A 57671-nucleotide genomic window follows, 5' to 3' on the forward strand; every position below is an offset into this window, starting at 1 on the left:
ACATATTGAGACAGCAGCCAAAGAGCAAGCAGCTTTACCAGATCGATTACTGGCTGAGCGTGCTACAGATTTACGTGATATTGGTGATCGCGTTTTGGCTCAACTTTGCGGTGAGGTCATCATCGAAGAACCTAAAGAACCTTATATACTGATCATGTATGACGTAGGACCAAGTGATGTAGCCCGACTTAATAAAGATCGTGTAGCAGGTATTTTGACAGCTGTAGGTGGTGCAAGCGCTCATAGTGCTATTGTTGCTCGTGCTTTAGGTATCCCTGCAATTGTTGGGGCTGGTGATCAAGTACTAGATATTGAGCAAAAAAATTCTCTTTTAATTAATGGAGATACTGGAGCTTTTATCTTAAATCCCAATGCTCAACAAATCGAACAAGCAAAACAAGAACGAGAGCTTCAGAAAAAAATTCGTGAAGAAGCTGAACGTCATAGCCAAGAACCTGCAATTACTTTAGATCAACATCAAATCGAAATTGCTGCCAATTTAGGAAAAGTTCAAGCAACAGCCCATGCGGTAGAATGTGGCGCTGAAGCAATTGGCCTACTCAGGACTGAGCTTGTTTTTATGGCGCATAGTAGCGCTCCGAGTGAAGCTACCCAAGAAGCAGATTATCGTATTGTTTTAGATGCTCTAGCGGGCCGCCATCTCGTAGTACGTACGCTAGATGTAGGTGGTGACAAACCGCTTCCTTACCTTCCAATTGCTGAAGAAGAAAATCCATTTTTAGGTCTAAGAGGTATCCGTTTAACGCTAAGACAGCCTGAATTGTTGCGTCAACAACTTATTGCTTTGCTTAAAGCTGCAGATGACCGCCCTCTAAGAATCATGTTTCCAATGATTGGCCGTGTGGAAGAATGGCGTGCTGCAAAAACTATTCTTGACGAAGTTAGAGCGATATATCCATGCGCCAACTTACAAGTTGGTATTATGGTTGAAGTTCCTTCTGCTGCTTTACTTGCACCTATCCTCGCGCAAGAAGTGGACTTTTTCAGTATCGGAACAAATGACTTAACTCAATATACTTTAGCTATTGACCGTGGTCACCCTATCCTCTCGGCTGAAGCAGATGGCCTCCACCCAAGTATTTTGCAATTGATTGATCAAACTGTAAAAGCTGCACATAAGTATGGCAAATGGGTTGGTATATGTGGTGAACTCGCAGCCGATCCAAAAGCTGTACCTATTCTGATGGGCTTAGGAGTGGATGAGCTTAGTATGTCACCGAATAGTATTCCTTTGGTTAAAGCCCAAATTCGTACACTTAACTACAGTCAAGCTCAAGTGCTTGCAAAGCGTGCACTTGAATGTGATAGCGCTACTGCTGTACGTCAGTTATCCGAACAAGAAATGTAAAGATTAGGAATGGTAATGGCTAAAGTTTTAACAATTACTTTAAATCCTGCAATTGATGTGACTATACAACTCAAAGAGTTACAGATAGGTCAAGTAAACCGCCAAGAATCTGTAGAAATACATGCGGCAGGCAAAGGTTTAAATATTGCACAAGTTTTAAAAGATTTGGGGCATGAGGTTGTTGTTTCTGGTTTTCTAGGAGCAACAAACAGACAGATTTTCGATGACCATTTTAAAGAAGCTAAATTTCAACCTGAATTTATTTATATTGAAGGTGAAACTCGCCAAAATATAAAAATTGCTGAACATTCGGGACGTATGACTGATTTGAATGGAAAAGGTTTTTTCATATCTGAACTAGATAAGAAAAACCTCTTTCAAAAAATCGAGATGATTTTGCCTCAGGTAGATGTGGTTGCTATTGCTGGAAGCCTACCACAAGGTTTTAGTGCTGATGAGTTACAACAACTTATTAAACTTATTCAAGAGCAAAGTAAAAATGTTGCACTTGATACAAGTGGTAAAGCGTTGGTTGCTGCAATTGAATGTCAACCTTGGATGATTAAACCAAATACAGATGAGTTAGTAGAAAGTTATCAGCTTCCTGCTACAACCTATGCTGAACAAAAAAAACTTTTTGCAAACTTAGCTAAAATTGAACATGTCGTTATTTCGATGGGTGAAGACGGTGTAAACTGGTTACATGACACTCACCCACTTCATGCCACAGCACCTAAAGTGATAGTTAAAAGTACAGTTGGTGCGGGTGACTCTCTTTTAGCAGGGATGATTCATGGCTTATTGGGTGGCTTCTCTGCCGAAGAAACATTAAAAACTGCTACCGCAATTGCAAGCCACGCTGTAACACAAATAGGCTTTCGTATTCCTAATGCTGAAAAGCTAAACCAATTAAAAGCCCAAACAACAATCAATTCATTGAGTGAATCTGATGCCAACTGCTAAACGTTTATTATTTGTTATTAATAGTCCGCAACAGCAAGTCAATGCTTTGATTTTAGCTCGTAAGCTTGCACAAGTCGCGTCTCAACAGGGTTATCAAAACAGCATTATTTCGCTTGATGAATTCGAGGTGAATGAAAGCTTTGACCAAGTTATCGTTGTTGGACAACGCCCGAAAAATCTTAATATTTTTGGTACACACCCTTTATCTTTCATTAACATTGAAGAGATCAAAAGTGATACTGATTCAGCTCTTCAAACTGCTTTAGATCATTTTAAATCTGCTCAAGACTGGCAAAATGATAATAGCTTATCAGCAACTACAGCTAAAAAATTTGTTGCGATCACTGCGTGTCCTACGGGTGTCGCGCATACTTTTATGGCAGCCGAAGCTTTACAGCAAGGCGCAGAAAAGCTCGGTTATGAGATTGAAGTAGAAACTCAAGGTTCCGTTGGCGCAAAAAATATCTTATCACCTCAAGCTATTGCTGATGCGGACATCGTCATTCTTGCGACTGACATTGAAGTTAATACAGACCGTTTTGTAGGTAAATGTGTTTATAGATGTAGTACAGGTTTTGCTCTAAAGCAAACAGATAAAGCTTTTGCTGAGGCAATCAGTAATGCGCAAGTTTTAGAACAAGGTAAGCAACAAACTTCTGCAGAAAACAAAGATAAAACCGAAAAAGTTGGCGTATACAAACACCTCTTAACAGGTGTCTCTTATATGTTACCTATGGTGGTGGCAGGAGGCCTTTTAATTGCCCTCTCTTTATGCTTTGGCCTTAATGCAGCTGAGCAAGCAGGCAGCTTACCAGCTATATTAAAACAAATTGGTGCCGCTGCATTTATGCTTATGGTTCCAATGTTATCTGGTTATATCGCCTACTCGATTGCTGATCGTCCTGGCCTCGCACCTGGTTTAATTGGCGGCTTACTTGCTTCTCAGTTACAAGCAGGTTTTTTAGGAGGTATTGTCTCAGGTTTTCTTGCAGGCTATATCGCACTTTTCATTGCAAAAAAACTCAAACTTCCTACAAGTTTAGAAGCACTTAAACCTATTCTAATTATTCCGTTATTAGGCACATTATTTGTTGGTCTAATTATGTTTTATGTGGTTGGACAGCCAGTAGCACATATTTTTGAGCTAATGAAAGATTTCTTAAATAACATGGGTACAACAAATGCTGTGTTAATGGGAATTATATTAGCAAGCATGATGTGTATTGATTTAGGTGGACCAATCAATAAAGCGGCCTATGCTTTTACTGTTGGGTTGCTGACAACAAATACTTATATGCCTATGGCAGCAACGATGGCAGGCGGCATGGTCCCTGCTATTGGTATGGCTATTGCGACTTTCATTGCTAGGAATAAATTTAGTACTGGAGAGAAAGATGCCGGAAAAGCAGCTTTCGTATTAGGTTTATGTTTTATTTCTGAAGGTGCTATTCCCTTTGCAGCTAAAGACCCAATGCGTGTTATTCCAACTTGTATTTTAGGTGGAGCTGTGACTGGAGCACTCGTTGCCTTATTCCATTGTGAGTTGGTTACTCCTCACGGCGGTGTATTTGTACTTTTAATTCCCAATGCGATTAATCATGCTTGGTTATATCTTGCTGCAATTGCTGCTGGTAGTATTGTTACAGGGATAAGCTATGCCATTGTTAAGAAAAAAATAGAAGAAAAAGCTGTGACCACTGCATAATTAAAAAAGGGAGAATTTATATTCTCCCTTTTTTATAAATTATATGTGCCTGATCTCATAAAAATTTAAACTGAAAACTATTTAATTCACTTTCTTTGAGACTTAAATCATTTAATCTGAATAGCTCTTGCCATAATCTGTGTTGGCACTTCTTCTGCGAGCATTACGGTTAGAGTTGGCTCTTTTTGCGATTTAGTTGATAAATTCTGAGATTCTAAAACAGCATTCACATCTTTAGGAGCTAATTTAAACATTGCACCTGTTGCAGGGTCTACAATTAAAATACCAATTAACCCACCAAAAAGAATATTACCAAAATACCAACCGCTCAATGTCCCAGTAACTTCTATAGTCTTGCTTTGATACCCTGCTTTGCTAAAAGTAATCTGATAACTTTCTGGTTTGAAATAACCTGCTCCTTTTTTCAAACTTACAGTTGCTGGAGTTTGCCCCGTATGGATTTTTATTCCTTTACGATTTTTAATCTCAATTGTTGCAGATTCGGGAACACTAGTAAAAGTAAGTGTTTGTGAAGAACCAGAAACTATAGTTGCGCAACCATTTATTCCCAAAGTTAAAGCAATAAACGAAGTAAGTAGTAATTTTTTCATCATTAAACCAAAAGAGTTATCAATATTTATTGGAATGCGCACTATAATAAATGAAACAAAAAATAACAATTAAAATACATTTTTTTAGTTTAAGAATTAAACATTTACTAAAATATATTTTCTTAAAATTATAATTTATAGACAAAAATACCTCTATTTCAAAAGCTTATTATTTAAAATAATGTTCGAAATTTATTAATAAAAATCAGTTATTTAATATAGAAAGCTAATTTTATTTTACTAAATAATAGATGTTTCATGTTAAATGTATGGTAAATTTCGGCAACATCAAAACAATACAAGTGATTGATACAAATAAATATTTTTTATTTAAATATCTTAATTTTTCATAGTTATGACTTTAGAGACAAAAACTTTCTCGTTCAATGCCACGTTCAAATCATAATTTTTTTTCTACGATGCCCTTGCAAGCAATATCGTTCAATTAACGATCAAGCAAGCTTAGATGCAATCTTACATATCCACTCAAAGAGTTTCAGGTACGGCTTTGTTAAACAGTTTTTACCTTTAATAATCTTTGATTATAGCTGAAGAGTATTTAAAGTTCGCAAAGTTATAGGAACGCTTTATAAAGATAAGGACAATTAAACCATGTCATTGTTAAATGAAGCTATATAACTTTTGCTCATCAAGTAAAGTCCTGCTATAACTTGCTTGATGAAACTATATTTTTCAACTATTAAAGATAGTTCACCAGGAATGCGATCCACCAAGGTATGGGGAAAAGTCAATGACAAAGAAGTATGCGCGTTTTTTACCTACAACAGAATCTTTTACTCTTGAAGATTTTCCATATTATTGGATTACTCAGGTACATGCTCAATATGTACAAAACATTGATAATGCTTTAAAAAAATATGGTTTAGATAATTCACGTCGACGCATCATGTTGGCTTTAAGCAGCAAGCCCCATGCGAGTGTTTCTGAACTTTCAGATATGATTATTTCAAAAATGTCGACTACCACAAAAATTGTTTATCGTTTGAAAGATGAAGGTTTGGTTGAAACTTACTCTTGCCAAACTGATGGTCGTATCACTCGTGTAGTACTTACAGAAAAAGGGACTGAAATGATCAACAAGATCAATGATCTTACAAGTGTAGTACTTGAGCAGTCTTTTGAAGGTATTACTCCCTTACAGTTAGAAAAAATGATGGAAAGTTTAAAATTACTTTTAAAGAACCTTTCTCGCTAAGATGAAATAAGAATCTATTTATACCCAATAGTTAAGCTCTCATAATGAGAGCTTAACTATTTTAATGTCTCTACTTTAATATTGAGAGAAATAGCATCCCACATAAAATAATCAATTAACCTTCTATCTGTTGACTTGAGCTCTTAACTCCAGTAGAAATTCTCTTTCAATAACTGAATAGCAAATTTCGGAAAATGGCTAAAAGAAAATACAAAAGTGACAAATTTCAGGTACGTCGTATTAACCGTAGCTGGTGGGTACTTGAAAAAGACCTTGAATCAAACTGCTATTTAAAACATGAGCAAGTGGCAACAAAAACCTTAGCAAACAACTATGCTGATGATTATATCGAACAGTACTATATGAATCTGTACATACAACAACAGTTGAACAAGCCAGAAACTGTATAAAAAGCCATTTTGGCTTTTTTTATTTTTATAATTAAAATCTATAAAAATTATGCATAAAAAAAACCTACATCTTGGGGAAAATGTAGGCTATAAAATGCACAAAAAGGAAATATATATCCTTTTTGACAAAAAGAATTTTACGATAATACAAGCCATTATTTTATATTACTTTTGTAAACTTAATAGCGATTATTGTATTTAATTAACCTCTTTTGAAAGCTTCTTTGTTTATATTATGAATAAAATTTGATTTATCAAATTTTTATTTTTTATCTTTACTCCTTCTACTTTCTTAGTTTTATTTTTAATATGACAAATATATATGGATAATTATAAGCTGCTGTTTTAATAAGTTTTTTACAAAAATAAGCATAAATATTTTTTTAAAGAAAGATAAATAAAAATTAATAAATAACAAAAACATAAATTAAATCTTTAGTATATATTAGTTTTAACAACTCAATTTTAGTTCAAAAAAAATACACATAAAATTTATTATTTGCTGTTTTGCTTACTACAGAAAGATTACAATAATGGCTAATAAATAGATTAATCAACACAATCTTTCTAGGCATGTTATGACTTCAATGTCGAACAACACCCAAAAGCATTTTATTGTTGAGCAAATTCCACTCCCAACTTGGGTAAGTGATGAAAATGGCTTGATATTATATTGCAATATAGAGTGTACAGAATATTGGTTGGATACTTTTTCTCCATTGCCAGAGCAATGGCTAGATTTTATTTATCCTGCCGATTTAGATGAAGTCAAAAACAGATGGCTCGAAGCAATTCGCCTACAAAAAAGAATCGAATTAAAATGTCGACTTTTACGAGCTGGAAATCAATATAGATGGTGCAAACTATCGATTCAAGCATCTAAGTATCGTAGCTCCTCACAAACTAGCGAATGGTATGTTAGCTTTTTAGATATAGATCACGATATTCAAGAACAACAAAACTTGCAAAAGAACATTGAAATACAAAATCAGATGTTAGATATCAGTGTAGATTGCATTAAAGTTTTAAATGTAGACGGCACACTTTCTCACATGAACAAATCAGGGTGCATCGCTTTAGGTGTACCTGTTGATGAAACAGAATTTGGAATGAAGTGGCTCGAACTATTACCACCGCACATTCGTAAACGCGGTCGAGTCGCTTTGAAAAAAGCTCTTCAAGGTAAAGTTGCTAGATTTGCAGGAATGAGCTGTTTACCAGATCAGGATCCTGAGTATTGGGATAATATGCTTACCCCGATTCATCGGGAAAATGGTGAAATTGGACAAATCCTTTGTGTCTCACGTAATGTTACTCAACAACATTTGGCAGAAAACCAGCTTAGGAATATGAGTGAGAGAGATGAACTGACCGGATTATATAATCGGCGTTCATTTAAATTTCAACTTAAGCGTACTCTCTCATATTCAAAAGACACTCAAACAAGTGTAGGGTTACTTTTAATTGACCTCGACCACTTTAAACATATTAATGATACTTTGGGGCATAGCGCAGGCGATCATCTATTAAAAGTTCTCTCCAAACGCTTTAGTCATTGTGTAGATGATGAAAAGTGCGTTGTCGCGCGACTAGGCGGAGACGAATTTGCGGTTATTATTAATAACCTTAATTCTGAAAATGATGTCCGAGAGTTAGCAGCCATTTTACTTCAACAGTTAAATCAGCCGATTACCTATTTAGGTAATGTCTTAAATGGTGGGATGAGCATTGGTTGCGCAATTTATCCGCAAGATGCCGTAGACCAGTCAGGTTTGCTCAGTTGTGCCGATATGGCATTGCATGATTTAAAAGCGCGTGGTCGTGGTGGTATTCGCATGTATGATCCATGCATGATGCAAATGACCGAAACAGTCGCTTCTCAGCTTAATTTAGCTCGTCAGCTGATTCGCCATCATACTATCCAGCCTTATTATCAACCTAAAGTAGATTTAAGAACCCATCGTGTAGTGGGATTTGAAGCTTTATTAAGATGGCATACAACCTCAGCTCAAAGAGGCTACCCTGCACAAATTGCGGAAGCTTTTAAAGATTATAATTTAGCGAGTAAGATCGGTGAAACGATGCAACATCAAGTTTTACGTGATATCGCCAAATGGATAACTCTTGGTATTACCCCTCTCCCTGTTTCACTAAATGCTGCACCAGTTGAGTTTTTAAGAGATAATTATGCTGAGAGACTTTTGAAAAAGATTAATCAATTTCAAATACCAACGCATTATATTGAAGTGGAAGTCACCGAACACATGCTAGGCGACCGAGGCTCGGAATATGTGATCCGTGCACTTAATAAATTAAAACAGCATGGGGTACGTATTGCACTTGACGACTTTGGGACTGGTTTCTCATCGCTAACCCATATTCGCGATTACCCAATTGACAGTTTAAAAGTAGATTGTAGCTTTATCCAAAAGATGCAACATGACCCATCAATCTATGCAATTGTCCAAGCAATTGGTTTACTCGCTCCAAATTTATCACTTGGGCTTATCGCCGAAGGAATTGAAACTCCAGAACAAGAAGAACTGCTTCGACAATTTGGTTATAGCATAGGCCAAGGGTTCTTATTTGAATCTGCTATAGATGCTACTCAGGTTATTTCCATACTTAAACAAAATCAGCCTTACTTAGAAAGTCATTACAATCTTTGAAAATAGGATGTTTAATGAACCTTTCAGTTTTTATTCATACTAAAAATAAACAATAATTTTTCAAAAACTGTTCATAATATAAGCATAAAGATAATAATTTCGGTGTTTCCGCACCATACATTGTCACAAGACAATAAGGAGCAATATATGAGTTATCACCATATCTTGGTTCCAGTCGATGGTTCTCCTACTTCACTTATTGCCGTTAATCATGCAACAGCAATTGCTAAGGCCTTTGGCAGTAAAGTGACTCTAGTATATGCACTTACCATAGATCCTTTCATTTCTGTAGAGTTCATCGATAGTACAGAATTAGCACAGGATTATTTTAATAAAGCTAGAGCATCGATTCAGAGCATTTTAGACCAAGCTAAAGAACAATTTAGCCAACATGGAATTTCTGTTGAAACAAAAATTGTTGAGGGTCAAACAATCCACACAGAAATTATTAAAGCAGCTAATGAGCTAAAAGCAGATTTATTAGTGATTGGCTCGCATGGGCGAAAAGGGTTTAAAAAGTTCTTCTTAGGAAGTGTGACTCAAGCCCTTTTAGGAGAAATTCATTTACCGGTATTAGTCGTAACTGAATAGTTTTCTAAAGCTAAAAAACCGATCTTTAATAGATCGGTTTTTTAATAGCCTGTATTACTTAGCCTTATATGTAAACTTAATGAGAGATCCTGGATTTTCTAATGTATTTGTTACTGAGCCATCATCTTTTTGAACATTTCCGGCAGTGTCAGTTAATACATATAAGACATTCCCATCTGGACTTGCAATCACATCACGATAACGGTTGTTGCTTTTAAACATTGGCACAGCGTCATCATAAGTAGTGCTATAAGTTGGATCTAACTTAATACGGAAAATAACACCGCGTTTTAGAGATGGGACCAATAATGTATTTTCCCAACCAGTAATTGCTTTTTTACCGCCCTTATAGACATAGGCAGATGACGGCGCAACTGTTGGCCAGCAAATGTAGGACATCTCTCCACAAGTTGGATCGTTATAGTTGTAGGTATCTTGAACGGTATATAAAGTTTTTAATGGTGGGACAAAGTTTTTACCAGTCCATTCAGATTCTTTCGTCACAGGAACCCCTGCGGCTACTTTTACTCCATTCTGAGCTAAATCCTTAATTGACTTATTGGCTGCTGCTGAATAGTTTGCATAAGCATAGCCACTATCATCTTTATAACCTGCTACATTCGGCCAACCATAGTTTCCGCCTTTAACTATGAGGTTAATTTCGTCATCAGAGTTTGGACCTTGTTCAGATTGCAACAATTTACCATTTGGAGTGAATACTAAGCCCTGTGGGTTACGGTGCCCGAGCGTATAAATATGGCTAACCACCCCGTTAAAACTTGGATTATCCTTTGGAATACTTCCATCAAGATTTAAGCGGAGTACTTTACCCATATAGGTGTGATAGTCTTTGCCATTCAGTTCTTGCTGAGTTGGCGTATGTTGTGCTTGATTTGGCAAGAACAAATAAGCAAGCTGGTTACGCCCTTGGTCACCAATCGTATAATAAATCTTTTGATCTGGACCAATGACAAGACGACCAGACTGATGGTCTTTCGATGATGGTAATCCTGCCAATAAATCTACTGGCTTCTCGAGCGTATCTGTTGATTTATTATAGGTATAACGACGAATAATCGTTTGGTTCGGTAATTCTTTATCTGTAGATTTCGGATTTTTAAATGTACCTGAAATATAGATATAAGGATTATTTTTAAAATCAGGATGGAAGGCAAAACCTAATAAACCATTCTGCCCATCAGCATCATTGACAATCTCTGGTACCTGAAAAACTGTTTTTACACTACCAGACTCTGGATTAACTCTTAGAATCTTACCTGTTGCTCGCTCAGTTAACCAAATTTGATTATCTGGTCCCCATAACAAAGCATGCGGCTTATTTAGATTAGATAGAATAACTTTCTTGTCAAAGTTCTCTGATTTCGCTTTAGCAAATTGAGATGGAGTTAGAGGAACATCAGCAAATGCTGAGAGTGTAACTAGCTGAACAGCGCTTAATAAAGCAATTTTAGCCAATAAATGTTTATTCATGTGTCCACCTTATAAATTGTCAAAATTTTCCGAGAATTTTTAAACCTTTAGCAACTGGTTTGTACGAGTTCTCTATATGATTTGTATTATGATGAATAACGAATCTATTAAAATCTAAATTTCTGAAAGGCTCTGTTGCATAAAAGTAGCTATTAAAACAGAATAAACTCTCTTTAAGATGAGCAACTTAACTATACGATTTATCTATTCTATTAATTTTATATCTGAAACTTTTTTGAAATGGCCATGAGTTAAATAAATATTTATTAACGAAGTAATTGATAGTTAAAAATTAATACTCAAAGAGACAATTCTAATTATAAAAATATACATCACTAAAGACTAAAAGTTAGAAGCTGTAATTGAGAGCTATTTTTACAACGAAGGTGTCTTATGTGTGCAAACTTTAAACCTATTAAGAGAATACATGCCAATCAATTAGACTTATTTGAACCAACTTTTGAATATAAGATGGATATTTTTCCGAGTGATGATTGTCCACTCATTTTATCTCATCAAAATGAGCTTGAGTGGAGAAAAGCTAAATTTGGAATGCTTCCCCCTTACGCTAAAGAAATCGCATTCAAATATGCAACGTATAATGCCAGAACAGAGACAGTAGAACAAAAGCGCTCTTTTAAACATGCTTGGTTAAATGATCAGTTCGCACTTATTCCTGTTGAAGCCATCTATGAACCTAAATACATTAATGGAAAAGCTCATTGGTATGGTATTTTCCGTCAAGATCGACAACCTTTTACCCTTGCTGCAATCTATGAAGAAACACTTATAGATGAACAGAAAGTTAGATCAATGTCGCTATTAACAATCAATGCTGATCATCACCCTTTCATGAAACAATTTCACAAACCTGATGATGAAAAGCGTTCGGTTATTGTGATACCTGATGATCTTAGAAATGATTGGCTCAACTGTACTCATTCTGAAGCAAAAGACTTTTTCTTAGATATGCCTGCGAATGAATTTGCCTCAATGCCAAAAGCTGAAATGAAAAATTATGATTAAATCGGTTTAGTCGACTTAGGTTAGTCAGCCTTAAAAACTTATGCTATTCTTCGGGCACTTTTAAATGCCTCAAACTCTCTATACCTATGACACTTACGCCACCTTAAGTTTATTTACCCTTATCTATTGTAAATAACTCATCACTGTTTAGTGATGTGGTGTAGTCGCTTGTGTTGGTATATCACATCACTAGCCTTTTAAATTTAGAACTTAGGCTATTTCTCATGTTATCCAATGTCCGAGAACAATGGTTCTCTAATGCCCGCGCAGATATTCTTTCTGGTCTTGTGGTTGGTCTTGCTTTAATTCCAGAAGCAATTGCATTTTCAATTATTGCGGGTGTAGATCCAAAAGTTGGTTTATATGCCTCTTTTTGTATTGCCGTTATTATTTCTTTCGTAGGCGGTCGTCCAGCTATGATTTCGGCAGCTACAGGCGCAATGGCTTTGGTTATGACAACGCTCGTAAAGGATCATGGTCTTCAATACTTATTTGCAGCAACAGTATTAACTGGCGTTATACAGATTTTGGCAGGATATTTCAAACTCGCTAAACTCATGCGTTTTGTTTCTAAATCGGTGGTTATTGGATTCGTTAATGCCCTCGCCATACTCATCTTTATGGCTCAATTACCAGAATTGGTAAGTGTGACGTGGCATGTCTACTTATTAGTAGCAATAGGTTTAGGAATTATTTACCTTTTCCCCTATATTCCAAAAATTGGAAAGTTCTTTCCCTCGCCCCTTATTTGTATTGTAGTAGTCACATTACTCGCTATTTTTTTAGGATTTGACGTTCGAACGGTTGGTGATATGGGTTCATTACCAGATACGTTACCTATATTTCTAATTCCGAATATTCCTTTAAATTTAGAAACCCTCCTTATTATTCTTCCATATTCTTTAGCCCTTGCCGCGGTTGGCTTACTTGAATCAATGATGACTGCAACAATCGTTGATGAAATGACAGATACATCTAGTGATAAATTTCAAGAATGTAAAGGTCAAGGCATTGCAAATATAGCTTCAGGTTTTATGGGAGGTATGGCGGGGTGTGCCATGATTGGTCAATCAATGATTAATGTAAAATCGGGTGGTCGCACACGCTTATCCACTTTTTGTGCAGGTATATTCTTACTTATTCTCGTTGTATTTTTAAGTGACTGGTTAAAGGTTATTCCCATGGCCGCTCTGGTTGCCGTCATGATTATGGTATCAATTAGTACTTTTGAGTGGAGTTCACTGACTCAATTTAAAAATAATCCTAAAAGTAGTAATGTCGTTATGATCGCTACCGTTATTGTAGTGATTGCTACTCATAACTTAGCGTTAGGTGTATTAACTGGGGTATTACTTTCAGCACTTTTCTTAGCAAATAAACTTGAAAATGATATTCGTATTGAAACTTCATTCGAAGATCAAGCTCGTCTATACGAATTAAGAGGTCAAATATTTTTCAGTTCATCTGAAAAATTTATGCAAAGTTTTAACTTTCAAGAATATGTTAAAGAAATCATTATTGATCTTACCCACTCACATATTTGGGATGTGACTTCAGTTGCCATGTTAGATTCAGTTGTGAATAAATTTCAAAAGAACGGTGTGAAGGTAACGGTTCGCGGTCTAAATGAAGCCAGCTCTATCATGATTGATAAATATGGTACTCATGCAAAAATCTAGAAAAGGTCTTCTGGGACCTTTTCTAATTTAAATAACTGCTTTTATTGAGGAGATTTATATAGCAATCGATTTGGGCTACCTGAAGGATTTTTTACTACATTATTACTTGCTTGGTTTAAAAGATTGTTCGAGATTGTCTGAGGTGTTGCAGTAGGCGTACTTTGCAACATTTCAGCCACCACACCAGCCACATGTGGAGTAGCCATTGAAGTTCCATTTAAAACTTTAGTTGCTGTATTACTCCCAATCCAAGAAGAGTTAATCTGGCTTCCAGGTGCAAAAATATCAACACAACTTCCATAATTCGAATAACTAGCTCGAGTATCTGTACTATCTGTAGCAGCAACAGTAATTGCCTTACTTACTCTGGCAGGAGAAGAACTACATGCATCTGTATTCGAGTTTCCTGCAGCCACAACCATTACATAACCATTATTAAATAAATTTTCTACTGCACTATCTAAAGATGCGTTTGCTTCACCACCTAAAGACATATTCACTACAGCTGGCTTTTTACCATTTTTTAATATCCAATCTAGCCCCGCAATCACATTACTCGAAGCACCAGAACCATCACATCCTAAAATCCGAATAGGCACTAAGCTTACATTCTTGGCAACCCCATAGGTACTACCACCAACTGTTCCTGCCACATGTGTACCATGACCATGACAGTCACTTGTTCCATTACCATCAGATATCGCGGTATAGCCACTTAATACCCGTCCAGAGAACTGTTGATGTGTAGACAATATTCCTGTATCAACAATATAAGCGGTTGTACCTGAACCTGTTTGTAAGTACGAATAGGCTGAATCTAGAGGTAAGTTTTTTTGGTCAATACGATCTAGTCCCCAATCTGGGTTGCTTTGGGTAGTCGCATCAATTTTCATGATTGTGTCATTTTCAACTGAAACGACTTTCGGATTTTTTTTCATTGCTTCAACAAAAGCAGTACCAGCAACATCGGGTAAATAAATTGCAAATCCCTTAAGTACAGCATCATAGGTCTGTAATACCTTCCCACCATGTTGTTTAGCAATACCTTGTGCAAACTCGTTAGAAGAACCCACATCCTTATTAAGAATAACAATATATTGATTTTTAATAATTCCTTTTGCTTCAGACGAGCTTAGTACAGAATTTGTTGTAGCTGGTGCAGCATAGGTTAAATGGCTCAGCGCTATTGTTAAAAGAAAAGTCGAAACTTGGCAAAACTTCATAGAAAATCTCCATATTTTTTACTTTAGACATCATTGTTATGATCAGTACAGTCTTTATATTTAGGGATTAACATCTTTAGAAAGGAATTTTTATTATATTCTCCATATATTATAACCACATCATGTTTTCATAAAACTTGGACCTATACAATGCTATTATCTTTTTTCATTTAAAATTGAGAACCAATTCAAATAAACCAATACATTAAACATTTTAGAATAAATAATTATCTTACTTTATTTATAATTTAGTTTAGGTAGGATGTATAATGTAAAAATATATAATCATTAAAAATAATATAAATGTAGAAATAATGAGATATGTTCCAGTTGTATTAAAGCTTTTTAAAAATTTCCAGATATCCATAAATAAAAATATAAAACAGTAAGTTATGAAAATTCTTGCAAATTATAATATAGCCTTCAACTAAAAGAGATTTACAATTTTTTAAACTATATGTGTTCAGTATCAAATATGTAAAGATATATTGCACAAATATTTGTTAATTAATAAATATACTGTTTTTTAAATGGTTATAATTAATAAATACCAAAATCAATATATTCTATAGTTTTTTAATTTTAGTTCTGGCAGCTCAACCTTACAAGCAGCTAAATGATGCCTACAATTAACGCTATATTCGATAAAGCCATCTTTAATAAAGTAATTACAATATTCATTTATACTTATGATGGGATCAAATGTCGGTTTTTCCAAGTTACCATTAAAAAACCATTGGTTGCCGTTAGAGAAAGGATAATGTACAGGAATATAATGAAGATATCCGCAAGCAGGACACATATGTTTATACATGCCTCCTTCAAAATACTGTACTTTCATTAACACTCCTTTAAAAATAAAAAAGCCAACTCATAAGAGCCGACTAAACCATTTATTTACAGATGCTATATATTATTAAATTATGTGCTATAGCCTTTTCTCTTTTATTTTTCTGTTTTTAATTTATCTAACCTATATGACAAATTCATGAAGTTCCGAGTGTAATCTCACACTTTGTTAGTTTGGTAAAATATATTTTATATAATCTATTAATTAAATGATAATTCCAGTTAAATAATGAAAAGCAAATACTAGTTTGTTTCTTATTTGGCAGAGGGCTATGTGATTAACTCATATTAATCATTAAATAGATATTACCGCCATATCCAAGAACAAAATTCGATTTATCTTATTGTTTTTAAAAATCAAATAAAAAAGTCCGCATCTTGGGAAGCTACGGACTTGAAACTCAACTAAACAACAGCTAAACATTTTGCCGCTTAGTGAGAAAGCACTATCTTTTTAATCTAATTAAGTTCTATAGTCAGGTCAATAAGGATACTTAATTTTTATAAAAATTAGGTTGAGTTGTGATTTATCTCACATTTTATCTTCTAATAAGTTTAATCTGTTTTTCTTTACTCAATTACATTCTATTTCAAACACTCAAATTAAAATATTATTAAAGTAATGATTTAAAATAGAATAATGGTTAATTTTAGGAATAAGCTTGAAAGAAACAAAATCCTGAGCTTGCCTTTTCTTCATTTCAAAATAATTTTGGCTTTGCCATTTCAACTCATCAAGTTCGAGTTCACCACAGAAAATTGAACATGGAGTAGTAATTCGTTTTGACTGATGAACAGGGCTGTATTTTAAGATATCTTCGCTTGAAAGATTGAGAGCATGATTTAAATGTGTACTTTGTATAGGTTCCAGATCATAAATTCCACTTAACAAAACCATCTCAGATATGAGTGGATGGCCTAATGACAAAGCAGCCAGATGCGCCCCTGCCGAATGCCCAACCAAAACTACCTCATTAGTTTTCCAGTCTTGCTCTCGAATAAAATCGAGAGCTTGATTAACTTGAGAAGCAATATCTGAAATTTTGCTTTGTGGGGCCAGATCATATTCTAAAAGAATACACTGTGCACCCTTGGCTAGAACATACGGTACGATGAATGCAAAATCTGATTTATCACACCATTGCCAATAACCACCATGAATAAAAATAACAGTCTTTTTGGCTTGCCCTAATAGGAATAAATCTAAAGTTGACCGTGAGTGCGTACCATATTGGATATCTCCGATATGGGTAAATTTTTGATAGCTCAACAAGCTTGTTCTTTTAAATTCTGCCAATATTTCATGTTCATTCACTACAGTTCTAGCATTGTCATATGGTCGCATAGGTGTCTCACTTCAAAGATTCTTCATGACTATTTAAAGCAAGCTTGGCTGATGAACGTTTTAAATAATAGAAAAATGTAAGAACAACAACTAATGGGACTCCAAACTGTAAAGTTGACTTGAATTCATTGGTAAACCACGTTGTGATCGTAATACTTAAAATTGCGATTAATCCTAACAAGGAGATTAACTGACTCGCTGGAACCTTAAATTTTAACTGTTCTCCTTTTCGTGCCATGTTCCTTCTAAAAAACATATGGGTAACAAAAATACTGCCCCAAGTGAACAACGCACCAAACATAGATAAAGCAATCATGATCGGGAAAGCAGAAGCTGGGTTAATCGTATAAACAATACTCGCTACTCCAATACCTACTGCTGACAATAACAACGCATTAATTGGTACACCATTATGACTAATACGGCCAAATAGTTTTGGTGCATCACCAGCTCGTGACAAGCTAAATAGCATACGTGTTGAGATATACAGCATACTATTCATCGCTGATAAGGCCGCGACAATTACAATAAAATTTAAAATACTGTCTGCATATGGAATCCCTACAATTTTCATCACCATCACAAAAGGGCTGGTTGCGTCAGCTCCAATTAAGGTTGTCCAAGGAACAAGGGCCACAATGAGAAATAAAGACAGCAAATAAAATAGGATTAAGCGAATTGCCGTACTTTTAAAAGCTTTCTTAACAGCTCTTTCTGGATCTTTAGCCTCACCTGCTGCAACAGCGATCATTTCAATACTTAAATAACTAAATATTGAAATGATTACTCCAATCCAGACTCCACTAAAACCATGAGGAAAAAAGCCACCATGTTCGGTTAAATTAGAGAGAACCTGTTCTGTTCCTCCATGACTTTGAGTCAAAATACCAATTGCTAAAAGAATAAATACAATAATTGCAAAGACTTTTATTGTCGAAAACCAATATTCAACCAACCCAAATGCTTTAACACTATATGCATTAACCACAAGTAACGTCAGCGAGAAAAACGCAATCCAGACCCAAGAACCTACATGAGGAAACCATAATTTCATATAGTCAGCAACTGCTGTAATTTCTGTACCGACCGCTAATACAATACATGCCCAATAACAATAACGGACTAAAAACCCAGCAAGCGGACTTACATAATGCTCAGCATATGCCCCAAATGAGCCTGACGTAGGGTGCTGGACTGTCATCTCAGCCAAACAAGCCATAATAGCAAATGCGATTAAGCCTCCAATGGCATAACTCACAATGACGGCTGGGCCAGCAAAGCTAATTGCGAACTTGCTTCCCATGAACAGCCCTGTACCAATCGCTCCACCAATTGCAATCATTCCCATCTGTTTTGCGGATAATTTTTTATGTAAACCCGCTTCTCGATTTTGTATTTCATCAAAACTGCTCATAGGCCCTCCTAGCCATTTTTCTAATGTTGATCTCTAACGATCAGGTCACTTCACTGCGCACCAGATAACGTTCATTTTTCCATTCACTATTCAGCATAATTTGCTTAAGTTGTTGTACGGCATTCCAAATATCTTCAAATCCTAGATATAAAGGTGTAATTCCAAAACGTAATACTTCCGGCTCTCGATAATCCCCAATTACCCCACGAGCAATGAGAGCTTGAATAATTTCATAACCGAACTCATGCCTATAACTGACATGACTGCCACGATATTTATGATTTAAAGGTGTAATCAGCTCAAAACCAAACTGGGCACACTCTTGTTGAACAAGTTGAATAAACAAATCAGTTAATTTGAGTGATTTCACGCGTATTTGTTGCATATCAGCTTGTAAGAAAATATCGATACCACATTCAATTAGACTCATAGAAATGATGGGTTGAGTTCCGCACAAGTAACGGCGAATACTGTTAGCTGGTTCATAGTGCTGAGCCATATCAAAAGGTTTCTTGTGGCTCCACCAGCCTGAGAGAGGTTGCCAGAACTGATCACGATGCTTTCGATTTACCCATAACAACGCTGGAGAACCTGGGCCACCATTTAAATATTTATAAGTACAACCAATCGCAAAATCACTATTGCTCTGATTAAGATCCATAGGCACCGCACCAACCGAGTGACATAAATCCCAAATAATCAAAGCATCTTTAGCGTGAATTTGTTGATTAATAGATTCCATATCATAGAAATATCCAGTCCGATAATTCACATGAGAAAGAACAACAACCGCCACATCTTTTGCTAAAACACGAGATAAATCATCGGTGCCATCAATCAATTCAACTTGATAACCCTGATGAATCAAATCGATAAAGCCTTCAATAATATAAATATCGGTTGGAAAGGCATCTTTTTCTGCAACAATAATTTTACGTTCCGGAAATTTTTCAGCTTGAATTTTTACCGCTGCTGATAAAACTTTGAATAAATTTAGGGTCGTTGAGTCTGAAATAACCACTTCACCTTTTTCAGCACCGATAAGCTGCGCGACTTTATCTCCGAGTCTAGTCGGTAGTCCCCACCAATCGGCTTTATTCCAACTATTAATGAGGTCCTCACCCCACTCTTTTGCAATAATATGCTGAGCAACCTCTAATGATTTTTTTGGTCTTGCGCCTAAAGAATTCCCGTCTAAATAAATGATATTTTCTGGCAGTGCAAATTCATCTTTAAACTTTTTGAGTTCATCTTCCTGATCCCAATAGCAGCATTGTTCGTGAGTAATCATTTGTTATTTCACCTATTTTCAACATTTCCTTTGTATTTGAATTTTATCACGCCAATTCTTTCGATTTATTCGATAATATTTGATTAAAATTTGCTATTTTCGTATAAAATTCGAATTAAAATTAAAAAACATGGATGAAATTCGAAAATGAATGTAGATGCAATTGATCTTAAAATTTTAAAATATTTACAAGATAATGCTCGGTTAAGTAACCAAGAACTGGCCGATCTCGTTAACCTTTCGGCTTCAGCTTGTCATCGGCGAGTTAAAATTTTAGAAAGCAATGGTGTAATTGAAAAATATCAAGCGAAAGTTAATTATGAAAAACTAGGTATAAAAATTGAGGCAATTGTCGAAATAAAGCTTGCCCAACTCACAGAAAATGATCACAACTTCTTTTTAAGTCAGATCAAAAATTTTGATGAAGTCATTAATGCATATATTATTACTGGCGAATCTAATTATGTTTTACACGTTGCGACCAAAGATTTGAGTTCTTTTTCTCATTTCGTCATTAATACCTTAAATAAAATAAAAGGTGTAGTGAGCATCAATTCCAAGATCATTTTACAAAAGATTGTGCAAAAACCACTTTAATCCCTTATTTTTATTAAAGAGACATCTCATGATCGAAACAAAACGTTTAATTTTAAGACAATGGAAAGAAAGTGATGTTGAGCCTTTTATAACAATGGGCTTGGATCAAGATGTTATGCAATTTTTCCCAACTCTATTAACACCCCAAGAAAGCCTTAATTTAATCCAAAAAATTTCATCTCTAATTAATGAAAATGGTTGGGGCTTCTGGGCAGTAGAATTAAAAGAAACCCATCAATTTATCGGGTTTATTGGTTTACATAGCCAACCTGAACAATTTGACTTTTCTCCTTGTGTGGAAATCGGGTGGCGACTTGCAAAAGAATTCTGGAAACAAGGTTATGCAACTGAAGGAGCAAAAGCGGCTTTAGACTATGGTTTTAATGTACTGAATTTAGATAAGATCGTTTCATTTACCGCTAACATAAATATACCCTCTCAAGCCGTCATGGAAAGACTTGGAATGCACAAAGTTAAAAACTTTGATCATCCCAAGGTTCCTCTCCATCACCAACTAAAAGCACATGTGTTATATGAAATTACGAGCTCTTCATTTATTTTTTGATTAACGTCAAAATTTTAAATTATTAATAAAAATTTTCTTAATCATCGAAATCATAGCCAACAGATGTAGAGCAATCCCAATACTCATGGATTTTACTTGCGATATCATCTTTTCCCATTGTAGTGAGTACATAAAAGAGTTTAGCCTCTTTATTTTTTCTTAGTATTAATAGGTTGTAGTAATCATACTCAGGCCCATTAAGACCTAATGTTGGCTGTGTTTCACAGTGCTTTTCTGCTTTGTAATGCCATTCAAGCTTATAGGTATCAAGGCCATCAGCAGCATTGATTACAATACCGTCATTGGCTCCGCCAATAAATCCAATTTTCATTGCTTTCTCTAAATTCTTATTAGGGTTAATTTTAAATATATCTTTAAACAAGTATCCTTCAATTTATAAAATGTATGTCAATACGTATCCTATGTAAGCAAAATTAACCATAAATATAGATAGCCTTTTAAGATTTCTTAATTATAAACTTTGCCTGTCTATTTTTACTTCAAACACAGTAAAAGTTATCCACTAAAAAGCACTTATTATTGTTTCCTGTTTTGCAAAATTACACGCTATAATTTTCAAATCATTTATCCTCCCTACCCATCACATTAATCAAAACACCTTTTGAAAGAATTAATGGGTGGAGTTTTAAATTAATTTTATATCTCGAAGTTTCTTTAATTAATGATTTTAAAAAGGATATATGGTAGATGTGTCTTAAAAAGTTTGCTTTAAATGATTTTGGAGATATTTAGATATGTCTAAAATCGTAATGTTTGACATGGATGGTACGCTATTAGATCTCGCTTTTGATGATTTCATTTGGAATGAATGTCTTCCTAAGCGACATGCAGAGATACATCAACTTCCACTCGACCAGAGCCAAAAAACACTATATCAGTTTTATCAATCACATAGACATACGCTTGTTTGGTATTCATCAGCTTATTGGACCAAAACTGTAGGCGTTGATGTACTCAAATTACAGCAAGAATTTCAAACCAAAATTCAAGCTCGGTTTGGTTGTATTGAGCTTCTGCAGGAACTGAAAAAGCAAGGATATAGTTGTTGGTTAGTTACAAATGCCGATCGTGCAAGCTTACGGTTAAAGCTCGATAATGTTGCAATTGAACACTTCTTTGACGTAATGGTATCGAGTGAACAAATTGGTTATGCAAAAGAAGATATTCATTTTTGGCAAGAGCTCCAAAAATTACATCCTTTCGACACAGAAGCAACCATTTTTATTGATGATACAGGTCCTGTACTAAAAACAGCTGAAAAATTTGGTATCAAGCACTTGTTTACTATCTTGCAGCCCTCAAGTCTAAAGGATGTAAGAAAGCATGAAGATTTAGAATATAAAGCACTAGATCGACTTACAGAATTGCTGTCTATATTGAATCAAATTGATAGAAAGGATAATGATGTCAAAATCGCTTGAAAACGATGCTGTAGAGACCATGCGTATCGACAAATGGTTATGGGCTGCTCGTTTTTTTAAAACTCGTTCAATTGCTAAAGCAGCAATCGAAGGAGGTAAAGTACATCACAATAATGAGCGTGTAAAAGTTTCCAAAGAAATTCGTGTTGGAATGGAACTGATTATTCAACAAGGTTTTGATAAAAAAACCGTTGTGGTAAAAGCGCTTTCGAACACACGTGGTCCAGCACCAGTTGCCCAGCAACTTTATGAAGAAACAGAAGTAAGTATTGCTAGACGGGAGTTGATTGCATCCCAACGAAAATTGCATAATCTTGCTCGACCTGATCATAGACCGAGTAAAAAGGATCGTAGACAGATTAATCGGTTTAAACAGGACAATGATCAACACTGGTCGTATGGTGATGAATAAAAACGTCGAGTTGTGTCGCACACACACAGACAACACATAGAAGCTATAGAAAAAATCTGTCACTATTAGCCCTGTGAAACAAGTTGAGATTCAATGCATCCACTTGGGTTAAACGTGATGAACTTAGAGTATTGAGGTTTTTGAGATGGATGAGAATAAAAGCAAAGCATTACAAGCCGCGCTAAGTCAAATTGAGAAACAATTTGGCAAAAATACGGTGATGCGTCTCGGTGATAACACTGTTCAAGCAGTTGAAGCTGTATCTACAGGTTCTTTGACTTTAGATATTGCATTGGGGATTGGCGGTTTACCGAAAGGTCGTATCGTTGAGATTTATGGTCCAGAATCTTCTGGTAAAACCACAATGACTCTCCAAGCGATTGCACAATGTCAAAAAGCTGGTGGTACTTGTGCATTTATCGATGCAGAACACGCATTAGATCCACAATATGCACGTAAGCTGGGCGTGGACATTGATAATCTACTTGTATCGCAACCTGATAACGGTGAACAAGCACTTGAGATTGCAGACATGCTAGTTCGCTCTGGTGCAATTGATTTAATCGTTGTCGACTCAGTTGCTGCTCTTACTCCTAAAGCAGAAATTGAAGGCGAAATGGGTGACTCTCACATGGGCTTACAAGCTCGCTTAATGAGTCAGGCATTACGTAAAATTACGGGTAACGCTAAACGCTCGAACTGTATGGTTATTTTCATTAACCAGATCCGTATGAAAATTGGTGTAATGTTTGGTAGCCCGGAGACTACGACTGGTGGTAATGCATTAAAGTTCTATGCTTCTGTACGTTTAGATATCCGCCGTATTGGTCAAGTCAAAGAAGGTGATGAAATCATCGGCTCTGAAACTCGAGTTAAAGTTGTTAAAAACAAAATGGCTCCTCCTTTCAAAGAAGCTATTTTCCAAATCCTATACGGTAAAGGTACAAACCAGCTTGGCGAACTTGTAGATTTAGCTGTACAACAAGATATCGTGCAAAAAGCAGGCGCTTGGTATTCATATCAAGGCAATAAAATTGGCCAAGGTAAAAACAATGTTATCCGCCACTTTGAAGAGAACCCTCAAATGGCTGGAGAAATTGAAAAGATTATCCGTGAACAACTGCTAACTACGGGTACTAATGGTGCTGTACAAGTGGAAGATGAAGAAGAAGATCTTTTATTAGAGTCTTAATTACCGCTTATAAGTCTTAAAACGCCCTTCGGGGCGTTTTTTACAAGGAAATATTAAATATGTTCAAAAGAACAGAAGAACAGCCCCAACAACGCGCTTTGCTAACAGGTCAACGTTTGCGCTCATATGCTTTTGCGTTATTGACTCGTCGAGATTATTCGAAAGCAGAACTTATCGAGAAATTGAATCGTTATGCACAAAACCCTGAAGAGGTTAAGCAACTTGTTGAAGAGTTATCTGAGCAAAATTATCAAAGTGACCAACGCGTTGCAGAACTAACATTGGCTAGCCAAATTCGTAAAGGCAAAGGGCCAAAACGCATCAAACAAGCTTTAAAAACTAAACAAATCGAAAATGATTTAATTGCAGATGAAATTCATAACATTGATTGGGTGGAACAGGCTTATCAACTTAAAGTGAAAAAGTTTGGTGAAGAAGTAGAAAAAGATCCTAAACTTAAAGCAAAACAGATGAGGTTTTTACAATATAGAGGATTTGATTTAGATGTAATTATGAAGGCAATCCAGCGGAGATCGGATTAGAAGATGGTGGCAACCCCACTAGCAAAACTTCGGCACATCATAGATCTGCTACCGTTGCTACCTTCCGGTCCTGGCGGGGTTCACAGAGTACAATTGCGAAGCCACCAGCGGGGCTACCATTGCAAAACAGAGTATAGAGATTTTTAAAAGAGTTGCAAGCCTTCTTCTCAATTTTAAGCAAGTTTATGTTTCAATTGATTAATTCATCGTCAAAAACATATAAATTCCTAGAAACTCTTATCTTATATTCTTTCTTGATACTTATTTTGAATAAAATATGCTTGAAGATTGTAAACTATTCTTGCATTTATATTGTTAGCTGTTTTAATTGCAATGATCAATTAAAACCTTAGATAGCTAATGTGAATAGTTTACATATTCCCTTCTCAAGTTAGCTTTTACATAAAATTATGGACCTATACTCATGCGATTGATGAAGCATTCTTTATTATTTATTGCCTTAATGAGCACTACTTCTCTCTATGCCAATATTCCAATTGAATCGCGCGGTTTAAGTCAAAGTGGTGGTAGTTCAACTAACACTTCATCGAATAACGCTTCAGTCCCTAGTAATTTAAATTGGGAATTGATGCAAAAAAACCAACAATTAGAAAATGATATACGCACCTTACGCGGACAGTTAGAAGAACAATCCAATGATATTGAACAATTGAAAAAAGATTTATCTAATCGCTATACTGATTTAGACCAGCGTTTGGAATTACTGAATCAAAAAGTAGATCCAGAAAGTGCAACACCAGACAATACAGCAAATAGTGATGCTACAGCTACTGGAAGCTCAGAAGCTCCTCCTATCGACAATAAAGCAGTAAGTACTACAACTTCTGCAAGTCAAGTTACTCCCCCCTCACAAACGCAAGTAACACAACCAGCTTCACCGCCTGCTACACAAAACCAATCGAACCCTGTAGAACTTGAAAAAGCAGCTTATACTGTCGCTTTAGATGCCTACAAACAAGGTGGAGCGAAAAAAGCGATTGCTCCAATGCAAAACTTTATCAAAAATCATCCTAATAGCGTTTATACAGGGAATGCCTATTTTTGGTTAGCTGAGTTTAATTTAGCAACTGATCCGGTAAATTATAATGAAGCTAAAAAGAACTATACTGTAGTAGCTACGCAATACCCAAATTCTAGTAAAGCTCCTCGCGCGCTTTATCAACTCTACAGTATTGCCAAAGATGTTGATAAAAACACTGTATCAGCAAACCAATATAAAGCTAAAATCTTAAGTCAGTATCCAAAATCTGAAGAAGCCAAATTTTTTAACAAATAAAAGTTTTTAAGAAAAAAGACACCGCAGATTGCGGTGTCTTTTTTTGAATATCTCGGCTTAACGCACAATACCACGTTCTGATTGTTCAACAGAGTCAATTAATAATTGAGCTTCTGGAACATTCGGAAGAATATCATTTTTAATCTGCTCAACAGCTTGAACAGAAGTCAGGCCTGATTTGAAAATCAATTTATAAGCTTCTCTAAGGCCTTGAATTGTATCCTTAGACCAACCCTTTCGGCGCATACCTTCTATATTAATACCAAACGCATGTGCTGGATTACCAGATGCCATAACATAAGCTGGCACATCTTTTAAAATTAAAGATGCTCCACCAACCATACTGTAAGAATCGATTTTACAGAATTGATGAATTCCCGAATTACCACCAATAATGACATGATCACCAATATGGACGTGTCCAGCAACACCAACATTATTTGCGAAAATATTATGATCACCAACAATACAGTCATGTGCAATATGTGTATTAACCATCAATAAGTTATGACTACCTATTTTAGTTAAAGCATTATCTTGTACAGTTCCTCTATGTAAACTGCAATGCTCACGAATTAAATTATGATCTCCAATCTCTAACCAAGTTTCTTCACCTTGATATTTCAAGTCTTGGCAAACTTCACCAACACTTGCAAACTGGAAAATCTCATTATTTTGACCAATTTTGGTAAAACCACCAACTACAACATGTGAATGTAATTTAGTACCAGCGCCAATCGTCACATTTGGACCAATAATACAATAAGGTCCTATCTGGACATCCGGGGCAATCACTGCAGATGGATCAATAATGGCCGTAGAATGAATTAAATCGTGATTGCTCATGCCTGCTCTGTTTTTTGGTGTGAAATCATAATTTCAGCGGTTGTTGCTACAATACCGTCAACGGTAGCTGTACAGTTATATTTGTAGATACCGCGTTTTTGCATTACTAATTCAGATTTTAATACAAGTTGGTCGCCAGCAACTACTTGTTTTTTAAATCTTACCTTTTCTGCACCAGCAAAGAGGAATAAAGAACCTGGTTTTGGCGTCTCATTGTTCATAATAAAACCTAGAACGCCCGAAACTTGAGCTAATGCTTCTACAATTAGAACACCCGGCATAATTGGATATTCTGGAAAATGTCCTTGTAGGAACTCTTCATTGATAGAAACATTTTTATAACCAACAATACTATTGTCAGTAACTTCAGTCACACGATCAACCAATAAGAAAGGATAACGATGCGGCAAATATTGACGAATCGTTTGAATCTGCATTGGTAATTCAGGGATGGCAAATTTAGGTGTAGTTGACTCGGTCATAATATTCTATTTACGCAAATTAAAAGTTGATTCAAGAGACTCTATTTGAGCTTGTATATGATCAAGTCGTTTAGTGATTTGGGTCAATGGCACATCTGCTAATTGTCGCAAGCGTACAATTGTCTTTTTCCAATGGCTATTTTCAAATAATCCAATTCCTGAAGAATAGGTACCAGCTTCAGAAATATTTTTTGTGACCATTGACATTCCAGTTAAAGTCACGTTATCAGTGATTGAAAGGTGACCAGACACACCGCAGGCTCCTGCAAGAATACAGTTTTTGCCAATTTTAGTGCTTCCAGCAATTCCACATTTAGCAGCAATAGCTGTATTGGAACCAATATGAACGTTATGTGCGATTTGCACAAGATTATCAATAATTACCCCATCTTCCAAAATCGTATTATCTAGTGCCCCTCGATCAATACTACAATTTGATCCAATGCGGACATCATTACCGATGATAACTGAACCTAATTGAGCAATACGATGCCATTTACCCTGATATGGTGCAAAGCCAAAGCCTTCACTACCAATCACAGTACTTGCATGAACTCGAACACGATCAAGTAATTTAGAACCGCCAGTAATGGTGACATGAGAATCGATAAAACAATCCTTTCCAATTTCCACATTATCATCCAGACGAGTATGAGACTGGATAATCGTGTTCTCACCTACTACACAATTTTCACCAATTACAACGTAATGGCCAATATATGCTTTTTCAGAAATAATTGCAGAAGGATGAATTTGAGCAGTACTTTCAATCCCTATTGATGTGATCTTTTTATCAAAAGCATGCGTAAGTATGGCAAAAGCTAAATAAGGATTATCAACAATAATAAAATTTTGTTTATCAGTTAGCTGTTCTTTAATTGAGTTTGTAACAATGTACGCACCCGCACGGCTAGCTTTTGCTTGATCGATATACTTTTCGCCATTTACGAAAGTAATATGAGAAGGTTCAGCATTTTCTAAACTTGCTAGGTTTATGAATTGAAGACTACCCGCACCGACTAACTCACCATTCACTAGGTGAGCTAGTTCATCTAAACGATAATGTTGCACTTTCATTAATTTATTTCATTGAATTAACCTTTTGTATCATTTTATCAGTTAAATCATATTTAGCGTCATAGGCAACGGTCGAATTTTTATTCAAAATGAAGTCAAGATTATTTTCTTTTCGTAATTGTTCAGCTGCTTGCTTCACACGAGTCTCAAAAGTTGAGTTCATTCCTTGCAAACTAGTTTGAACTTTAGACTGCAAACCTTGTTGAGTCGAATTAAATTCATTTAATTTTGACTGATATTGAGTTTGAAGTTTCTTAATATCATCTTCTTTCATTTTTTGCCCTTGAGTTTGGGCTTGACGCTGAAGGCCTTCTAACTCTTTACCCAACTGCTCAAGACGAGTTGTTGTTGGTTTAACAGATTGATTTAAACTTGCATTTTGTTGTTTTAAATAAGTACTACTTTCAACAACTTTAGCAAGATCAATAACACCATAACCAGCAGCATTAGTCATAGCAGAAACTGTAAGGCCTAACCCTAACATTAATATATTTAATTTTTTCATCTTAATTTGTGTCCTTATTTCATTGTTTAGTCAAGTCGTACTTAGAAAGTACGACCGATTTCAAACTGAATCTCTTTAGTTTCGTCACCAGGCTTATCATTTAACGGGAATGCATAGCTAAGAGATAATGGTCCAATCATAGTGATCCATGTGAAACCAACACCTACGCTATAACGCATATTGCCTAAATCAAAACCGTAGTTATCTTCACAATATTTTTTAGCATTCGAAATTTCTTGGCCATTCATACGCATAGAATAAGAACCAACGTCACACTTAGTATCGAATACCTGACCACCTTCAGCAAAAAGAACTGGGCGTACTTGACGAGTCCAGTCCCCTTTGAAAGGTAATGGTAAAGCAAGCTCTGTACCAAACTGAACTAGAGCATTACCACCCACTTCTTCTGGTGAAGGGTCATCTTTATTTTCTTCTTGTAAATTCACGCTTGAATATTTCGGACCCAAGGTACTGTTGTCATAACCGCGAACAGAGCCATAACCACCCGCATAGAAGTTTTTATAGAATGGCAAATCATTACCATAGCCAAGCTTACCATAGCCACGTAGCACAAAACCCGTGTCTTTAATTGGCCAGAATGCTTGCGCATCATAAGTTAATTTTTGATAGTCCACATCACTACCAGGTAAACCAATTTCAAGCCCTACTCGATGAGACATACCCGATGTTGGGAAAATTGGTCTATTTAAAGTGTTATATGACCAACCTAAATTTAAGTTATAGGTAAAGAACTCACCTTCAAATGCATTTTCATAAGTTCTTGTGCCCCCTTCCTTACATTCAGTGCCAGTGATATTACCTTGCTCATCTTTTATAGGAATTTGATTCTCAATTGGGCAGTAAGTCTCTGTGCCTGTTGCTTTACCACCATTAGCCTTTAAGTAGTCACGTACATAAGTAGAAACATAAGGACCAGTCGTTACTTTAGTATTATCAACACCAACCGAAGCACTTAGGCTTTGGTTTTCATCAATTGGGTAACCAAAACTTAAACTACCACCAAAACTATCGGTAACATAGTTATTAACGTTATAGTCATCATTTAGCTTTGTTTTACGATAGTAAACATTATAACCGCGGCTTACCCCATCAATAGTGAAGTAAGGGTCGGTAACGCTTAAATTATAGTAGTCTTGAGTTTCAGAACGAGATAAATCGATGGAAACACGATTACCTGTTCCCATAAAGTTAGTTTGACTCAAACCTGCTTGGAATGTGATACCACCACTTTGTGAGTAACCTACCGCTAATGTTGTAGTTCCCGAGTGTTGCTCTTCAACATTTACGTTTAAATCCACCTGATCTGGTGAATTTGGAATACGAGCCGGTTTAATATCAACTGTTTTGAAGAATCCAGTACGCTCTAAACGAACCTTGGACAAATCAATTTTTTCATTACTCGCTAAAGCGCCTTCCATTTGACGCATTTCACGACGTAATACTTCATCGGCAGTTTTACTATTACCTGTAAAGTTAATACGACGTACAGTTACTTGCTGACCTGGGTTTACATAATAGTTTAAGTCAACAACACCCGTTTCGTTATTAATTTGCGGAACAACATTTACATCTGCAAAGTAATAACCAGCATTACCATATTTACGCAATAACAATTGCTTAACAGCGTTTACTTTTTCTTGAGAATAAGTATCGCCATCTTTATAGATTTTTAAAGCTTGCAGTTCTTCAGGTTTATAAAGTGCGTCACCTAAAAATTTGGTTTGACCAAATTTGAACTGACTACCTTCCTCTACAGCAACTTCAATAAAGATATTCTTTTTATCTTCACTAATATTAAGCTGTGAGTTATTGATATGAAAATTGATATAACCTTTATTCAGATACATCGCACGCAAAGCTTCAAGGCTCGCTGCCATTTTCTCTCTAGCATAACGGTCGTTACGGGTTACAACAGAAGCCCATCCACTTTCTTTAACTGCGAAAGCTTGTTTAATTTCGCTGTCTTTAAAAACAGTGTTACCAATAATATTGATATTAAAAACTTTAGCAGCCGTACCTTCATTAAAATTTAATTTAAGTTCAACACGGTTATTTGGACGAGCTATCGTATCAACAGTTACGTCAGCATCATAACGGCCTTGCTGAGTATATTGCTGCTCTAATTCAGTTTCAATTGTTTGTAAGGCTGACTTCTTGAAAACTTCGCCTTCGGCAATGCCCATTTTTTTGAGGCCTTGCTCTAAAGCCTCTTTAGGAATAAGTTTGTTACCCTTAAATTCAAGTTTTGAAATAATTGGGCGCTCTACGACATTGAAAACTAAAGTATCGTTATCTCTTGATGCTTTAATATCGTCAAAAAGTCCAGTGGCATACAACGTTCGAATTGCTTCTGCGATCATCGGTTCATTAACGCGATCGCCACTGTTGATTGGCAACATGGTAGAAACATTTGCAGGAGTAAGACGGACTAAACCATCTACACGAATATCTCGAACAACGAAATCATCAGCTGCATATGCTTGTTGTACCGCTGCCATAGCGCTAACAAGTGCCAAAGGCATTAAAAAATGTGTGTGCCGCATGCCAGTTTTTCCAGTAAGTTATAAATCCATATACGTTTACAAACGCATAAAATCGTTAAATAAAGCTAAAAGCATCATACTACCGAGCAGTACCATACCAATTTTTAGACCAAACATTTGTATTTGTTCAGAAACAGGCTTCCCACGAATAGCTTCAATAATGTAATAAACGAGATGTCCACCATCAAGCATTGGAATTGGCAATAAATTTAAAATTCCAAGACTTACACTCATTAAAGCCATAAATGAGATAAAAGTTTGCCATCCCATTTCTGCACTTTGTCCCGCTACTTTCGCGATTGTAATTGGTCCAGAAAGATTCTCTAAGCCAATTAAACCCTTAACCATTTTTACTATCGAACTCAATATCATGCTAGAGATTTGGCCAGTCTTATCTAGTGACATCTGGAAAGCTTGTAATGGAGTATATTGAATTATTTGCTTATATTCGTCAGGAATTGTAATTTTTCCTGCATCACTTTTTACGCCTAAAACCCCACTCACTTGCCCCATATTGTCACGCTTTCCTTGAGGCATGACTTGCAAATGAACGAGTTGACCATTACGCAACACATCAATACCAAGTAATTTTTCTGGTGAATGTTGCACAACTTCCACAACATCAAACCAGTCTTTCATTACTTGACCATTAATTGAAACAATACGATCACCGACTTTCATTCCTTGACGAATTGCTGCCCCATCTGCAGTCAACTCAGTTACAACAGCGGGAATAACGGGACGATAAGGTAAAAAACCTAATACATCTAAAGCTGATTCATTTTGATTTTTTAAAAAATCTTTAATTGGTAAAACAATATTTTTTTCAGTACCTGCACGATCTACATCGATATTCAAGTTACCAGTTTCACCTACACGATCAATCAAAGCAAAGTTAAGTTTTTCCCAAGTTTGGGTTTCCTTTCCGTCAACAGCAATAATCTTGTCACCTACTTGTAGTTGAGCTGTTGCTGCTGGCGAGTTGGGTATAACTTTACCTACTCTTGTATTTAGTTGTTCCTGTGCTGGTAAAAATAAAATCCAGAAAAGTAAAACAGCAAAAATTAAATTAATTAAAGGTCCAGCCGCAACAATTGCTATACGCTTCCATGGTTTTTGACGGTTAAATGCATAAGGTAAATCTTGTTCTGCAACATTACCTTCGCGCTCATCGAGCATTTTTACATAACCACCTAGAGGCAAAGCTGAAAGTTGGTACTTAATTCCAGATTTTTTTGATGTCCATTTAAGTAATGTCGGACCAAAACCAATGGAATAGACTAAAACTTTAACACCAAGTTTTCGTGCCACCCAATAATGACCGAACTCATGAATTGCAATTAATGGACCGAGCAAGAGAGCTGCTGCTGCAATCATAAATAATGCGCTCATTTCAGCCTCCTATACTTGATATATACTGCTGTGCTACATGTCGTGCTACTTTATCTTTATTTAAAATAGACTCGATATTATCAGCAACTGAGTTTTCCAATTTTTGCAAAGTATGCTCTACCACTTGTGGGATATTTGTAAATCCAATCTCTTGGTTTAAAAATGCAGCAACAGCAACTTCATTTGCAGCATTTAAAATAGTAGGTGCCAACCCTCCTGCACGCATTGCCTGACGGGCTAAATCAAGTGCTGGAAATTTCTGGATATCCGGTGCTTGAAAATTAAGCTGAGAATACTCAAATAAATCTAAAGCAGGAACACTAGTCTGTAAACGTTCTGGCCATGCTAATGCATGGGCAATCGGTGTACACATGTCTGGATTACCCATTTGCGCCAATGTTGAACCATCAACATATTGCACCATAGAATGAATAATACTTTGTGGATGAACAACAACTGTAACAAAATGTTCAGATATTGAAAACAAATGACATGCCTCGATCAACTCTAACCCTTTATTCATAAGAGTAGCTGAGTCAACTGAGATTTTCTGCCCCATAGACCAGTTGGGATGCTTACAAGCCTGTGCAGGAGTTACTTTTTCTAATTGTTCTAACGAATGGTTTAAAAATGGTCCACCTGAAGCGGTCAATAAGATTCTTGATACACCCTGTTGCGGTTGTCCATTTCTTTCAGCCTCTAAATAATTATGAGGTAATGACTGAAAAATAGCGTTGTGTTCTGAATCTACCGGTAATAATAATGCCTGATGATCACGTGCTGCTTGCATCATGATTTCACCAGACATGACCAAAGCTTCTTTATTAGCAAGCAATACGCGTTTACCAGCTTTTACAGCCGCTAATGTTGGTAATAAACCAGCTGCTCCAACAATTGCGGCCATAACTACATCAACATCTGGATGAGATGCGATACTTACCAGCCCTTCCTGATCAGTCAAAATTTCAATATTTTTTAATTCATTTTTTGCAAATAAAGCTGCTAATTCGTCAACTTTTTTCTTTGGTACAACTACAACTTTTGGTTGAAATTGTTTACATATATCAACCAATTCAGAAATTCGACTATGGGCTGAAATTGCAAATACTGAATATTTATCAGGATGTTGATTTAAAATTTTTAAGGTACTTTGCCCAATGGAACCGGTTACGCCCAATATGCAAACAGATTGTGTCATTTATAAATCTACACCAATAAGTTTTAATATATACATTCCCGTTGCAAAGATCGGGGCTGCAGCAAGTAAAGAATCAATACGATCTAAAACACCACCATGACCAGGTAGTACACGTCCAGAATCTTTAATACCAGCACGGCGTTTAATCATCGACTCAAATAAATCACCTAAAACTGAACCGAATACTGTAATCAGTGACAATATAAGAAACAGAATTTGCTGAATTAAAGTTAAATTTAAATACTGATATTGCACAACCAACATTACAAGTATGGTCGTGATAACACCACCATACAAGCCTTCTACCGATTTGTTCGGACTTACTGTTGGTGCTAGTTTTCTTTTACCAAATTTACGACCAACAAAGTAAGCACCACTATCTGCACCCCACACGAGTAAGAACAGATACATTAACCACCATGGTGAACTTTGCCAAACAACAAAAATTGAAGTTACCGCAGCACAAACTAAAATAATGCCAATTACATATAGAGTAGCGTTATACCACCCATCAAATTCAGGAAAAGATTTGACCCAATAAACGCTTACAAGCCAAGTCAAAATTGAAGCTGACCACAACAATAATGCAATATCATGGAAAAATAGAGCAACGCCTGAAACGAATGCAACAAGCAGACCATAGCACCAAGCTTTTGGCTTTACAGCATTTACAGTTTCATGGGGCATTAATTTATACCATTCATACCCCGCAACCCCTGCTGCTACAATCATAAGAACCAACATTGGATAATGTGATTGCGTAGCAAACATACAGCCTAAAACAACTGCGACAAGTACCAATGCGGTAACAATCCGCTCTAACATTATAAGTTCTCTATTTTCTCTTGCTGAATTTGTTCAGATGTTTTGCCAAAACGACGTTCACGCCCTGAAAAAACATTCAATGCATGATCGAATTCTTGTACTGTAAATTCTGGCCATAAAGTATCAGTAAAATACAGCTCCGCATATGCTGCTTGCCATAACAAGAAATTAGATATGCGATAATCTCCACCTGTACGGATCAATAAGTCCACAGCTGGCAGATCGTTTAGACTGACATATTTTTCGAACAAATCAACATTTATTTGATCAGCACCAAATTCACCACGGGAAACCGCTTCAGCAACTTGTTTTGCTGCATTTGCAATATCCCACATCCCACCATAGCTCACAGCAATAGTTAAGGTCATAGTGTTATGGTGTGCTGTCTGTTGCTCTGCATCTTCCATTAAGGCAACTAGGTGTGACGGTAATCTGGAACGATCACCTATGAAACGCAAAGCAATATTAAATTTCTTCATGCGAGGTATTTGCTCATGAATAGTTTCTTCAAGAAGCTTCATAAGCAGATCGACTTCAAATTGTGGTCGATTCCAGTTTTCGCTTGAAAATGCAAAAACCGTTAAAGCACGAATACCTGTTTTTTTACAATGTTCAACGATAGGATCAAGAACATTTTTACCCTCTCGATGTCCATCACCTTTTTGCATTTGATTTTTTTTTGCAAAGCGGTTGTTGCCATCCATGATGATGGCAACATGCTTAGGAAGATGATACTCTTCTGAATCGGTCATAAAATTAGACCTTCATCAATTCTGCTTCTTTCGCTGCAAGACGCTTGTCTACTTCTGCAACATATTTGTCAGTGATTTTCTGGATATCGTCACCTGCACGGCGCTCATCATCTTCAGAGATTTCTTTCTCTTTTAATAATGCTTTGATATCACCTAATACATCACGACGAATATTACGAATTGCAACTTTTGCATTTTCAGCTTCGCTACGCGCAATTTTTTGCATATCACGACGTGTTTCTTCAGTTAATGCAGGTAAAGGTACACGAATTGCATCCGCAGTAATCGGGTTTAAACCAAGATCACTCTCACGAATTGCCTTATCAATAGCTGAAACCATTGTACGTTCAAATGGCTGAACAAGAAGTGTACGAGAATCTTCAACACCAACGTTTGCCACTTGATTTAAAGGCACATCAGAACCGTAGTAAGGAACCATTACCCCATTTAAGATTGATGGGTGTGCACGGCCGGTACGAACTTTAGCAAACCCTAGTTCCAAAGACTCAAGAGTTTTCAACATACGCTGTTCGCTGTCTTTTTTCAGATCGTTAATCATATGATCTACCTTACTTATTTATTCAAGGATGTTTTAACAAATTTAATTTAGCGCTAGTATAAAGAGCTTTCGTCAACACGTACATTATTTAGTAACGCGTGTACCTTCTTTTTCGCCCATGACTACTGACAATAGCGCGCCTGATTTATTCATATCAAAAACTTGTAATGGCACATTATGGTCACGACATAAACAAATAGCTGTCAAATCCATAACACCAAGTTTTTCGTCCAATACCTGATCAAAGGTTAAATGATCATATTTAACCGCATCTTCGTATTTACTTGGATCTTTATTATATACGCCATCTACTTTGGTCGCTTTTAGAATTAAATTTGCTTCAATTTCAATTCCGCGTAAGCAAGCTGCCGTATCAGTCGTAAAAAATGGATTTCCTGTACCAGCAACAAAAACACAAACTTCACCTTGACTCAAGTGACGGATAGCATCACGACTTGAATAAGACTCTACTACTGTACCAATTGGTAATGCAGACATAAGGCGAGTTCTGATATTACGGCGAACCAATGCATCACGCATAGCCAAGCCATTCATTACAGTTGCAAGCATACCCATTTGATCGCCTGTTACACGACCAACCAAGCCATCCTTTTGCAACTGACTACCACGATACAAGTTACCGCCACCAACAACGATACCCACTTGCACACCCAAGCCAACTAAGTGAGCAATTGAAAGGGACATTTGATCAAGGACTTGAGCATCAATACCCATGTCTTTGTTACCTGATAATGCTTCACCAGATAGTTTTAATAAAATGCGTGAATAACGGGGGCTAATTGTTTCCGCCATGAGTTTGCTCCAAAACCTCTTAAACTGAATGCTTTTTTGAATCGTTATCGATTAAACCGACTTAATTTTAATTAACTTTGCAAATAAGTCGTATTCATCCGCATCGGTGATTTCGACTTCTAACATATCGCCTGGTTGAATCGTGCTCTTATCGATATCTTCTACAAAGACATTACCGTCAATTTCCGGAGCATCGGCATAAGAACGTGCAACAGCAACAGGATATTCATCTTCCAAACTATCGACTAATACAGTCATCGTTTGACCAATACGTTTTTGCAACTTAGCAGCAGAAATTTGTTGCTGCACTTGCATAAAGCGCTCGTAACGCTCTTGCTTAATTTCTTCAGGCACATGATCGGGTAAATCATTTGCCGTAGCGCCTTCTACTGGTGAGTAGGTAAAGCAGCCAACACGATCAAGTTCAGCTTCAACCAACCAATCGAGCAATATTTGAAAATCTTCTTCAGTTTCGCCTGGGAAACCCACTACAAATGTAGAACGAATCACAAGATCCGGGCATTTTTCACGCCACAATTTAATTTTTTCGAGTGTATTTTCACTGTGAGCCGGACGCTTCATTAACTTAAGAATGCGCGGGCTTGCATGTTGGAATGGAATATCAAGATATGGCAGGGTTTTACCTTGTGCCATTAAATCAATAACCGCATCAACATGTGGGTATGGATAAACATAATGTAAGCGCACCCAGATGCCAAGTTGACCTAGTGCTTCACACATATCAAAGAATTTTGTTTTAACAGGCTGGCCATTCCAGAAATCAAGTTTGTACTTGGTATCTACACCATAAGCTGATGTATCTTGCGAAATAACCAAGATTTCTTTAACACCTGCTCTTTTAAGCGCAGCGGCTTCTTCCAATACACTTCCAACTGGACGAGAAACAAGATCACCACGCATACTTGGGATAATACAGAAGGTACAACGATGGTTACATCCTTCAGATATTTTTAAATAGGCATAATGCTTTGGTGTTAAGCGAATTCCTTGTTCAGGAACCAAATCAACAAACGGGTTGTGTTTAGGAGGTGCCGGTACATATTCATGCACAGCTTCCATTACATCTTGATAAGCTGCTGCACCAGTAACCTTTAAAACGTTTGGATGCATTTGACGAATTTTATCTTCGTCTTTACCTAAGCACCCTGTAACGATTACTCGACCATTTTCACTCATGGCCTCGCCAATTGCATCTAGCGACTCTTGTACCGCAGATTCAATAAAACCACAGGTATTAACAACAACTAAATCAGCACCATCATAATCTGATGCAACTTGATAACCTTCAGTCTTTAACTGAGTTAAAATTCGTTCAGAATCTACCAATGCCTTAGGACAACCTAAAGAAACAAAACCGACTTTGGGGGTCTTCATGAATCTGCGCTCCACTTGAATGCGCGTATTGTATGTCTTTTCTTGTCTCAAGCATAGGTGGAAAGCCCACTCTTTGTGTAATGCACCAAAATACGACCAACATTTGCACCAAAACTCATCTTTGCACCAAGTTGGATCATGTTATTATCTATATTTAAGCCATCAGTTTTGATCAACCGATATAAAGACCGATTTAAGCGCGTTTTTAAATACTTTAAAACTTTAAAATAACCCATAAACAAAGTTGGCGTACATTTTGCATCGTTCATGTTCTATAACGGTGAAAATCCGATAACCAATGAAGATGCCATTGCGCTATTTTAAGACAGGAACGATTCGCTAATGGATCAACACAACCCTATCGACTATCGCCTATTGGTAGACAACTTAACTACTGCGATTTTATTGATCGATAGTAACTTAAACATTTTTTATTTAAATTCTGCCTGCGAAGCACTATTTGATATTAGTTTGCTTCGAGCTTCAGGACAGCCCGTTTTAAACTTACTTCATGCGCCTGATGATACTTTTAATACACATGAAGCTTTATTAAACACCATAAAAACGGGGCAACCTTATACCCGTCGAGAAGCGGTTATTAATGTCAACTTTAAAGACCTTCATGTCGATTACACAGTTTCTCAATTAAATGCTGGTAAAAGTTATCACCCATTACTCTTAATTGAGCTCAACCCGATTGATCGTATGTTAAAGATTTCCAAAGAAGAAAATCTGGTACAACAACATCAGGTCGCTAGGCAGCTTGTACGTGGCGTAGCGCACGAAATTAAGAATCCACTTGCAGGTATTCGTGGCGCAACTCAATTACTCGCTCGCAGTTTAAACGACAAGAGTTATGCTGAATTTACAGATGTCATTATTAATGAAGTAGATCGCTTAACTAACTTAGCAGATACCATGTTGGGTTCTAGGCAACTTCCAAGTTATGAAAATGTTAACGTACACGAGCCTTTGGAGCGAGTGCGTTCACTTATCGCCAACCAGACAAAGAAGAAAATTAAAATTATACGGGATTATGATTTGTCTTTACCCGATGTTAATGCCGATCGTGATCAATTAATACAAGTCATGCTCAACATTAGTGTAAACGCAATTAAAGCCATAACAGAAAACAAACCATTTTTTATAGATCACGAACCGGAGTTAATTCTACGTACACGTATACAACGACTTGTCACAATTAATGGTGTGCTGAATCGATCTACAGTGCGAGTCGATATAGAGGACAATGGACCAGGCATTCCTGAAAGTATTTTGGAGTCAGTATTCTATCCATTGGTTACTGGACGAGCAAAAGGTACTGGGCTTGGCCTGAGTATTGCACAGAATATTATGCATCAACATAACGGAATGATTGAATGCCAATCTGTTCCTGGAAAAACAATTTTTAGCTTATATTTACCTTGGGAGTCAGACCGTGTCGCGAAATAAAATATGGGTTATTGATGATGATCGCGCCATGCGATGGGTATTGGAAAAGACCTTTAAAGAGGAAGGTTTTGATGTTACCAATTTTGAAGAAGCTCAAACTGCGCTTGAACGTTTGCACCATGATGCTCCCGATGTCATCTTAACTGACATCCGCATGCCTGGAATTGATGGTTTAACTTTTTTATCTAAAGTCAAAAACACTCATCCAGATTTACCTGTCATTATTATGACAGCACATTCTGACTTAGAGTCTGCTGTATCAAGCTATCAAACGGGTGCATTTGAGTATTTACCAAAACCTTTTGATATTGATGAAGCTTTAGCTTTAGTCAATCGCGCGATCCTGCATATTAATAAACTACAACAGCAAGAAGCTACAAAAACAGCCTCACCTCTTCAATCAACAGAAATTATTGGTGAATCTCCGGCAATGCAGGAGGTTTTCCGTGCTATCGGTCGTTTATCTCAATCTCATATTACTGTTTTAATTAATGGTGAATCGGGTACGGGTAAAGAATTAGTTGCTCATGCTTTACACAAGCACTCCCCACGCCGTGCAAAGCCTTTTATCGCCTTAAATATGGCTGCGATACCAAAAGACTTGATTGAAACCGAGTTGTTTGGTCATGAAAAAGGCGCTTTCACAGGGGCGAATACTCAGCATCAAGGACGCTTTGAACAGGCAAATGGCGGAACATTGTTCCTTGATGAAATTGGTGATATGCCATTTGAAACTCAGACTCGATTGCTTCGCGTACTCGCTGACGGTGAGTTCTATCGTGTAGGTGGGCACATTCCCGTTAAAGTAGATGTTCGAATTGTGGCAGCAACGCATCAAGATTTAGAAAAGCTAGTAAATGAAGGCCGCTTCCGTGAAGACTTATATCACCGCTTAAATGTGATTCGTATTCACATTCCTAAGCTTGCCCATCGTAGTGAAGATATTCCAATGCTTGCGCAGCATTTCCTTGCGCGTGCAGGTAAAGAGCTTGGCGTAAGTCCAAAAATCTTACGCACTGAAACAACGGACTATATGCAACAGTTACCATGGCCCGGTAATGTTCGCCAACTAGAAAACACATGCCGCTGGTTAACTGTAATGATCACTGGTCGCGAAGTTTATCCAGAAGATTTACCATCAGAGCTTAAACAAGTTCCATTGCAAAAGAATAGTGATTCTGGACAACCTGCACCTTCATTTGAGCGTATTTCTCTACACCATTGGGATGAACTACTAAATCAATGGGCTATTCAAAAGCTTAAGAATGGTGAAATGAAGATTTTGGATATTGCCACACCTATGTTTGAACGCACGTTGATTAACGCAGCCTTACAACAAACACGTGGACGCAAACGTCACGCAGCAGAATTATTAGGTTGGGGTCGCAATACCTTAACACGTAAGTTAAAAGAACTTGGAATGGATTCTGCAGATGATGACGAAGAAGATGAGCACAAGGTGACTCAGACCGAAGCCTAGAAATCCGGTTATTTAACTTCAGAGCGGTTAAGTCATTCTTAGCCGCTTTGTTTTCCAATCAGATTTTTCATTAAAATATAATGTAAACATAAGGTTACATCATCAAATCCTTCCACAAACAACTCTAAGCTTATATTTTGTATTAGTTTATTTTTTGAATTAGCCACTTACTGTTCAGCATATGATCTAAAAAAATGGTTATAACCATCACTAAAGATAGTTTTGCTATACTAGATAAGCAAAGTCAGTTGTTGTTATTAAATTTTATGCATGATTCAGTCCTGGATTCACATCACCTTGCATGTGAGAAACCTCAAACACGCCGCGGTATTGAACGTCGTTTAGCCCTATTGTTAAGCGCGACCGAGCTGTTTCTAGAGAAAGGATATGATGCAGTATCTCTTGATGATATTGTCAACCATGCAGGCGGTTCTAAGGCGTCAATTTATAAGTATTTTGGCAACAAAGAAGGTCTTTTTACTGCTATTTGTGATTATAAACGTGAAATGTTTTTTAAAGATGTTTGTATTGCATTTCAACCCGAAAAAAGCACTTTAAGAGAATACCTAATTCAAACCCTCAATCGGGTTTATATTCACATCATTCAACCAGAGCATGTTGCGTTTTTACGACTTATTATCGAACAAACTGAATGTAATACTGTCCTCATACAATACCTATATGACAAATGGGTACACAATTTACAGAATACGCTTACTCAGGCATTAGAGTTTGCAGACAAATCAGGAGAAATCACATGTCCTTCTCCTTATTATTCTTCACTGATGTATTTTGGGATTTTGCGCGACATTGAATGGCGTATGATTATGGGTATGCCAGCCTTGCCAGATGAGAAAGAAGCTCTTGATTACATTGAATATTGTGTGGATATTTTTTTAAAAGGCCATCATAAAGTCTAATTCTTTTGCATTTTAAAATGCTTATAGTATAGTAGACTTCTTTTTTTCCACATCCACCCAGCCAACAACAGATAATTGTTATATTTCAAAACAATTATTATGGAGTAGCTACATGGCTCTAAGACATTTCCTGACTTTACGTGATCTATCCACTCTAGAACTTAATCGCATTTTGGAACGCGCAAGCGAGCTTAAAAAAATGCAACATGACAATAAGGTCTACCAACCTTTTGTCGGTAAAGTATTGGGAATGATTTTTGAGAAATCAAGCACACGTACACGTATCTCTTTTGAAGCAGGTATTAACCAATTTGGCGGTAGTGCGATTTTTTTATCGCCTCGTGACACACAATTAGGCCGTGGCGAACCAATCGAAGATTCAGCACGTGTAATTTCAAGTATGCTTGATATTGTGATGATTCGCACCTTTGGTCATGACATTGTTGAACGTTTTGCTTCTTATTCAAAAGTACCTGTAATTAACGGCTTAACTGATGACCACCACCCTTGCCAGTTATTAGCAGATTTACAAACATATATTGAACATCGCGGCAGCATCGAAGGCAAAACCGTTGCTTGGATTGGCGATGGTAATAATATGTGTAATTCATACATTGAAGCTGCACACATGATGGGTTTCAAACTCAAGATTGCATCGCCAAAAGGATATGAACCTAAACCTGAATTTTTAGCGGAGTTTGGTCATTGCGTTGAGCTTTATGATAATGCGGAAGATGCAGCAGTAAATGCTGACCTCATTGTGACTGATGTATGGGCAAGCATGGGGCAAGAAGAAGAACAAAAACTTCGTGAAAAAGCCTTTGCTGATTTTCAGGTTAACGAAAAATTAATGGGTCTTGCTCACCCAGACTGTTTATTTATGCACTGCTTACCTGCTCATCGTGGCGAAGAGATTTCGGAAACCATGCTCGATCATAAAAATGCAGTGGTATGGGATGAGGCAGAAAACCGTCTTCATGCTCAAAAAGCTTTAGTCGAATTTTTATTGAATGAAAATCTAAAAGCTTAAGTATTTAGAAAAAAACAGCATCTTTATGATGCTGTTTTTTTATTTTTATAAGACTTGTAGTTCTCTAGTTAATTATTTTTAAAATTTTGATAACGTTGTCGAATATATAAACACTCTATATTTCAACTCTGATCTAGAATCGTGTATAACATTCTACACAATAAGCTAAGCCTACTCTTGTAGAGTGCGATCATGACAACCGTTGAACAATCATTATCCCAAATTCCCACATTTTCGATTATTCATGAACATTTATTTAGTTCAGCCCAACCTTCTGTTGAACAACTAAAATTGATTAAAGAGTATGGGTGTAGCACAGTCATTAACCTTGCTTTAACTAATGCTTCAAATCATCTTGAAAATGAAGATCGTATTTGTTTAGACCTTGGTTTAAATTACATTCATATTCCAATTGATTGGGAGATTCCTTCTGCTGAGCAGTGCTTATTAGTTTTAGATTTGATTGATCATTTAGTGCAAAGTGAAATTGTTTGGATACATTGTGCCAAAAATAAACGTGTAAGTTGCCTTATGTATGTCTATAGACAGTTTTATATGAATATGGATATGCCTACGTCTCAAGATTTATTGCACGAAATTTGGGAACCTAATGAGACTTGGACTGGACTCATTCATAGTATTACCTTACAGCTACAAGGCCGTAAGGCAACTCTAGAACTTCAGCAATCTTTGCAACAGGCCGATCATTTAGTGTGATGAGAGACTAAAACAGTCGCTGTTGCCAAAATACCTTCTTGACGACCGGTAAATCCTAGTTTTTCGGTTGTCGTTGCTTTAATGCTAATTTGATTAATATCTAAATTTAGAACGTCAGCAATGCTTTGACGCATTTCTAAATTATGCTTAGCTAATTTTGGACGCTCACAAGCCACCGTAATATCGGCATTATTTAACTGATATCCGCGGTCTAAAATTAATTGATAAACATGCTTTAACAATATTCGGCTATCTGCGCCTTTGTATTCTGGATCAGTATCAGGAAAATGCTGTCCAATATCTCCAAGCGCTAAAGCACCTAATAAAGCATCACATAGCGCATGAAGTACGACGTCACCATCCGAGTGTGCTTTCAAACCATGTGTATGTGGAATTTGAATACCCGCCAATGTAACGAAGTTCCCCTCTTCAAAGGCATGTACATCTATTCCTTGTCCAATACGAATCTGAGCAACCATATAAATTATTACCTTCCATAAAAACTTAAGAAATCTTGTATTCAGCCTTTCTGTTTCGCTATAGTACACCTAGCAAAGTAGACTGAAAGTATAAGCGATCATGCTGTCTAATACTGATATGAATCAATTGAAAAGATTAAGTTTTGTCATGACACTGAGTTGTTTATGTTCACCTCTTGTCTTTGCAGAATCAATAGACTGTTCCAATACTGGAACTGAGCTTAAAATCTGCTCAAAAACATTTAGTGAATCAAGAAAGCAACTCAATAATAAATATCTTTCTGCATATTTAGTTACTGATGCCCCCTTACAGCTTTTACAGGATACACAAAAGTTATGGTCTAAACATACTCAGCAATGCAAGAGCAATACATGCATTCAACAACAGTTTGATTTACGTACTGATGACTTAAATTTTTATGCGTCGCTTAAGCAAACGCTTACCCAACATTATCTTAAGTTTGAGGATGGACATATAGCCGCTCAGCCTGTACACATTCAAGTCCATCAACTCGCGAAAGACAAAATCAAGATTGAAGGGATAGCATACCGCAACCCAAATAATCGCAAAGAAACTCAAACGATTTCATTGATGGCGTATAGTTCGCCTGAACAAAAAAGTGAAATTTTAGACAATGAGCACAACTGTAAATATCAGTTTAATTTTCAAAAAGCTTTACTGAAGGTAAAAACTCAGCAAAAAGGCTGTGAACGTTTTAGCGGAATCTACCGCCTATATGATTAACGCTTAAAATAAAAGCCAGTGTTTGAACACTGGCTTTTTACTTTCTACGCTGGATATTTTTGAGCAATATCCTGACCGACTAAAACTGCGGTTGCCGCAGACAAAGTCCAACCTAAATGCCCATGCCCTGTATTATAAAAAACACGAGGTTGTTTAGATTGCTTAACAACAGGCAGCATATTCGGCATCATTGGTCTTAACCCTGCCCAAGGCACCACATGCTCAGTTGAAATATCAAAGTTACGATTAACCCAATTCACTAATGGTTGAATACGATCAGCCCGTATGTCGCGGTTATAGCCATTAAACTCAGCAGTCCCTGCCACACGCAGTCGATCTTTACCTAAACGAGAAGTCACAATTTTTGCACTTTCATCTAGCAAGCTCACCCAAGGAGCATTGTTTACGCTGTGCTCATCTTTTAATTGCACGGTAATTGAATAACCTTTTACTGGATACACATTTACTCGCTCACCAATCATATCGGCAAGTTGATAACTCCCTACACCACCACAAACAACAAGTACATCACCTTCTAGTTGAATGTTATCGGACTCAACCAGATAAGGATGCTCATCACTTGGCTGACAAGTTACGACTACTTTGTCTGCGCTGCACTTAATATCCATAACTTCTAGGCCGAACTTATATTGAACGCCATATTGTTTAGTCTTCTCGGCCAAAGAGGTTGAATATTTATGAATATCACCCGTCGCATCACTTGGTGTGTAATAGCCACCGAAATAGTCACCTGTCAAAGATGGTTCTATTGTTTTCATTTCATCAGGTGAAACCGAATAGCGCTCCAATGTACCTTTGTTCAATACGTTATTAACTTGTTTAGCAATCTCGTAGTCAGCCTTACTGTGATACATATGGAGGATTCCACGTTTCTCCAAATCAAACTCAAGCTGCTCTTTTTCAGCTACTTCAAATAAACGCTTACGAGCGAGCAATGCCAAACGGACCGTCTCAATCGTATTCGCTTCATAGTTTTTAATATGTGATAGAAATTCAACTAGCCAACTATACTTATGCAAACTAAATGAAGGGTTCAACAATAGAGGAGCATCTTTTTGTCTCATCCATTTAAAGCCTTTAATCACGGTAGCTTTTTGGTTCCATACTTCGGCGTTACAAGCCGATAATTGCCCTCCATTGGCAAATGATGTTTCCATTGCAGGATATAGATGTCGATCAATCACTGTGACTTGATAACCCAGTTGCGATAATTCATAAGCAGAGGTAACCCCTGTGATTCCCGCACCTATCACAATAACATGTGGCATAACAGACTCCTCAGAAATGCAAGAACATTTCATCAGTACAGCCCATCTGTCATTGGTACCTGAGAGTTTCGACCCCAACGTTACCTTTTAACGTTTAGATCTTCCCCTTCGGTGAGTTTATAATTTATAAGTTATTGTTTTCCATTCTTATAAATCTAAGCTTCTCTCCAGATTTTTTAATTATTACAGTCCTTTTGCCTGAGAGTTTCCGGGCTTGTTGCTCCTTCGGCGGGTTCTCAATGAACCTCTCTCCCGCAATAATTTTGTATTTATATAAGCAATGTATCTGCCACATTGAAAAAAACGCATTCTTTTCTTGTAAACTTTTGTATAAGCAATCTTAAAATTATAAAATATTGATTTAATTAAAAATAAAAAAGGTGAATTTTTATAAATCCACCTTTTGTACTTAAATTAGAGTTTCCCGTTGAGCACTTGGTCTGAAACCGTACCCTTCCATTGCTCACGCAAGGTTGGTAAGTAGAATTTTTCACCAATAGTGACCAGTTCAGCATCAATCAATGCATGAACTTCGTGCATAAAAATATAATCTAGAGCAACTAAAGAAAGCTGATGATTTTTTTGCGCTGTTTTCTTACGTTTTACCTGCGCTTGTTTCACTAGCTCATTTGCAAAGTTTTTATCTTTATAAGCAGTAATTGCATTTAAACGAAGCTCAATAACACCCCATCCCGCTAATAGCTTTTTAAAAACTTCAAAATCTTTTGAGGTTGATTCCCACGTTACGTTTTCTAGATCATTATCTTCAGGTAAAACTGGTAATAATAAATCCGCCGTACTTGGGAAAATCTTTTTAAGATTTAACAGAAACTTAACCGGCTGATCACTAGGATAATCATTAAATTGCACGTGTTGTTGGGTATCTGTTAAATAAATAGAGAGCATTCAAAAATCCTTAACTAAGCAGCTGTTTTTAATAATTTTATCTCTAACTTTGCGAAATACATGCAAAACAAAAAACAATATAAAAACAGGACAAGGTGGGCATTTTAACAATTATGACGGCTTATTCAACGCCAATTCGCCATTAATTAGTGAAAGTTTCAACCTTCGTGATAAAAAGCTCTCCGAAGAGAGCTTAATTTTACATAGGATAATTAAAAATCTACTGCAATTCCTGATTTTGATTAACCTTGATATTGATCAACTTTATGGTTTGGTTGATCTACAAGCAATTCAATAAAAGATGGAATAGATGTAGTGTTAAGCAGATAAGGATTAAACTCATCAACATGATGATGATGAAAGAATTCTTTTATTTTCGTGTTAATGGGAGCAAATTTCATACTCCAATGTTTAAATAGACGTTGTTCGGATGGTTCTGAAAAGATGATTTCACAGTTCTGATGTCTCGAATCTTTCAAAATTAATTTATAAAATAGCGATTCGACTTGTTCTTTCTCACCTTCTAAATACTGTAAGAAGTATCCATTACCATAGTAAAGTACTCCTGTAATATCATTATGTGAGTTGAATTTGACTGCTTCAGTGAGAATATCAATTAAATCTTGTTTTATTTGACTATGTTCACTATTGGTTTTACTTGCATACATAAAGCCTATTAAACTCATAGCGATACTCGAAGATAGATTTCACTGTACATTCTGACATTTGCACACATTTCTTACAATGTAACCTAATTAAAACCTTGTATTTCAAAAGTAAAGATTATTTTCTTTTTGAAAATGACAAACTTTAACAACCCGAAATCTTTTGTAAATTAATGCCAACTTAACAAGTTAATCAGACACTATTAATTTTAGTACAATTGAAAATTGTTTTTAATGCGTGGATGTCTAATGGAGAATCATGAAGTTATTCTTCAAGATGAACATCATAAACAGTTTAAAATTGTCAAAGTTCAAGATGTTCGTTTTGATAAGAATACCCTTAACAATAGCTATCAATGGTTATGGATATTTGATCATAGTTCGGAGTTTTTCCCATTTGAGTTATGGGATGAGCTTGATCATGCAACTGTTCATCAAAAAATCAAACTTGGCAATCAAGTTTTCAAAATTGTCAAGATTCTGACGAAGAAAACGAAAGTTAGGCCCTCATGAAAGATAAGTACTTAACCAAGTTAAAATCACTGAAACCAATGCTTTCGGCTGTTCAATCGGAATCATATGGCCCGTATTTTTAATTATCTCAAGCTTTGCATGTGGCAATTGATCTAATAATTCTATGGCTTCTTCCTTGGAGCGCAGCTGGTCCTCTGTACCAGAAATAATTAAAGTTGGACATGCGATCTTACTCATATCATAAGAGCTTCTATCTAACATCGATTGTTTAACGAACTCTTCATAACCCAAAGTTTTTCCCATTTCTTGGATTCTTTTTACAAGAGCACGATTCTGCACATTTGATGGATGAAGTGTTTTTTCAATCGATATTGAGCTTAGCCCATGGAAATTTTTCCCAGAGTTAAGTTTAATCGCCGTTAACTTTTGACTCTTCTGTTCTTCTGTATCTGAGCGTAGTGAAGACGCTATTAAAATAAGTGCCTTAACTTTTTCAGGAAATTGCTCCACTATAGATCTAGCGATATATCCTCCAAGTGAGAATCCAATCAGTACAAAGCTTTGTGGCGCATGTTCAACAATATTTTGAGCAATTTCTTTGATTGTTTGCCCTTGTTTTAAAGTAGCTCTATATATATTCCACTCTTTAGGCATTTCATCTATGAGTTCATTCCAGAGAGATTCATCAAGCATATAACCAGGAATTAAAACAACTGAAATTGGCTTTTGATTCATAAGTTTTTTAATACCTTACCTTGTAAATTATAGCTAACAGCATTTTATGCTAATAAAAAATCTATAATTAGAATATTGAAGTAAAAAATAAAATCACTATATAAATTAAACAGTATTAACTATACAAGCACGCCAGACTAAAACATTCCCTTTCTACGCTTGAAGGAGGTACACATGAAAGTTAGAGCATCACGTACGTATTCCGCTTCAGCAAATAATTATTTTATTTCCAAAGAATATGACTGTACTGTTATTCCTGTAAAAGGAATATGTTTTATAGACTCTGGTCTAACTGAGAGTGGAGTGATCCAACCAGTAGAAATTATTGAAGTGACTATAGAACCAGAAACTAACTCGTATCATGTTCTTTTAGCAGGCGATCCTCATAACTACGAAAAAGAAGAGCTAAAAAAGAAGTTTGAGACTATGAAATCTCATGGTTGGGAATATATAGAAGGCTTACTTTGATATTTTCCTATCTCAAGCTATAAGTTAGTCTCTACCTATAAAAGCCCTCAGATGAGGGCTTTTATATAAACATTAACGCTTACATTGTTTTTAGTGATTACTTACTATTTGGTGAAACCATCTTTTCAGGTTTAACTACTTCGTCAAATTGTTCCGCTGTAACCAAACCAAGCTCAACAGCGACCTGCTTCAACGTTTTATTTTCTTTATAAGCAGTCTTTGCAACTTTTGCAGAATTTTCATAGCCGATTACTGGATTTAAAGCTGTAACTAGCATCAGAGAATTATGCAAGAAGTGATCAATCTTATCGCGATTAGGCTCAATTCCCACCGCGCAGTGATCATTAAAGCTATTACATGCATCACCAAGTAACTGAATAGATTGCAATAAGTTATAAGCAATCACTGGCATAAAGACGTTTAATTCAAAGTTACCTGAAGCACCTGCTACGTTAATGGTCGTATCATTTCCAAGCACTTGCGCAACAACCATGGTCATTGCTTCACTTTGTGTTGGGTTTACTTTTCCAGGCATAATGCTTGAACCAGGCTCATTTTCTGGAATACGGATTTCACCAAAACCGCAACGCGGTCCACTTGCCAACCAACGAATATCATTCGCGATTTTGTTTAAGCTTACAGCCAAAGTTTTTAATGCACCTGATGCAAAAACAGCGGCGTCCCGTCCTGCTAGAGCTTCAAATTTATTGGGTGCAGTTACAAAAGGTAAACCTGTAAGTAGTGCAAGCTGAGCTGCTGCTTTTACTGCATAGTCAGGATGTGCATTTAATCCTGTACCTACCGCTGTGCCACCTAATGGCAACTCATATAAGCCACTCAAAGCTTGTTGTAGTCGAACCAATCCATGCTCAAGCTGTGATACGTAACCACTAAATTCTTGCCCTAAGGTTAATGGAGTAGCATCTTGCAAATGGGTGCGGCCAATTTTAACAATATCCTGAAACTCATCTGACTTTTTTTGCAAAGTCGCTTTAAGCTGCTCTATAGCAGGAATGAGCAACTCGTTAATTTGTAAACTTGCTGCCACGTGAATGGCCGTTGGAAATGAGTCATTTGTTGATTGAGCACGATTAACGTGATCATTTGGATGTACTGGTTTTTGAGCACCTAAGGCTTGCCCTAATTTCTGGTTTGCAATATTGGCAATCACTTCGTTACAGTTCATGTTGCTTTGCGTACCAGAACCTGTTTGCCAGACAACTAAAGGAAATTGGGAATCCCACTTGCCATCAATGACCTCTTCAGCAGCACCCACAATATATTGACTCAAATCTTGTGGTAGTTGTTCAAGTTCAGCATTGGTTATTGCAGCAGCCTTTTTTACCAAACCCATCGCTCGAATCATGGCACGGGGTAATCGTTCCTGCCCGATTTTAAAGTTCTGTAAGCTGCGTTGAGTCTGTGCCCCCCACAATGCTTCATTTGGAACTTCAATCTCGCCCATAGTGTCATGTTCAATTCGTGTTTGCATAGAAACCTCGGTTATCTCAATAAAGAACTCACGGGCTGAAGCAAGTGTTTGCTCTGGCTAGTTAATTTTGAATATCGTACTCAAGCATACCAGCATTGTAAATAAGAATCATTATCTCACCTTCCATTTAAAGTATTTTGATAGAAGCGCCATTCATCTTCGATCATTTGTTTTAATGGCCGCTTCGGTGTCCATTGCAATAAGGTTTTTGCTTTCTCAATATTAGCCCCAACTTGATCTAACTCGACATGTTTATAAATTGCTGATTGTGTAGGAACTTCAGCTTTAGTAACTTGTGAAATTTCATCGAGTAATTGACGAATTGAATGAACTTGGTCATGTGCAATATTAAATGCTTCACAACAATGCGTTTGTTCACGCAGCCAATGTAAGCTCGCAATGACAGCTTCACATAAATCTAAAACATGTAGAAAACTACGTTCAGTCGTATGATCTGACGTTTCAACTTGATCTTGTAATTCAATTAAATCACGTTGCATTGCTGCGACTTGCATCGCAAGCGGAACAATATTTTTAGGGAGCTGAGCGACATACTCTCCGAGTACCCCATGTTCAAATGCACCTACGATATTAGACAATCTTAAGATCGCAATTTTCCACTCATGGTCAATTTTATAAGTATCACGGATAATTTCTTCAATCATCTGTTGAGACTTAATGTAGGGATTAGGATAAGCATAATTAAATTCTTCTGTTTCACTCAATTGCAAGCCAGATTTCCCATAAGCTGCAAGGCTAGACAGATGAATGAAGTGACGAACACCCGTACGTTGCATGGCACGAAGCAAGCTCATGATACAACTAACATTATCATTATAATATTCAAGAGGTTTAAGGTTAGATTCTTCAATTGATTTGAATCCGGCAGTATGAATAACTGCATCAATTGAATATTGCTCAAACACCTTATTCAGCGCTGGTGTATTGCGTACATCAAGTTTGACAAATGGAACGTACATACCAGAAATAAACTCTAGCCGTTCCAAAGTTTGCAAGGTTGAATTAGCCAAATTATCGACGATTACCACCTCTTGCCCTTGAGCCATTAGACTCAACGCAATGTGTGAACCGATAAAGCCTAAACCACCTGTCACTAAAATCATTGTATACTTACCTTTCTCTTAATGTATCTACGCCCATTTAGACGTATGACCATAGTGAATTCTCAATGAGTACATTACTACTAATTACCTCTGCTCCTACTTCCATTCATGCTTGGCATGCGTTAGGACTTGCTCAGGCACTCAAAAGTAAAAATGAAGACTTCCGTGTATTCTTTTACCAAGATGGCGTGCAGGTTGCTAATGATTTTCAATGGGTTCCTGACGACCAGCGTAATTTAACGCATGAATGGCAAAAGCTTGCGATTCGTCTTCCTGTTTGTGTGAGTGCTGCCCTCGCTCGTGGTATTACAGATGCAGAAAATGCCAGTCGCCATCACCTTACTCATCACAACCTTGCCAAAGACTTTGAACTTGTCGGGTTAGGTGAACTTGCTGATGCAGTACAGTCAGCATCTCGTCTTATTCAATTTTAAGTTACTTTGTTTGCTTAGATTGTTGCTTTTAAAAGGTATATTGTGTGAAATCTGTACTCGTCATTTTAAGTCAAGCCAATTTAACCAGTCTTCAAATCAATGAAAGCCTTTCTGCTACTATGGTTTTAGCAACCTTTGGCTCACCAGTCAAAGTATTATTTAAAGATGCTGCCCTTAGTCTTCTGCAAAATGATTTAAGCTTTGATCAGTTTCGTCAGGCTTTCAAAGTGGCCTCAAATATGGTCGAAAGTTTTGAGTTCTACGACTTGAGTCCTATTCTGATTGAAAATAAAAATCAGCAGCATCCTCTTGTACAAAAAACCGAACAAGAAATTGAATTCGTTCAGTTGAATGCTGAGTTTATTCAATCTTTTGATCATGTTCTATATTGGTAGATTAAGGTGTAAGTTTAATGAATCCATCGACACTTTATCTTGTGCAATCTTCTTACCATGCTACACCTAAGATTATTGATGAATTAAGTCATCTTTTTCAGATAGGTGATCAAGTTGTTTTTATGGGTGATTCAGTTGCACAACTTTCTGCTGAAATGATTCAACCATTTGAATCCGTTTCATGCTTAAGCATCGAAAAAGACTTACTTGATACAGATACTTTATCTCAGATAAAGGTATTAGATTACGATCAATTTGCTGATCTGGTTTTAATGTTTAATCGCTGTATTTCTCTTAAATAATATATTTAGGCTGGTTTCATGAATTTAGAATTAGACCAAGATGGTCATTTGGTTGATTACACAATCTGGAATCCTAAAGTTGCGCAAGAACTTGCCAAGTCACTGGATCTTGAACTCACCGATTGGCATTTTGAAATTTTAGCAGCTGTACGTCAGTTTTATCAGCAATTTGGACACTCTCCAGCAACTCGCCCGCTGATTAAATTTTTAATGAAAACGGTCAGTCCAGAGATTAATAATGCAGTTTTACAGCAACAATTTAATACTGGTTTAGTGGCGCGTCACTTAAGTCGTTTAGCAGGGATTCCTAAACCAGCAAATTGTTTATAATATTAAGTAAATTTCTTAGCAGCAGCGACGCATAAAATTGTTGCTGCTGTAACCACCAACATTGACCAACTTACTTGTTCGTGTAACAAGACCGCAGCAATACCTAATCCCATTAAAGGTTGCAAGAGTTGTAGTTGGCTAATCGCAGCAATTCCTCCTTGCGCAAGCCCTTTGTACCAAAAGAAGAAACCAATCAGCATACTAAATAAAGACACATAAATAAGACCTACTAAAGCTGATGTAGATATGTTCTGAAATGAAGCTGGCATATAGAAAATAGTCAAAAATAGCATAAAAGGTAGTGACAAAATAAGCGCCCAACAAATGACCTGCCATCCACCAATTTTTTTTGAAAGTACACCGCCTTCTGCATAGCCAAAGCCACAAAAAATGATCGCCATCAACATATAAAAGTCTCCTATCCCAAGTGAGGTATCACCAGAAATCAAAAACATATAAGTGAAGACAACCGCACTCCCTAAGACTGCAAATATCCAGAAAAATTGATTCGGTTTTTCACCGCCTCTCAACACAGCAAATATTGCAGTTGCGAGAGGTAAAAGGCTAACAAAAACGATTGAATGAGCCGCATTCATGTATTGCAGAGCAAGCGCTGTAAATAGAGGAAAACCTATCACCACGCCTAAAGAAACGATGGCAAGAGGCCACCAATCTTGCTTGGCTGGTTTTTTTTGTTTTAAAACCAAAATAAGAATAAGGCCTAAAATACCTGCGATTGCCGCACGTGCCGCAGTTAGAAAACCAGGATCGAAACCCATTACGGCTACGCGTGTTGCTGGTAGTGATCCCGCAAAAATAGCCACACCAATAAAACCATTCACCCAGCCATTCATAAACCTATTCATAATTTTCTCCGTCACTATACGAAGAATTTAAGCTGTGCTAAGGTGAATAAACCAGATACAAAGCAGTACAATTTTAAAGAACTGTAATGTATTAATAACCAGTACAGTTCGGATTGTAAGTCAGTGAACCAGAACAAAACCAAAATTGAAATTGTCATTTCAGAGATTGAGCAACAAATAAAAAATCGGTCTTTAATGCCTGGAGCACGCTTACCCTCCGTTCGTAAGTTAGCAAATAATCTTGGCTTTTCTGTATCAACGATTGTAGAAGCCTATGAAAGATTAATTGCTCTAGGCAAAATCGAATCAAGAACTGGGTCTGGTTTTTATATTGTTGGTCCGCTTGCCCCGCTTTCTTTAAGCGAATTAGGTCCTAAATTAGATCGCTCAGTCGATCCATTATGGATTTCACGCCAATCTTTGGAGGCGAAAGCAGATGTTTTTAAGCCCGGTTGCGGTTGGTTACCTGATGACTGGATGCCATTAGATAGTATTCGTAAAGCATTAAGGTCGGCTGCAAGAAGCCCAGATGATTGTTTGATGGGTTATTCAACGCCATTAGGATTACCCGCTCTACGTGATTTACTGGCAAGACGCGCTCAAGCAAAAGGTATCAATGCAAATCTTAATCAAGTACTTTTAACAGACTCAGGAACTCAAGCGATTGATTTAGTATGCCGATTTTTACTAAAGCCCGATGATGTGGTTTTAATTGATGATCCTTGTTATTTTAACTTTCATGCATTACTTAAAGTTCATCAAGTTAAGGTTATTGGTATTCCCTACACACCAACAGGTCCTGACTTAGAAGCATTTAAAGAAGCAATCGAGACTTATAATCCACGTCTTTATATCACCAACTCAGGAATTCATAATCCAACTGGTGCAGTACTTTCTCTTTCTACGGCGCATCAATTATTAAAACTTATTGAACAATCAAATTTGATTGTTGTTGAGGATGATATTTTCTCAGACTTTGAATATAGCCCTGCTCCTCGACTTGCTGCTTTGGATAATCTTTCACGTGTAATCTTTATTGGAAGTTTTTCTAAAACGTTATCAGCATCTATTCGTTGTGGTTATATTATTGCTAAACCAGAATGGATTGATCAGCTCACAGACCTGAAAATTGCCACAAGCTTTTCTCATAATGGCGTATCAGCTGAAGTTTTATTAAGTGCTTTAACAGATGGCTCGTACCGTAAACATATAGAATTACTAAAGGTTCGTTTAGCAAAAGCGATGCACGATACGATTAGTAAACTTGAACCATTGGGTATAAAGCCATGGATTAAGCCACAAGCGGGAATTTTTGTTTGGTGTCATTTGCCAAAGGGAGTTGAAGCTTCAGAAATTGCAAAATATTGTATTAATCATCAGGTTATTCTTGCGCCAGGAAACGCGTTTAGCCAAGCTTCTAATGCTGGTCAATTCATCCGCTTTAATGTAACCCAGTCAAATCATGACCACATCTATAAGACTCTAGCTGATGCGATTCAACAAGAGTCTTCATGACTGGTAATAAGAGAAATTAAGCTTGTTTCTGCTTTTGCTGTATATATGCAAAATAACCCGGCCCAGCTGAAACTTGAACTTGTTTTGCATGTAAAGGTTCACGGCAAACCGAACATACCATGACTGGTTCAAACTTATGACCACAAGTTTTATGGCGATATTCTAAAGGTTTGCCTAAGCCTTGATCCATCCATTTGTCTGCCCAATTCGCCATAGACAAAATAATTGGATAAAGTTCAAAACCTTTATCAGTCAATTTATATTCAAAGCGTTCCTGACGATCAAAATAAGGAGATTTGACTAAAATTTCATATTCAACCAACCGCTTTAAACGATCCGAAAGGACATGACGAGTGACACCTAATGACTTTTGAAAATCGTCAAAACGGCGTATTCCCATAAAAGCATTACGTAATATTAGCATCGTCCATCGATCACCAATCACTGATAGCATACGAGCAACCGAACAAGGTTGATCACCGATGTCGTCCCATTTCATCTTTATGCGTTCCTCGATATTTCCTAGCCTAATGGCCCTATTGTTTATACCCTAAACCACTTAGCACGATTTATGCAAGATTCATTATAAAAATAACTTCTTATCAAGCTTATGAAAGAATTTTCATTATAAAAAATTAAAAGTTATTATTTAAAATTGCTTAATAAATATAACTCACTCAGTCATATAGTGAGTTATATTTATCATTACTGGTTATTAATTTGAAATAAATACGCCCTTCAATATATAACCCGCTTCCAATTTTGCACTTGCCGGAATTCGCACCAGACAATTGGCCTGCATTAAATTACTGAGCATGTGTGATTGCTGTTTTGCCAGACTTTTAACTTTAAGTTGTCCATTGTCAAAATAAGCATGCATTCTTAGAAAACGTTCACGCGCATCTTCTTTTAAATCATGATCTAAAATTGCACTAAACCACACTGGCCCAGCTTGGTTTCCCTGCAAAGTGTCAAGCAATGCTTTACCGTAAACCTGCATAGACACATAGACCGCAGCAGGATTACCCGGTAATCCCAGTAAATAACAGTGGTGATCTGATTCTGGATGAGAATATTCAGCAAAAAAGAGTGGCTTACCTGGCTTTTGTTTTACTTTCCAAAAGATCTGCTCAAAACCAACTTCAAAAGCACATGGCCGAACAAAATCATAGTCTCCAACAGAGACTCCACCTGTGGTTATGATCACATCATGGCTATCTTTTAATTGGTCGAAATATTGTGTGACCTGTGCTGCCTCATCTGCCACATGAATGAGTTCAACATCTAAACCATAATCTTCAAACCAAGCTTTTAGTAACGGGCCATTTGCATCAAAGATTTTACCTTCAGCTAGATCTTCTGCTGTTTCGGCAACTTCATCACCCGTGATCAAAACAGCGACTTTCGGCGCACGATAGACTTCAACGGTTTGCACACCTGCCATACTTAAGGCAGCCAAGCTTCCAATATTTAAAAACTGTCCAACTTGGGCAAGCAACTGCCCGTTCTGGATTTCTTCACCCGTAAAACGGATATCAGCTTTAGG

General features: G+C 36.7%; 60 protein-coding genes, 1 other RNA gene and 1 riboswitch (2 of these 62 only partly in view). Of the genes, 29 read left to right on the forward strand and 32 right to left on the reverse strand.

The genetic code is table 11. The features are described 5' to 3' along the window. The 3 genes in view from ptsP to J663_RS00855 are tightly spaced (at most 15 nt apart) and all read left to right on the forward strand, a layout consistent with a single transcriptional unit that may run on beyond the window. Window positions 1-1369: the 3' portion of a phosphoenolpyruvate--protein phosphotransferase gene (ptsP, locus tag J663_RS00845; RefSeq protein ID WP_033847281.1), read on the forward strand. Its footprint begins 1484 nt before the window's first position; the window shows 1369 of its 2853 coding nt (coding positions 1485-2853); its start codon lies off the left edge, out of view; its stop codon occupies window positions 1367-1369. 15 nt (window positions 1370-1384) lie between these two features. Beyond that, complete coding sequence (pfkB, locus tag J663_RS00850) at window positions 1385-2332, forward strand: 1-phosphofructokinase (protein ID WP_033847282.1); 948 nt, start codon at window positions 1385-1387, stop codon at window positions 2330-2332. Then, window positions 2319-4037 carry a fructose-specific PTS transporter subunit EIIC gene (locus tag J663_RS00855; RefSeq protein ID WP_033847283.1) on the forward strand — a complete coding sequence of 573 codons (1719 nt, stop codon included), beginning with the start codon at window positions 2319-2321 and terminating at the stop codon, window positions 4035-4037. Before pfkB ends, J663_RS00855 begins: the two co-directional genes overlap by 14 nt. Window positions 4038-4144: 107 nt before the next feature. Here J663_RS00855 and J663_RS00860 read toward each other — a convergent pair whose 3' ends face one another. After that, a complete protein-coding gene (locus tag J663_RS00860) occupies window positions 4145-4648 on the reverse strand; it encodes a hypothetical protein (protein WP_033847286.1) in 504 nt (167 codons plus the stop codon). A 751-nt stretch (window positions 4649-5399) separates the two neighbouring features. Between J663_RS00860 and J663_RS00865 the strand changes: the two genes are divergently transcribed. The 4 genes from J663_RS00865 (at window position 5400) to J663_RS00880 (ending at window position 9534) form a co-directional block, all read left to right on the forward strand. Then, entirely contained in the window at window positions 5400-5864 is a 465-nt protein-coding gene (locus J663_RS00865) for a MarR family winged helix-turn-helix transcriptional regulator (RefSeq protein ID WP_002121027.1), read from the forward strand. A 194-nt stretch (window positions 5865-6058) separates the two neighbouring features. Then, the gene (locus J663_RS00870; protein ID WP_002120955.1) at window positions 6059-6274 is read left to right on the forward strand and encodes a hypothetical protein; all 216 of its coding nucleotides are present in this window, start codon (window positions 6059-6061) and stop codon (window positions 6272-6274) included. 578 nt (window positions 6275-6852) lie between these two features. After that, window positions 6853-8943 (forward strand): putative bifunctional diguanylate cyclase/phosphodiesterase, encoded by a 2091-nt coding sequence (locus tag J663_RS00875; protein ID WP_033847287.1) that lies wholly within the window; start codon window positions 6853-6855, stop codon window positions 8941-8943. Between the two features lie 147 nt (window positions 8944-9090). Next, complete coding sequence (locus tag J663_RS00880; RefSeq protein WP_002120966.1) at window positions 9091-9534, forward strand: universal stress protein; 444 nt, start codon at window positions 9091-9093, stop codon at window positions 9532-9534. 54 nt (window positions 9535-9588) lie between these two features. On the opposite strand, the gene J663_RS00885 is transcribed toward J663_RS00880, so the two are convergent. Next, complete coding sequence (locus J663_RS00885) at window positions 9589-11025, reverse strand: glucose/sorbosone family PQQ-dependent dehydrogenase (protein ID WP_033847289.1); 1437 nt, start codon at window positions 11023-11025, stop codon at window positions 9589-9591. 393 nt (window positions 11026-11418) lie between these two features. Here J663_RS00885 and J663_RS00890 point away from each other — a divergent pair, with 393 nt between their 5' ends. Continuing rightward, window positions 11419-12051, forward strand: a complete 633-nt coding sequence (locus J663_RS00890) for an SOS response-associated peptidase family protein (RefSeq protein WP_033847290.1) — start codon at window positions 11419-11421, stop codon at window positions 12049-12051. A 224-nt stretch (window positions 12052-12275) separates the two neighbouring features. Next, window positions 12276-13730: a SulP family inorganic anion transporter gene (locus tag J663_RS00895; protein ID WP_033847291.1), complete on the forward strand. Its 1455-nt coding sequence runs from the start codon at window positions 12276-12278 to the stop codon at window positions 13728-13730. Window positions 13731-13771: 41 nt separating this feature from the next. On the opposite strand, the gene J663_RS00900 is transcribed toward J663_RS00895, so the two are convergent. The 5 genes from J663_RS00900 to kynU form a co-directional block, all read right to left on the reverse strand. After that, a complete protein-coding gene (locus J663_RS00900; protein ID WP_033847292.1) occupies window positions 13772-14953 on the reverse strand; it encodes a S8 family peptidase in 1182 nt (393 codons plus the stop codon). A 556-nt stretch (window positions 14954-15509) separates the two neighbouring features. Continuing rightward, window positions 15510-15794, reverse strand: coding sequence for a DUF6527 family protein (locus J663_RS00905; protein WP_005068934.1), 285 nt, complete (start codon window positions 15792-15794; stop codon window positions 15510-15512). 606 nt (window positions 15795-16400) lie between these two features. Beyond that, on the reverse strand, window positions 16401-17147 hold the full coding sequence (locus tag J663_RS00910; RefSeq protein ID WP_033847294.1) for an alpha/beta hydrolase: 747 nt from the start codon (window positions 17145-17147) through the stop codon (window positions 16401-16403). Between the two features lie 7 nt (window positions 17148-17154). Beyond that, window positions 17155-18561: an amino acid permease gene (locus J663_RS00915; RefSeq protein ID WP_033847295.1), complete on the reverse strand. Its 1407-nt coding sequence runs from the start codon at window positions 18559-18561 to the stop codon at window positions 17155-17157. A gap of 40 nt (window positions 18562-18601) precedes the next feature. Beyond that, the gene (gene kynU / locus J663_RS00920; protein WP_032070666.1) at window positions 18602-19852 is read right to left on the reverse strand and encodes a kynureninase; all 1251 of its coding nucleotides are present in this window, start codon (window positions 19850-19852) and stop codon (window positions 18602-18604) included. Between the two features lie 147 nt (window positions 19853-19999). Here kynU and gigD point away from each other — a divergent pair, with 147 nt between their 5' ends. Beyond that, window positions 20000-20449 (forward strand): Lrp/AsnC family transcriptional regulator GigD, encoded by a 450-nt coding sequence (gene gigD, locus J663_RS00925; RefSeq protein WP_004791887.1) that lies wholly within the window; start codon window positions 20000-20002, stop codon window positions 20447-20449. Window positions 20450-20477: 28 nt separating this feature from the next. Then, window positions 20478-21014, forward strand: a complete 537-nt coding sequence (locus tag J663_RS00930) for a GNAT family N-acetyltransferase (RefSeq protein ID WP_005068924.1) — start codon at window positions 20478-20480, stop codon at window positions 21012-21014. A 37-nt stretch (window positions 21015-21051) separates the two neighbouring features. Here the strand turns inward: J663_RS00930 and J663_RS00935 are convergent, their stop codons facing one another. Continuing rightward, window positions 21052-21345 carry a hypothetical protein gene (locus J663_RS00935; RefSeq protein ID WP_033848016.1) on the reverse strand — a complete coding sequence of 98 codons (294 nt, stop codon included), beginning with the start codon at window positions 21343-21345 and terminating at the stop codon, window positions 21052-21054. Window positions 21346-21769: 424 nt separating this feature from the next. Between J663_RS00935 and J663_RS00940 the strand changes: the two genes are divergently transcribed. The 4 genes from J663_RS00940 (at window position 21770) to J663_RS00955 (ending at window position 24602) form a co-directional block, all read left to right on the forward strand. Further along, window positions 21770-22456 carry an HAD-IA family hydrolase gene (locus J663_RS00940; RefSeq protein WP_033847297.1) on the forward strand — a complete coding sequence of 229 codons (687 nt, stop codon included), beginning with the start codon at window positions 21770-21772 and terminating at the stop codon, window positions 22454-22456. Next, window positions 22440-22868: an RNA-binding S4 domain-containing protein gene (locus tag J663_RS00945; RefSeq protein WP_005068915.1), complete on the forward strand. Its 429-nt coding sequence runs from the start codon at window positions 22440-22442 to the stop codon at window positions 22866-22868. The genes J663_RS00940 and J663_RS00945 overlap by 17 nt, the downstream gene beginning before the upstream one ends. A 145-nt stretch (window positions 22869-23013) precedes the next feature. Beyond that, complete coding sequence (gene recA / locus J663_RS00950; protein WP_002115680.1) at window positions 23014-24060, forward strand: recombinase RecA; 1047 nt, start codon at window positions 23014-23016, stop codon at window positions 24058-24060. Between the two features lie 59 nt (window positions 24061-24119). Continuing rightward, the gene (locus J663_RS00955) at window positions 24120-24602 is read left to right on the forward strand and encodes a regulatory protein RecX (RefSeq protein WP_005068912.1); all 483 of its coding nucleotides are present in this window, start codon (window positions 24120-24122) and stop codon (window positions 24600-24602) included. A 13-nt stretch (window positions 24603-24615) separates the two neighbouring features. On the opposite strand, the gene ffs is transcribed toward J663_RS00955, so the two are convergent. Further along, an RNA gene (ffs, locus tag J663_RS18595) (signal recognition particle sRNA small type) lies at window positions 24616-24712 on the reverse strand. A gap of 314 nt (window positions 24713-25026) precedes the next feature. Here ffs and J663_RS00960 point away from each other — a divergent pair. Then, window positions 25027-25899, forward strand: a complete 873-nt coding sequence (locus J663_RS00960) for a YbgF trimerization domain-containing protein (RefSeq protein WP_033847298.1) — start codon at window positions 25027-25029, stop codon at window positions 25897-25899. Between the two features lie 57 nt (window positions 25900-25956). On the opposite strand, the gene lpxA is transcribed toward J663_RS00960, so the two are convergent. From lpxA to J663_RS19735, 13 genes are all read right to left on the reverse strand, one after another. Then, window positions 25957-26745, reverse strand: coding sequence for an acyl-ACP--UDP-N-acetylglucosamine O-acyltransferase (gene lpxA / locus J663_RS00965; RefSeq protein WP_017385998.1), 789 nt, complete (start codon window positions 26743-26745; stop codon window positions 25957-25959). Further along, the gene (fabZ, locus tag J663_RS00970) at window positions 26742-27227 is read right to left on the reverse strand and encodes a 3-hydroxyacyl-ACP dehydratase FabZ (RefSeq protein WP_002115603.1); all 486 of its coding nucleotides are present in this window, start codon (window positions 27225-27227) and stop codon (window positions 26742-26744) included. Before fabZ ends, lpxA begins: the two co-directional genes overlap by 4 nt. A gap of 6 nt (window positions 27228-27233) precedes the next feature. Further along, window positions 27234-28304 (reverse strand): UDP-3-O-(3-hydroxymyristoyl)glucosamine N-acyltransferase, encoded by a 1071-nt coding sequence (gene lpxD, locus J663_RS00975; RefSeq protein WP_032003815.1) that lies wholly within the window; start codon window positions 28302-28304, stop codon window positions 27234-27236. Between the two features lie 4 nt (window positions 28305-28308). Further along, complete coding sequence (locus J663_RS00980) at window positions 28309-28809, reverse strand: OmpH family outer membrane protein (protein WP_016145644.1); 501 nt, start codon at window positions 28807-28809, stop codon at window positions 28309-28311. A 41-nt stretch (window positions 28810-28850) separates the two neighbouring features. Continuing rightward, entirely contained in the window at window positions 28851-31373 is a 2523-nt protein-coding gene (gene bamA, locus J663_RS00985; protein ID WP_033847301.1) for an outer membrane protein assembly factor BamA, read from the reverse strand. A 36-nt stretch (window positions 31374-31409) separates the two neighbouring features. Then, window positions 31410-32765 (reverse strand): RIP metalloprotease RseP, encoded by a 1356-nt coding sequence (gene rseP, locus J663_RS00990; protein WP_033847303.1) that lies wholly within the window; start codon window positions 32763-32765, stop codon window positions 31410-31412. A gap of 1 nt (window position 32766) precedes the next feature. After that, window positions 32767-33963 carry a 1-deoxy-D-xylulose-5-phosphate reductoisomerase gene (gene ispC, locus J663_RS00995; protein ID WP_033847304.1) on the reverse strand — a complete coding sequence of 399 codons (1197 nt, stop codon included), beginning with the start codon at window positions 33961-33963 and terminating at the stop codon, window positions 32767-32769. Beyond that, window positions 33964-34788: a phosphatidate cytidylyltransferase gene (locus J663_RS01000; protein ID WP_014206990.1), complete on the reverse strand. Its 825-nt coding sequence runs from the start codon at window positions 34786-34788 to the stop codon at window positions 33964-33966. Next, on the reverse strand, window positions 34788-35540 hold the full coding sequence (gene uppS / locus J663_RS01005) for a polyprenyl diphosphate synthase (RefSeq protein WP_002115643.1): 753 nt from the start codon (window positions 35538-35540) through the stop codon (window positions 34788-34790). The genes J663_RS01000 and uppS overlap by 1 nt, the downstream gene beginning before the upstream one ends. A 4-nt stretch (window positions 35541-35544) precedes the next feature. Then, window positions 35545-36099, reverse strand: coding sequence for a ribosome recycling factor (gene frr / locus J663_RS01010; protein WP_002115638.1), 555 nt, complete (start codon window positions 36097-36099; stop codon window positions 35545-35547). A gap of 84 nt (window positions 36100-36183) precedes the next feature. Beyond that, window positions 36184-36912: a UMP kinase gene (gene pyrH / locus J663_RS01015; RefSeq protein WP_000852257.1), complete on the reverse strand. Its 729-nt coding sequence runs from the start codon at window positions 36910-36912 to the stop codon at window positions 36184-36186. 51 nt (window positions 36913-36963) lie between these two features. Further along, a complete protein-coding gene (gene rimO / locus J663_RS01020; protein ID WP_033847306.1) occupies window positions 36964-38307 on the reverse strand; it encodes a 30S ribosomal protein S12 methylthiotransferase RimO in 1344 nt (447 codons plus the stop codon). A gap of 47 nt (window positions 38308-38354) precedes the next feature. Beyond that, complete coding sequence (locus J663_RS19735) at window positions 38355-38576, reverse strand: hypothetical protein (RefSeq protein ID WP_033847307.1); 222 nt, start codon at window positions 38574-38576, stop codon at window positions 38355-38357. A gap of 73 nt (window positions 38577-38649) precedes the next feature. Here J663_RS19735 and glnL point away from each other — a divergent pair, with 73 nt between their 5' ends. From glnL to J663_RS01050, 5 genes are all read left to right on the forward strand, one after another. Next, a complete protein-coding gene (glnL, locus tag J663_RS01030) occupies window positions 38650-39759 on the forward strand; it encodes a nitrogen regulation protein NR(II) (RefSeq protein WP_033847309.1) in 1110 nt (369 codons plus the stop codon). Continuing rightward, window positions 39746-41239 carry a nitrogen regulation protein NR(I) gene (gene glnG / locus J663_RS01035; RefSeq protein ID WP_033847310.1) on the forward strand — a complete coding sequence of 498 codons (1494 nt, stop codon included), beginning with the start codon at window positions 39746-39748 and terminating at the stop codon, window positions 41237-41239. Before glnL ends, glnG begins: the two co-directional genes overlap by 14 nt. A 266-nt stretch (window positions 41240-41505) precedes the next feature. Beyond that, window positions 41506-42159 carry a TetR/AcrR family transcriptional regulator gene (locus J663_RS01040; protein WP_033848018.1) on the forward strand — a complete coding sequence of 218 codons (654 nt, stop codon included), beginning with the start codon at window positions 41506-41508 and terminating at the stop codon, window positions 42157-42159. A 112-nt stretch (window positions 42160-42271) separates the two neighbouring features. After that, window positions 42272-43189, forward strand: coding sequence for an ornithine carbamoyltransferase (argF, locus tag J663_RS01045; RefSeq protein WP_033847312.1), 918 nt, complete (start codon window positions 42272-42274; stop codon window positions 43187-43189). A gap of 192 nt (window positions 43190-43381) precedes the next feature. Further along, window positions 43382-43906, forward strand: a complete 525-nt coding sequence (locus J663_RS01050) for a protein tyrosine phosphatase family protein (protein WP_033847313.1) — start codon at window positions 43382-43384, stop codon at window positions 43904-43906. On the opposite strand, the gene ispF is transcribed toward J663_RS01050, so the two are convergent. Beyond that, the gene (gene ispF / locus J663_RS01055; RefSeq protein ID WP_033847315.1) at window positions 43894-44385 is read right to left on the reverse strand and encodes a 2-C-methyl-D-erythritol 2,4-cyclodiphosphate synthase; all 492 of its coding nucleotides are present in this window, start codon (window positions 44383-44385) and stop codon (window positions 43894-43896) included. The two genes, J663_RS01050 and ispF, sit on opposite strands and share 13 nt — an antisense overlap. Window positions 44386-44485: 100 nt before the next feature. Between ispF and J663_RS01060 the strand changes: the two genes are divergently transcribed. After that, the gene (locus tag J663_RS01060; RefSeq protein WP_033847316.1) at window positions 44486-45130 is read left to right on the forward strand and encodes a hypothetical protein; all 645 of its coding nucleotides are present in this window, start codon (window positions 44486-44488) and stop codon (window positions 45128-45130) included. Window positions 45131-45174: 44 nt separating this feature from the next. On the opposite strand, the gene J663_RS01065 is transcribed toward J663_RS01060, so the two are convergent. From J663_RS01065 to J663_RS01075, 3 genes are all read right to left on the reverse strand, one after another. Beyond that, window positions 45175-46419 carry a D-amino acid dehydrogenase gene (locus J663_RS01065; RefSeq protein ID WP_033847318.1) on the reverse strand — a complete coding sequence of 415 codons (1245 nt, stop codon included), beginning with the start codon at window positions 46417-46419 and terminating at the stop codon, window positions 45175-45177. A gap of 176 nt (window positions 46420-46595) precedes the next feature. Then, window positions 46596-46684: riboswitch (glycine riboswitch) on the reverse strand. A gap of 149 nt (window positions 46685-46833) precedes the next feature. After that, window positions 46834-47325: a hypothetical protein gene (locus J663_RS01070; protein WP_002115670.1), complete on the reverse strand. Its 492-nt coding sequence runs from the start codon at window positions 47323-47325 to the stop codon at window positions 46834-46836. A gap of 242 nt (window positions 47326-47567) precedes the next feature. After that, entirely contained in the window at window positions 47568-48011 is a 444-nt protein-coding gene (locus J663_RS01075; RefSeq protein ID WP_005073889.1) for a BLUF domain-containing protein, read from the reverse strand. A 228-nt stretch (window positions 48012-48239) separates the two neighbouring features. Between J663_RS01075 and J663_RS01080 the strand changes: the two genes are divergently transcribed. Further along, entirely contained in the window at window positions 48240-48503 is a 264-nt protein-coding gene (locus J663_RS01080) for a hypothetical protein (RefSeq protein WP_033847319.1), read from the forward strand. Here J663_RS01080 and J663_RS01085 read toward each other — a convergent pair. Next, a complete protein-coding gene (locus J663_RS01085; protein WP_033847321.1) occupies window positions 48498-49199 on the reverse strand; it encodes an alpha/beta fold hydrolase in 702 nt (233 codons plus the stop codon). The two genes, J663_RS01080 and J663_RS01085, sit on opposite strands and share 6 nt — an antisense overlap. 174 nt (window positions 49200-49373) lie before the next feature. Between J663_RS01085 and J663_RS01090 the strand changes: the two genes are divergently transcribed. Continuing rightward, window positions 49374-49667 carry a hypothetical protein gene (locus tag J663_RS01090; protein WP_032006888.1) on the forward strand — a complete coding sequence of 98 codons (294 nt, stop codon included), beginning with the start codon at window positions 49374-49376 and terminating at the stop codon, window positions 49665-49667. A 97-nt stretch (window positions 49668-49764) separates the two neighbouring features. Here J663_RS01090 and fumC read toward each other — a convergent pair whose 3' ends face one another. Both fumC and galE read right to left on the reverse strand, forming a co-directional pair. Continuing rightward, window positions 49765-51159 (reverse strand): class II fumarate hydratase, encoded by a 1395-nt coding sequence (gene fumC / locus J663_RS01095; protein ID WP_033847322.1) that lies wholly within the window; start codon window positions 51157-51159, stop codon window positions 49765-49767. 116 nt (window positions 51160-51275) lie between these two features. Further along, window positions 51276-52283 carry a UDP-glucose 4-epimerase GalE gene (gene galE / locus J663_RS01100; protein WP_033847323.1) on the reverse strand — a complete coding sequence of 336 codons (1008 nt, stop codon included), beginning with the start codon at window positions 52281-52283 and terminating at the stop codon, window positions 51276-51278. Window positions 52284-52348: 65 nt separating this feature from the next. On the opposite strand from galE, the gene tusD reads away from it, so the two are divergent. The 4 genes from tusD to J663_RS01120 are packed head-to-tail and all read left to right on the forward strand — an operon-like array spanning window position 52349 to window position 53744. Further along, complete coding sequence (gene tusD, locus J663_RS01105) at window positions 52349-52717, forward strand: sulfurtransferase complex subunit TusD (protein WP_002115623.1); 369 nt, start codon at window positions 52349-52351, stop codon at window positions 52715-52717. Window positions 52718-52761: 44 nt separating this feature from the next. Beyond that, complete coding sequence (locus J663_RS01110) at window positions 52762-53112, forward strand: hypothetical protein (protein ID WP_033847325.1); 351 nt, start codon at window positions 52762-52764, stop codon at window positions 53110-53112. A gap of 17 nt (window positions 53113-53129) precedes the next feature. Further along, window positions 53130-53414, forward strand: coding sequence for a hypothetical protein (locus J663_RS01115; RefSeq protein WP_033847327.1), 285 nt, complete (start codon window positions 53130-53132; stop codon window positions 53412-53414). A gap of 18 nt (window positions 53415-53432) precedes the next feature. Further along, window positions 53433-53744, forward strand: coding sequence for a TusE/DsrC/DsvC family sulfur relay protein (locus J663_RS01120; protein WP_033847329.1), 312 nt, complete (start codon window positions 53433-53435; stop codon window positions 53742-53744). A 2-nt stretch (window positions 53745-53746) separates the two neighbouring features. Here J663_RS01120 and J663_RS01125 read toward each other — a convergent pair whose 3' ends face one another. After that, a complete protein-coding gene (locus J663_RS01125) occupies window positions 53747-54610 on the reverse strand; it encodes a DMT family transporter (RefSeq protein ID WP_033847330.1) in 864 nt (287 codons plus the stop codon). Window positions 54611-54733: 123 nt separating this feature from the next. On the opposite strand from J663_RS01125, the gene J663_RS01130 reads away from it, so the two are divergent. Then, on the forward strand, window positions 54734-56125 hold the full coding sequence (locus J663_RS01130; protein ID WP_033847331.1) for a PLP-dependent aminotransferase family protein: 1392 nt from the start codon (window positions 54734-54736) through the stop codon (window positions 56123-56125). A 16-nt stretch (window positions 56126-56141) separates the two neighbouring features. Here the strand turns inward: J663_RS01130 and J663_RS01135 are convergent, their stop codons facing one another. Together J663_RS01135 and J663_RS01140 are read right to left on the reverse strand one after the other, a co-directional pair. After that, window positions 56142-56624: a winged helix-turn-helix transcriptional regulator gene (locus tag J663_RS01135; protein WP_033847333.1), complete on the reverse strand. Its 483-nt coding sequence runs from the start codon at window positions 56622-56624 to the stop codon at window positions 56142-56144. A 216-nt stretch (window positions 56625-56840) separates the two neighbouring features. After that, a protein-coding gene (locus J663_RS01140) for a molybdopterin molybdotransferase MoeA (RefSeq protein ID WP_033847335.1) crosses the window boundary here: on the reverse strand, window positions 56841-57671 show its 3' portion. It continues 405 nt past the right edge of the window; only the last 831 of its 1236 coding nucleotides appear in the window; its start codon lies beyond the right edge, outside the window; the stop codon is at window positions 56841-56843.

Origin of the sequence: Acinetobacter sp. 826659, from assembly GCF_000588515.1 — a bacterium.
GTDB classification, from domain to species: Bacteria; Pseudomonadota; Gammaproteobacteria; order Pseudomonadales; family Moraxellaceae; genus Acinetobacter; species Acinetobacter pittii.

Coding starts and splice junctions, on each gene's coding strand:
- gigD (WP_004791887.1), top strand. CDS start 20,000: ATGAATGTAGATGCAATTGATCTTAAAATTTTAAAATATTTACAAGAT.
- J663_RS00865 (WP_002121027.1), top strand. CDS start 5,400: ATGACAAAGAAGTATGCGCGTTTTTTACCTACAACAGAATCTTTTACT.
- J663_RS00955 (WP_005068912.1), top strand. CDS start 24,120: ATGTTCAAAAGAACAGAAGAACAGCCCCAACAACGCGCTTTGCTAACA.
- uppS (WP_002115643.1), bottom strand. CDS start 35,540: ATGACCGATTCAGAAGAGTATCATCTTCCTAAGCATGTTGCCATCATC.
- pfkB (WP_033847282.1), top strand. CDS start 1,385: ATGGCTAAAGTTTTAACAATTACTTTAAATCCTGCAATTGATGTGACT.
- J663_RS00875 (WP_033847287.1), top strand. CDS start 6,853: ATGACTTCAATGTCGAACAACACCCAAAAGCATTTTATTGTTGAGCAA.
- glnL (WP_033847309.1), top strand. CDS start 38,650: ATGGATCAACACAACCCTATCGACTATCGCCTATTGGTAGACAACTTA.
- J663_RS01080 (WP_033847319.1), top strand. CDS start 48,240: ATGGAGAATCATGAAGTTATTCTTCAAGATGAACATCATAAACAGTTT.
- J663_RS01115 (WP_033847327.1), top strand. CDS start 53,130: ATGAATCCATCGACACTTTATCTTGTGCAATCTTCTTACCATGCTACA.
- ispC (WP_033847304.1), bottom strand. CDS start 33,963: ATGACACAATCTGTTTGCATATTGGGCGTAACCGGTTCCATTGGGCAA.
- J663_RS00885 (WP_033847289.1), bottom strand. CDS start 11,025: ATGAATAAACATTTATTGGCTAAAATTGCTTTATTAAGCGCTGTTCAG.
- J663_RS00900 (WP_033847292.1), bottom strand. CDS start 14,953: ATGAAGTTTTGCCAAGTTTCGACTTTTCTTTTAACAATAGCGCTGAGC.
- J663_RS01135 (WP_033847333.1), bottom strand. CDS start 56,624: ATGAAATGGGACGACATCGGTGATCAACCTTGTTCGGTTGCTCGTATG.
- J663_RS01050 (WP_033847313.1), top strand. CDS start 43,382: ATGACAACCGTTGAACAATCATTATCCCAAATTCCCACATTTTCGATT.
- J663_RS01070 (WP_002115670.1), bottom strand. CDS start 47,325: ATGCTCTCTATTTATTTAACAGATACCCAACAACACGTGCAATTTAAT.
- J663_RS00855 (WP_033847283.1), top strand. CDS start 2,319: ATGCCAACTGCTAAACGTTTATTATTTGTTATTAATAGTCCGCAACAG.
- kynU (WP_032070666.1), bottom strand. CDS start 19,852: ATGATTACTCACGAACAATGCTGCTATTGGGATCAGGAAGATGAACTC.
- J663_RS01125 (WP_033847330.1), bottom strand. CDS start 54,610: ATGAATAGGTTTATGAATGGCTGGGTGAATGGTTTTATTGGTGTGGCT.
- J663_RS00880 (WP_002120966.1), top strand. CDS start 9,091: ATGAGTTATCACCATATCTTGGTTCCAGTCGATGGTTCTCCTACTTCA.
- J663_RS01120 (WP_033847329.1), top strand. CDS start 53,433: ATGAATTTAGAATTAGACCAAGATGGTCATTTGGTTGATTACACAATC.
- J663_RS01085 (WP_033847321.1), bottom strand. CDS start 49,199: ATGAATCAAAAGCCAATTTCAGTTGTTTTAATTCCTGGTTATATGCTT.
- recA (WP_002115680.1), top strand. CDS start 23,014: ATGGATGAGAATAAAAGCAAAGCATTACAAGCCGCGCTAAGTCAAATT.
- J663_RS01090 (WP_032006888.1), top strand. CDS start 49,374: ATGAAAGTTAGAGCATCACGTACGTATTCCGCTTCAGCAAATAATTAT.
- J663_RS00895 (WP_033847291.1), top strand. CDS start 12,276: ATGTTATCCAATGTCCGAGAACAATGGTTCTCTAATGCCCGCGCAGAT.
- J663_RS00945 (WP_005068915.1), top strand. CDS start 22,440: ATGTCAAAATCGCTTGAAAACGATGCTGTAGAGACCATGCGTATCGAC.
- fumC (WP_033847322.1), bottom strand. CDS start 51,159: ATGCAAACACGAATTGAACATGACACTATGGGCGAGATTGAAGTTCCA.
- lpxD (WP_032003815.1), bottom strand. CDS start 28,304: ATGAAAGTGCAACATTATCGTTTAGATGAACTAGCTCACCTAGTGAAT.
- J663_RS01000 (WP_014206990.1), bottom strand. CDS start 34,788: ATGTTAGAGCGGATTGTTACCGCATTGGTACTTGTCGCAGTTGTTTTA.
- galE (WP_033847323.1), bottom strand. CDS start 52,283: ATGATTTTAGTGACAGGTGGTTTAGGCTTTATCGGTTCACACATTGCG.
- J663_RS00940 (WP_033847297.1), top strand. CDS start 21,770: ATGTCTAAAATCGTAATGTTTGACATGGATGGTACGCTATTAGATCTC.
- J663_RS00860 (WP_033847286.1), bottom strand. CDS start 4,648: ATGAAAAAATTACTACTTACTTCGTTTATTGCTTTAACTTTGGGAATA.
- J663_RS00890 (WP_033847290.1), top strand. CDS start 11,419: ATGTGTGCAAACTTTAAACCTATTAAGAGAATACATGCCAATCAATTA.
- lpxA (WP_017385998.1), bottom strand. CDS start 26,745: ATGAGCAATCACGATTTAATTCATTCTACGGCCATTATTGATCCATCT.
- fabZ (WP_002115603.1), bottom strand. CDS start 27,227: ATGACCGAGTCAACTACACCTAAATTTGCCATCCCTGAATTACCAATG.
- rimO (WP_033847306.1), bottom strand. CDS start 38,307: ATGAAGACCCCCAAAGTCGGTTTTGTTTCTTTAGGTTGTCCTAAGGCA.
- pyrH (WP_000852257.1), bottom strand. CDS start 36,912: ATGGCGGAAACAATTAGCCCCCGTTATTCACGCATTTTATTAAAACTA.
- J663_RS00905 (WP_005068934.1), bottom strand. CDS start 15,794: ATGAAAGTACAGTATTTTGAAGGAGGCATGTATAAACATATGTGTCCT.
- J663_RS00930 (WP_005068924.1), top strand. CDS start 20,478: ATGATCGAAACAAAACGTTTAATTTTAAGACAATGGAAAGAAAGTGAT.
- J663_RS00935 (WP_033848016.1), bottom strand. CDS start 21,345: ATGAAAATTGGATTTATTGGCGGAGCCAATGACGGTATTGTAATCAAT.
- J663_RS00980 (WP_016145644.1), bottom strand. CDS start 28,809: ATGAAAAAATTAAATATATTAATGTTAGGGTTAGGCCTTACAGTTTCT.
- rseP (WP_033847303.1), bottom strand. CDS start 32,765: ATGAGCGCATTATTTATGATTGCAGCAGCAGCTCTCTTGCTCGGTCCA.
- argF (WP_033847312.1), top strand. CDS start 42,272: ATGGCTCTAAGACATTTCCTGACTTTACGTGATCTATCCACTCTAGAA.
- J663_RS01065 (WP_033847318.1), bottom strand. CDS start 46,419: ATGCCACATGTTATTGTGATAGGTGCGGGAATCACAGGGGTTACCTCT.
- J663_RS01040 (WP_033848018.1), top strand. CDS start 41,506: ATGCATGATTCAGTCCTGGATTCACATCACCTTGCATGTGAGAAACCT.
- J663_RS00910 (WP_033847294.1), bottom strand. CDS start 17,147: ATGCGACCATATGACAATGCTAGAACTGTAGTGAATGAACATGAAATA.
- J663_RS01075 (WP_005073889.1), bottom strand. CDS start 48,011: ATGAGTTTAATAGGCTTTATGTATGCAAGTAAAACCAATAGTGAACAT.
- frr (WP_002115638.1), bottom strand. CDS start 36,099: ATGATTAACGATCTGAAAAAAGACAGCGAACAGCGTATGTTGAAAACT.
- ispF (WP_033847315.1), bottom strand. CDS start 44,385: ATGGTTGCTCAGATTCGTATTGGACAAGGAATAGATGTACATGCCTTT.
- tusD (WP_002115623.1), top strand. CDS start 52,349: ATGAGTACATTACTACTAATTACCTCTGCTCCTACTTCCATTCATGCT.
- J663_RS01060 (WP_033847316.1), top strand. CDS start 44,486: ATGCTGTCTAATACTGATATGAATCAATTGAAAAGATTAAGTTTTGTC.
- J663_RS19735 (WP_033847307.1), bottom strand. CDS start 38,576: ATGAACGATGCAAAATGTACGCCAACTTTGTTTATGGGTTATTTTAAA.
- J663_RS00960 (WP_033847298.1), top strand. CDS start 25,027: ATGCGATTGATGAAGCATTCTTTATTATTTATTGCCTTAATGAGCACT.
- bamA (WP_033847301.1), bottom strand. CDS start 31,373: ATGCGGCACACACATTTTTTAATGCCTTTGGCACTTGTTAGCGCTATG.
- J663_RS00870 (WP_002120955.1), top strand. CDS start 6,059: ATGGCTAAAAGAAAATACAAAAGTGACAAATTTCAGGTACGTCGTATT.
- J663_RS00915 (WP_033847295.1), bottom strand. CDS start 18,561: ATGAGCAGTTTTGATGAAATACAAAATCGAGAAGCGGGTTTACATAAA.